This window comes from Chryseobacterium arachidis, assembly GCF_900129245.1.
In the GTDB taxonomy this organism is placed as follows: Bacteria; Bacteroidota; Bacteroidia; order Flavobacteriales; family Weeksellaceae; genus Chryseobacterium; species Chryseobacterium arachidis.
Genome location: NZ_FQUT01000011.1, coordinates 57,672 through 115,342, shown reverse-complemented (window position 1 = coordinate 115,342; position 57,671 = coordinate 57,672). Strand labels below are relative to the sequence as shown.

At 37.6% G+C, this 57,671-nt stretch carries 38 protein-coding genes (2 of these 38 cut by a window edge); 35 read left to right on the top strand and 3 right to left on the bottom strand.

From position 1 onward, the window contains the following. The 3 genes from BUA89_RS17165 to BUA89_RS17155 all read left to right on the top strand — a co-directional run. Positions 1-261, top strand: partial view of an SDR family NAD(P)-dependent oxidoreductase gene (locus tag BUA89_RS17165; protein WP_072961150.1) — the end only. Its footprint begins 564 nt before the window's first position; only the last 261 of its 825 coding nucleotides appear in the window; its start codon lies off the left edge, out of view; it ends in the stop codon at positions 259-261. Positions 262-396: 135 nt separating this feature from the next. Beyond that, positions 397-1,227, top strand: coding sequence for an alpha/beta fold hydrolase (locus BUA89_RS17160; RefSeq protein WP_072961146.1), 831 nt, complete (start codon positions 397-399; stop codon positions 1,225-1,227). A gap of 60 nt (positions 1,228-1,287) precedes the next feature. Further along, a complete protein-coding gene (locus tag BUA89_RS17155) occupies positions 1,288-2,178 on the top strand; it encodes a helix-turn-helix domain-containing protein (protein WP_072961143.1) in 891 nt (296 codons plus the stop codon). Between the two features lie 133 nt (positions 2,179-2,311). Here the strand turns inward: BUA89_RS17155 and BUA89_RS17150 are convergent, their stop codons facing one another. Then, complete coding sequence (locus tag BUA89_RS17150; protein WP_072961108.1) at positions 2,312-2,668, bottom strand: winged helix-turn-helix transcriptional regulator; 357 nt, start codon at positions 2,666-2,668, stop codon at positions 2,312-2,314. 100 nt (positions 2,669-2,768) lie between these two features. On the opposite strand from BUA89_RS17150, the gene BUA89_RS17145 reads away from it, so the two are divergent. Next, entirely contained in the window at positions 2,769-3,662 is an 894-nt protein-coding gene (locus BUA89_RS17145; protein ID WP_072961105.1) for an MBL fold metallo-hydrolase, read from the top strand. Between the two features lie 512 nt (positions 3,663-4,174). Here the strand turns inward: BUA89_RS17145 and BUA89_RS17140 are convergent. Continuing rightward, positions 4,175-6,298 (bottom strand): cation:proton antiporter, encoded by a 2,124-nt coding sequence (locus tag BUA89_RS17140; RefSeq protein ID WP_072961102.1) that lies wholly within the window; start codon positions 6,296-6,298, stop codon positions 4,175-4,177. Between the two features lie 6 nt (positions 6,299-6,304). Further along, positions 6,305-6,868, bottom strand: coding sequence for a hypothetical protein (locus BUA89_RS17135; RefSeq protein WP_072961099.1), 564 nt, complete (start codon positions 6,866-6,868; stop codon positions 6,305-6,307). Positions 6,869-7,570: 702 nt separating this feature from the next. Here BUA89_RS17135 and BUA89_RS17130 point away from each other — a divergent pair. The 31 genes from BUA89_RS17130 to BUA89_RS16980 form a co-directional block, all read left to right on the top strand. Continuing rightward, positions 7,571-8,398, top strand: coding sequence for a hypothetical protein (locus BUA89_RS17130; protein WP_072961095.1), 828 nt, complete (start codon positions 7,571-7,573; stop codon positions 8,396-8,398). Between the two features lie 81 nt (positions 8,399-8,479). After that, positions 8,480-10,138, top strand: a complete 1,659-nt coding sequence (locus BUA89_RS17125) for an ankyrin repeat domain-containing protein (protein ID WP_072961093.1) — start codon at positions 8,480-8,482, stop codon at positions 10,136-10,138. Positions 10,139-10,198: 60 nt separating this feature from the next. Beyond that, the gene (locus BUA89_RS17120) at positions 10,199-11,161 is read left to right on the top strand and encodes an SMI1/KNR4 family protein (RefSeq protein ID WP_083531712.1); all 963 of its coding nucleotides are present in this window, start codon (positions 10,199-10,201) and stop codon (positions 11,159-11,161) included. Then, a complete protein-coding gene (locus BUA89_RS17115) occupies positions 11,065-13,257 on the top strand; it encodes an immunity 49 family protein (RefSeq protein WP_083531711.1) in 2,193 nt (730 codons plus the stop codon). The genes BUA89_RS17120 and BUA89_RS17115 overlap by 97 nt, the downstream gene beginning before the upstream one ends. A 29-nt stretch (positions 13,258-13,286) precedes the next feature. Then, positions 13,287-14,087, top strand: a complete 801-nt coding sequence (locus tag BUA89_RS17110; protein WP_072961084.1) for a DUF1963 domain-containing protein — start codon at positions 13,287-13,289, stop codon at positions 14,085-14,087. A gap of 338 nt (positions 14,088-14,425) precedes the next feature. After that, positions 14,426-15,205 (top strand): SDR family oxidoreductase, encoded by a 780-nt coding sequence (locus BUA89_RS17105; protein ID WP_072961082.1) that lies wholly within the window; start codon positions 14,426-14,428, stop codon positions 15,203-15,205. Positions 15,206-15,207: 2 nt separating this feature from the next. Beyond that, entirely contained in the window at positions 15,208-16,179 is a 972-nt protein-coding gene (locus BUA89_RS17100) for an aldo/keto reductase (RefSeq protein ID WP_072961079.1), read from the top strand. Further along, the gene (locus BUA89_RS17095) at positions 16,179-16,535 is read left to right on the top strand and encodes a hypothetical protein (RefSeq protein WP_228420599.1); all 357 of its coding nucleotides are present in this window, start codon (positions 16,179-16,181) and stop codon (positions 16,533-16,535) included. Before BUA89_RS17100 ends, BUA89_RS17095 begins: the two co-directional genes overlap by 1 nt. A gap of 15 nt (positions 16,536-16,550) precedes the next feature. After that, positions 16,551-17,468, top strand: a complete 918-nt coding sequence (locus tag BUA89_RS17090) for a helix-turn-helix domain-containing protein (protein WP_072961072.1) — start codon at positions 16,551-16,553, stop codon at positions 17,466-17,468. A gap of 768 nt (positions 17,469-18,236) precedes the next feature. Next, entirely contained in the window at positions 18,237-18,953 is a 717-nt protein-coding gene (locus BUA89_RS17085; protein WP_072961069.1) for an NUDIX hydrolase, read from the top strand. 16 nt (positions 18,954-18,969) lie between these two features. Then, entirely contained in the window at positions 18,970-20,454 is a 1,485-nt protein-coding gene (locus tag BUA89_RS17080; protein ID WP_072961065.1) for a xylulokinase, read from the top strand. Positions 20,455-20,565: 111 nt separating this feature from the next. Beyond that, positions 20,566-21,894, top strand: a complete 1,329-nt coding sequence (gene xylA, locus BUA89_RS17075; RefSeq protein WP_072961062.1) for a xylose isomerase — start codon at positions 20,566-20,568, stop codon at positions 21,892-21,894. Positions 21,895-21,989: 95 nt separating this feature from the next. Next, positions 21,990-24,857 (top strand): SusC/RagA family TonB-linked outer membrane protein, encoded by a 2,868-nt coding sequence (locus BUA89_RS17070; protein WP_072961060.1) that lies wholly within the window; start codon positions 21,990-21,992, stop codon positions 24,855-24,857. An 11-nt stretch (positions 24,858-24,868) separates the two neighbouring features. Continuing rightward, entirely contained in the window at positions 24,869-26,830 is a 1,962-nt protein-coding gene (locus BUA89_RS17065; protein ID WP_072961057.1) for a RagB/SusD family nutrient uptake outer membrane protein, read from the top strand. Positions 26,831-26,917: 87 nt separating this feature from the next. Beyond that, entirely contained in the window at positions 26,918-28,087 is a 1,170-nt protein-coding gene (uxuA, locus tag BUA89_RS17060; RefSeq protein WP_072961054.1) for a mannonate dehydratase, read from the top strand. Between the two features lie 126 nt (positions 28,088-28,213). Continuing rightward, positions 28,214-29,029 carry an SDR family oxidoreductase gene (locus tag BUA89_RS17055; protein WP_072961051.1) on the top strand — a complete coding sequence of 272 codons (816 nt, stop codon included), beginning with the start codon at positions 28,214-28,216 and terminating at the stop codon, positions 29,027-29,029. A 103-nt stretch (positions 29,030-29,132) separates the two neighbouring features. Further along, the gene (locus tag BUA89_RS17050) at positions 29,133-30,851 is read left to right on the top strand and encodes a glycoside hydrolase family 43 protein (RefSeq protein WP_072961049.1); all 1,719 of its coding nucleotides are present in this window, start codon (positions 29,133-29,135) and stop codon (positions 30,849-30,851) included. Positions 30,852-31,066: 215 nt separating this feature from the next. Then, positions 31,067-32,680, top strand: a complete 1,614-nt coding sequence (locus BUA89_RS17045) for a glycoside hydrolase family 43 protein (RefSeq protein WP_072961046.1) — start codon at positions 31,067-31,069, stop codon at positions 32,678-32,680. Between the two features lie 337 nt (positions 32,681-33,017). After that, positions 33,018-34,943, top strand: coding sequence for an alpha/beta hydrolase-fold protein (locus tag BUA89_RS17040; RefSeq protein WP_072961043.1), 1,926 nt, complete (start codon positions 33,018-33,020; stop codon positions 34,941-34,943). A gap of 363 nt (positions 34,944-35,306) precedes the next feature. Next, positions 35,307-37,748 (top strand): glycoside hydrolase family 31 protein, encoded by a 2,442-nt coding sequence (locus tag BUA89_RS17035; protein ID WP_083531710.1) that lies wholly within the window; start codon positions 35,307-35,309, stop codon positions 37,746-37,748. A gap of 12 nt (positions 37,749-37,760) precedes the next feature. After that, the gene (locus BUA89_RS17030; RefSeq protein ID WP_072961040.1) at positions 37,761-40,322 is read left to right on the top strand and encodes a glycosyl hydrolase 115 family protein; all 2,562 of its coding nucleotides are present in this window, start codon (positions 37,761-37,763) and stop codon (positions 40,320-40,322) included. 11 nt (positions 40,323-40,333) lie between these two features. Continuing rightward, positions 40,334-41,452, top strand: a complete 1,119-nt coding sequence (locus tag BUA89_RS17025; RefSeq protein WP_072961037.1) for a glycoside hydrolase family 43 protein — start codon at positions 40,334-40,336, stop codon at positions 41,450-41,452. A 17-nt stretch (positions 41,453-41,469) separates the two neighbouring features. After that, positions 41,470-42,843: a glycoside hydrolase family 43 protein gene (locus BUA89_RS17020; protein ID WP_083531709.1), complete on the top strand. Its 1,374-nt coding sequence runs from the start codon at positions 41,470-41,472 to the stop codon at positions 42,841-42,843. Positions 42,844-42,860: 17 nt separating this feature from the next. Next, on the top strand, positions 42,861-44,885 hold the full coding sequence (locus tag BUA89_RS17015) for an NPCBM/NEW2 domain-containing protein (protein ID WP_072961034.1): 2,025 nt from the start codon (positions 42,861-42,863) through the stop codon (positions 44,883-44,885). A gap of 27 nt (positions 44,886-44,912) precedes the next feature. Then, the gene (locus BUA89_RS17010) at positions 44,913-46,877 is read left to right on the top strand and encodes a glycoside hydrolase family 97 protein (protein ID WP_072961031.1); all 1,965 of its coding nucleotides are present in this window, start codon (positions 44,913-44,915) and stop codon (positions 46,875-46,877) included. Between the two features lie 31 nt (positions 46,878-46,908). Continuing rightward, a complete protein-coding gene (locus BUA89_RS17005; protein ID WP_072961025.1) occupies positions 46,909-48,312 on the top strand; it encodes a glycoside hydrolase family 43 protein in 1,404 nt (467 codons plus the stop codon). Positions 48,313-48,433: 121 nt separating this feature from the next. Continuing rightward, positions 48,434-49,801: a glycoside hydrolase family 43 protein gene (locus tag BUA89_RS17000; protein ID WP_072961022.1), complete on the top strand. Its 1,368-nt coding sequence runs from the start codon at positions 48,434-48,436 to the stop codon at positions 49,799-49,801. Positions 49,802-49,803: 2 nt separating this feature from the next. Further along, positions 49,804-51,744, top strand: coding sequence for a glycoside hydrolase family 97 protein (locus BUA89_RS16995; RefSeq protein ID WP_072961019.1), 1,941 nt, complete (start codon positions 49,804-49,806; stop codon positions 51,742-51,744). Between the two features lie 32 nt (positions 51,745-51,776). After that, positions 51,777-53,666, top strand: coding sequence for a sialate O-acetylesterase (locus BUA89_RS16990; protein WP_072961016.1), 1,890 nt, complete (start codon positions 51,777-51,779; stop codon positions 53,664-53,666). 167 nt (positions 53,667-53,833) lie between these two features. Next, positions 53,834-56,359 (top strand): glycosyl hydrolase 115 family protein, encoded by a 2,526-nt coding sequence (locus BUA89_RS16985; RefSeq protein WP_083531708.1) that lies wholly within the window; start codon positions 53,834-53,836, stop codon positions 56,357-56,359. A gap of 258 nt (positions 56,360-56,617) precedes the next feature. After that, positions 56,618-57,671 carry the start of a T9SS type A sorting domain-containing protein gene (locus BUA89_RS16980; protein WP_072961009.1) on the top strand. 1,691 nt of this gene lie beyond the right edge of the window, so 1,054 of the gene's 2,745 nt are visible here — the first part of the coding sequence; its start codon is at positions 56,618-56,620; its stop codon lies off the right edge, out of view.

Below are 57,671 nucleotides of genomic sequence, written 5' to 3'. Positions count from 1 at the left end.
TCTGCGGTTCAGACTTCTTCGGATATTGCAGATTATAATCCGGTGCGTGCGGCTTTTGCAGAAAGTGGAGAAAATCCGGATACCTGGGGAAAACCGGAAGCGACAGTAGAACCTGTTTTAAATCTTATCGACAACCAAAATCCTCCGCAAAGATTATTGTTTGGTAAAATTGCTTATCACGTTGTGAATGAAGTTTACACGAAAAGATTAAATGATATTCAAAACTGGAAAGAAGTGAGTATCGCCGCTCACGGTCATTAATTAAATTTAAATCCAAATCGGCGGGATAAATAATAACGTTTTTTCGTGCTAATGTTCCGCTGATTTGTGAAATTAATTTCAACCCCAATTTTCTCAACTTTGAATCATTAAATAACAGACAAAATCTTAATACTTATGAAAACGACAGCTTTAAACGCAGAAACACAATTTGCAGAAATCAACAACAACAAAATTGCTTACAGACAATTCGGAACCGGTGCTCCCTTGTTCTTTGTGAACAGATTCAGAGGAATTATGGATACTTGGGACCCATTGTTTTTAGATTCTTTGGCAGAAAAAAATACCGTCATTCTTTTTGATTATCCGGGAATCGGAAGCTCAGAAGGAGAGCTGCCTTTGGATGTTATAGAAGTGGCAAATACGGTTCCGGCTTTGGCAGACCATTTGGGAATCGATAAGTTTAATGTGTTGGGTTGGTCTTATGGCGGATTGGTGGCGCAGGCTGTGACTTTTCAGAATCAGAAAAGAGTATTAAAAACCGTTTTAATCGGAACCAATCCTCCGGGAGAAAATGCAATTCCAATTGAGCAGGTGTTTTTTGACCACGCTTTAAAACCAATTAACGATTTGGAAGATGAATATTATCTGTTTTTTGAGCCGGCTTCCGAAAAAAGCAGACAGGCAGCCCAAGAATCTCACGACAGAATCGGACAGAGATTAGAACGTTCGTTGATTCCTTCTACAATGGAGGTTTTCCAGAGATATATTGCGGGTTCAGGAACAATGAAAGAAGATAAGCTGAACTTCAGAGAAGGTTATAAAACTCTAAAATTTCCCGTTTTGGTTATTTCCGGAGACCACGACATCAGCTTTGCGACAGAGAACTGGTTTCCGCTATTGAGAAATGCACCTACAATGCAGCATATTATTTTGAATGATGCAGGACACGGTCCTCAACATCAATATCCGGAGCTTACAGCAGGATACATCAACCTTTTTTTATGATAGTATGATTTCTGTTTTTAGTTTCGGTAAAATTAATTTAACTTAGATAAAATTAAACCGATGCAACATTACAAAACCCTTACCGAATTACATTTGGGTAATCATTGGGACGCTCCGGAACATCCCCTTTTCAGTATGATTGGCTGTCAGTCGGAGTGCAAATTGGGGAACAGAGAGTTTACCACAGATTGTTATGTGATTGCTTTCAAAAAAATAAAATCAGGAATTTTTATGTACGGCCGCACACCGTATGACCACGACAACGGCTGTCTGTTTTTTGCAAAACCAAGACAGATTATCGAGATGAAAAATCTTGAGTTTGAAGAAAAAGGCTATATGCTGTTGATTCACGAAGATTATCTGAACGGCCACGAGCTTTTTAAAGAAATTGAGAAATACAGTTTTTTTGATTACGAAGTGACTGAAGCATTGCATCTTTCTCCAAAAGAAGAGCAGATTATCTTGGAACTTCACTCGAAAATTCAGGGAGAATATTTTAATAATCCTGATGAATACAGTCGTGATATTATTTTAAGCCATATTTCATCGATTTTAAAATACGCACAACGCTATTACAAACGACAGTTTATCGACAGAGCGCAAGCGACCGGAAAGACGGCTTCAAAATTCAATGATGCGTTAAGAAAATACATCGGCGAAGGTTTATTGGAAAAAAACGGACTTCCGAATGTCGCATTTTTAGCCGACCAGCTTTTTGTTTCGCCAAGATATTTAAGTGATTTATTGAAGCAGGAAACGGGAAAAACTGCAATGGAACTGATTCATATTTTTATGATTTCCGAAGCGAAAAACCTATTGAGGTTGGGAGAAAAAGGAGTCGCTGAGATTGCTTACGAATTAGGCTTTGAAAATGCGTCTTATTTCACAAGATTATTCAAAAAACAGACAGGAATGAAACCTTTGGAATTCAGGAAGTCGCAGATGAATTAAAAGTTCATTGAATACTTTGGAGGATCCGTCAATTCGAGTGTTTTTTCGTAACAAAGTGAAGAAAAAATGTATCAAGAATCAATCTTAATATTGAGGATTTGAGTTTAAAATAAAAGTCACAGACAAGTAAAAACTACTTTCCTGTGACTTTTTTTCTATGCTCCAGTCCCCAGTCTTTCATCGCCATAATGACTTTTTCCAGAGACAAACCGTGTTCTGTAATTTCGTATTCTACCGTTGGTGGAAATGTATCGTGTACGGTTCTTGTAATTAGATGATTAGTTTCAAGTTCTTTTAATTCTTTCGACAAAACTCTGTCGGTTATTTTTGGGATTTCTCTGGCAAGTTCTCTGAATCTTTTACTTCCAAAGGATAAGGAAACAATAATGGGCAATTTCCATTTTCCTTTCAGAATTTCCAATGAATCCTGTATCGGAAGCATAATTTCCATACATGTCTTTTTTTCAGTACCGTCAGTTACTCTTGCCATAATCAGCTGTTGCTTACTTTAAAGATAGTGCTATCTAAAAGGGTAGTAATATATTTTGGATAGTTACTTACTCTAATTTTGTATCAACAAATTTATAAAAATGAATACAACAAAAGACATTAAAAATTCAGGATTTTTTAAATTTCAGCTAGGACAAATGGATTTGGCTGTAATAACCGACGGTGTAATAAATATCGAAAGCGTTCACCCGATGTTTGCTCCCAATATTGAAAAAGAGGATATTCAAAGTTTTTTTAGTGACAATATGCTTAATGAAGATAAATTAGAGTTAGCAGGAAATATTCTCCTTATCAAGAATGGAGAAAAAAATATTCTTATCGATACAGGAAGCGGTGTAAAGTTGTCTCCTTCCACTGGGAAATTAATCCAAAATCTCAAGAATTTAGGGATCAGCCCTCTGGATATCACAGATGTTGTTTTTACACATGCCCATCCTGATCATATCGGAGGTGTTGTTGATAAACACGGAAGATTGGTTTTTGGTAATGCTGATTATTATATTTCAGAAACAGAATATAACTTCTGGATGTCTGATGAACCGGATTTCTCTAAGGGTACACAAAATCAGTTTTCAGATTTTGAAATCCAGTTTGCAAGAGACCATTTCAAGCCTATTGAGGGTAGACTTAATTTATATTCGGATGAAGCAGAACTTTTCGGCTTTCTTCAGTTAGAACATGCTCCGGGGCATACTCCTGGTCATACAATTATTACGATTTCATCCGAAGGAGAGGAATTGGTTCATATTGCAGATACTTTTCAACACATTATGTTGGTTCAGCATCCGGAATGGGGCAATCAGATTGATTCCAATTTTGAACAGGGTATTAAAACGCGTAAAGATATACTTGAAAAATTATCATCGACAAAGAAACTGTTTTTTGGAGATCATCTGCCTTATCCGGGTTTAGGTTTTATTCAAAAAACTGAGAAAGGATATCATTATGTTCCCAAAGCTTTTTATACGGTTTAGAATTAGATCCTCCCATTGCGGAGGGTTTTTATTTTGTAAATCTGTGCTATTTTTTATTCAGCTGTAATGCTTCTATCTTTTAATTTTCAACTCGTTGAAAATCATAATAGAATGAAAAATAAATTCAATCTTATTACCTTCTTTCTTTTGAGAAGGAACATTTTAAAAAGCCTTTTAAAGTGTTTAGGGAAAACTTCATGCTGACTTGATACAACTCATGCAATGACGATAAAATTCAGGAATATCAAGCGATAGAAAATCAGTCATATAACCCTTTGTGTATTTTGAGGTACTTTCGTTATTTCGAGTAGATTTTTGAAGAAAATCGTATCAAGAAGTTTTTAATATAAATTTCATTCTCAATACATCTTCTTCGCTCTGTTACAAAAAAACACTTGAATTGACGAACCGAATATTAGAAATTTTCAAAATGCACAACGGGTTTATATAATATTTTTAACGCTGATAGATACAAGTTAAATGTTTTTGCAAGATTTTAAATAATCAATTTTTTATCTAAAAACCTTCTTAATCACATTTCCGATTTCCATAAAATCATCGTGATTTCCTACCGAACGTTTTTCAGAATTGATTTTGTCAAACTCAGAAAAAGGGAAAATCAGAAGATAATTTTTGTTATTCAGGTATTTGTTTAACAATTCCGGAATCAACCGCATCTGCGGAATATAAGATCTCATTCCTCTTTTTGCCATAAATGCGATAAGTGCTTCGTTATCTTTTAACTGGATTGCTGTTTTTTCACCATCTTTCCAGGTATTCATAATGATAAACTCAGCTTCGATATTAGCTTTCTTGATAATTCTCTGGAGAATACCAATAATTTCTTCTGACGCATAAAATGTAATTGTGGCTCCTGAATTTCTTGCAATATTCCATACTCTTAATAAAGCATGAAAGAAGCCGGCTTCTTTATGTGCTTTTTCTGGAATCATTACCGCATATTTTTTTATGGTCGATAAAGGTTGTGCAGCGTGATATACCAAAACATTCACATGATCGCTCTGTAGGTAGCCATTATATAAATTATAGGCGAAAGAGGGAGAGAAGCCTTTTTCATCTTCCAAACCGATAATCAAATCAGTAATATTCTGTTCTTTGATGACATTGTTAACTCCATTAATGACATCATTGTCATATCTTTTCAAAGACTGAACTTTCACATCGGCTGCGGCTGCGGCATCTGTTGCGTGGTGTAAGAGTTTTTCTGCATTTTTTACCGAAGATTCATTTTTATCTTCATTAATAACATTTAAAGCAAATAAATTTTCAGTGTTGGAATGGGCTTTAATTAAAATCCCGAGATTGACCATCCTTTCAACAGTTCCCTCGTAATTTAACGCTAAAAGAATATTTTCCTGCCCGTGGCTGTTTCCTGAGACGGTTTCTTCATTATCCTGTTCTGCGATTTTCTGTGCACTCGACATGGATATGAAAGACGAAATGGTACACGAAACAAGGATCAATAAAATACTTCCGTTCAAAACGTGTTCATTTAATAATCTGATGGGTTCTCCGGTTTCTGTTTCGGAAAGAATTATATTGTAACCGACCATTACAGAAGCCAAAGTTGCTGCTGCAGAAGCGGAACTTAATCCAAAAATAAGTTTTCCCTCGTCTTTAGTCAGTCTGAATGTTTTTTGAGTAGCCACTGCCGACAGATATTTCCCTCCTATGGATGCGACGAGCATAATTCCTGCAACTTCTAAAGTTTCCCAACTTTTAAAAAATACTTTAAAATCAATCAACATTCCGACGCTGATCAGAAAAAACGGAATAAATATGGCATTTCCTACAAATTCTACACGGTTCATCAATGAGGAAGTATGCGGAATCAGTCTGTTTAAAGCCAATCCGGCAAAGAAAGCCCCGATGATGGCTTCAACCCCCGCAAATTCAGCCAAAAGGGCAGCCAGATAAATCATAACTAGTACAAAAATATACTGCGAAATTTTGTCATCCACTTTTTTGAAAAACCATCTTCCAATAATTGGGAAAATAAGTAAAACAACCAATGCAAAGATGATAAAAGAAACGGAAAGTTTTAGCCAAAACTCTGTTCCTACATCACCCTGAGACATTCCTACAATAATGGCAAGAACCAAGAGTGCTAAAACATCGGTAATCATTGTTCCGCCGACCGTAATATTGACTGCTGAGTTTTTGGCAATTCCTAATTTACTGACTAAAGGATAAGCAATTAAGGTATGCGATGAAAATAAACTTGCAAATAATATCGAAGTTAATACCGAAAAGTCAAGGACGTAAATTCCGCCGAGATAACCTAAAATAAAGGGGACAATGAAAGTATACAATCCGAAAGTCAGACTTTTCCATTTGTTTTTCTTGAAATCTCCCATATCAATTTCCAGACCTGCGAGAAACATAATATAGAGCAATCCGGTTGTTCCTGTCACCACAATACTGCTGTCTCTGGCTAAAACATTGAATCCGTTAGGGCCAATTACTGCTCCGGCAATAATCAGTCCCAGCAAATGCGGAACTTTGATTTTATTGAGTAAAAGCGGTGCTGCCAAAATAATGATAAGCACCAAAAGAAACTTCAGGACCGGGTCTTCAATGGGAAGACTGAGGTTGTGTATACTTAGTAGAGTCATTCGTGTTTATTTTTTAGAACGTACCAGTTCTACAGAGAACTTCGCTATACAGTTATCAACGGCAATGGTTCTTATACCTTTCATTTTTGTGTCTGAAATATCATTGAGAACAACATTCATATCCACTTGTTTTTTAGCAGTGGAATCTGTTTTAAAGTTTAGCTTAACTTCATTATTCTCAAACTTCCCGGAATATAATCGTACCAAATTATTATTGTTAATAATTTTGCTGAAAAGCTGTAGAGAATCGCTGGCGAACTCCCAGGTGTCTGTTCGTTGGTCACCCACTACATAATCGCTGCAATTGGATTCTGTACAGATTACTTTTCCTGTCCAGGAACCTGTAATTTCATCAGGCCATTTTATAATTTTAATGGAATCTGAATGCTTTTGAGCAAAAATACTGTCCCTCATTTTAAGTAAAGATTGGTATTCTGCTTCTTTCTGTGCGAATGATTTTTCTTTATCCAATAGCTGTTGTTCCCGCAAAGCCAGGTCGTTCGCTTTGTCTTTGTTATCGCAATTAATCAGTAATAAAAGTAGGAAACTTAAAAGTATAGGATTTTTCATAGGATAAGTTGTTCATTAAATATAAGAAAAACTTAGCTATAAATCCAAGGTTTTTAGATAAGAAATGATGATAACACTTGTTTTTAGAATAACTAATTAATGTTGAATATTCTTTTAATAATTTCCTATAGTTCATTAAAATCGTTGATTTTGAAATAAATCCGATGAATTGAATAATTGCGGACAGAGTTTTTATAATCTGGATAATCGTAGCTGAAACCTGATTGTTAAAAATAGATAATAAGATCCGGACGTCGAAGGTTATCCTCTCAACATTTTAGTCGTCTACGAAGCAAAATTGCAATTTTAGATAGGATGAATTTAAAGAAGCTTTTTGTATTGTCTAACATTCATGAATTTTTGGTATCTCTAAAATATTAAAATGTAATGTTTTAAAACCAGAAAGCAAGCGCTTAAGTTTAAAAAAAATATTGTCAACTATCTTTAGTGCCTTTGTTATTTGTAAACTTATCCGTACTTTAATCCATTAACAGAGAGTAGATAATAATTTAAAGCCTTATAGAAGTTAAAGTAATGCATATTAATAATATCATTTATAATACCGGATACCGGAGAATTGTAATAATTCAACAAAATAGGCTGGTAATTTTTTATCAATCCTAAAATTATAATTTTCTAATTAAAAGTAGCTAAATTCACCGTCTAAAAATCAGCTGAACCATTATGAAACGCCAATAACCAATGGAAACACCAATACATATTTTAGATCAGATTGCCAATCAATGGAAGAGTGAGGAAGAAAGTTTTTTCCTTGATACCGAATTTTCAGAAAAATACATCAAAGTAGAAATGCCAATTGGTAAAAAGCATGCATGGCAGATAGAAAATCATGAAATTTCTAAAAGTGAAAATTTAGAATCTTTATTTGAAGCACATTATAGAAAAGATACGGACGAGAATTTTGTCCCTTTGATGGATATGTATTACAGAATGATGAGGGAAGGTATTTTTGCACCGCCGGAATTAGATTTGGGCGTGGTGAAATTATATTCCGAAGCCAAACTGACAGATGTCGTAAACGGAATTGAAGGGGGTGGATGGATTGTAAGCAAAAGATTGTTTGAAATACTTAAAAAATTCAATATTGGTGAATATCAGGAATACAAAATTGCCGTAAAAAGCAAAAAAGTAATTTCTGAAGATTATGTGTACCTGCATTTTGTAAGCTATGCAGATGAATATGTAGATTTTCCGCGATCTGTTTTTTATAAACGAAAAGGATATTTTGATTTTGCCGCAAGACAGATCATGCCCGAATCATTCCATTCAACAGACGAACTACAGGCAGTTTCCGATCAGTTGAATGAAGGTGTTAATTTTGGCGATTTTAATAAAAAAATAAGTATTCAATCAAAAATAATTGTTCTAAAACCTAATGAACTAGACATCTTTAATTTTAAAAATTACTTTCTATGCCGCGAACAATTTATATCCGTACGATTAGCTCAAGCCTTGCTGGATGAAAAAATTACAGGGCTTAACTTCATCAAAACCACAAAAGTGAAATAAATTTTTGGAGCAAAAAAAATCATAAACAATAAAAAATAGAGAATAATAAGTCTCTGATAAACAAAATAAAAACAAAAACTAATGAATCATATTTCCAATCAACAAGTAGCTATTTATTCAATTTCAAATCTTTTTCCTTTGTTTGAATATATGCACAGCCAAATCGGTCTTTCTTCAGATCTGTTCAAAAAGCAAAATGAAATTGCACGTACTATTTGGCTAACTATAAGAATCGACGGAGAAATTAAAAACGGCGGTATTGAACAGCTTTTTTCCAATTTGGGTGAAGGGTTTGCTCCAAACTGTTTCGTTGAAGTGCTGAAGAATATCAAAAGTGAAAAAGGGGAGGAAATTGTACAAAAATTTATCGATTTTATTTATCGGTCAGATGAACATAAAAATTCATTTTACGGAGATTATGCTTCGGTCAGTGGTTTTAATAAAACGCTGAAAAAGTTACACAATGAATTAAGTGATGAGTATTACAGATTAGATCCCAGTGTGGAAGCATTGATCGTTCAGTACGCAGAAGAAAACTGGAACAATATGGCTTTTCAGGAAGCGATAAAAGAGGTTATTTTTGAAAATGAGGAAAAAGATGAGGCAGCATTAATCGGAGATCTGAATGATGCTATTAAAAGCGGTAATGTGACAACAGTTAAGAAAATTCTAAAGGTCTTAAAAACAGTCAATCAAGCCTGCGAATATGGTTTTGTTCCTATCATTGAATTAACAGAGCTATCCAATAATGCGAAAAAGATAGAAATCTGTAAGTTGTTAATTGATCATGGGGCCGATCTTAATTTCAGGGATAAATATCAAAATTCAGTTCTTCACAAAGCTGCCGAAAGTGATAACAGTATTGAGTTTATAGAATTTTTACTCGATCAGGAAATGGACATCGAAATTAAGGATGATTACGATAACACGCCCCTTTTCAATACAAACTACAATCCGGAAAACGCCAGTCTTTTAATCAGTCGTGGTGCGAATGTACACGCTAAAAACAAAAACGGTTATTCACCACTGACAAAAATGTTAGACCGTTATGAAGGCTGGTATGGAAATCAATATGCTAAAAATTATCACCCTAAAATTAAGAAAGTTATTGATCTTCTGTTGGCTGCCGGAGCTGGTTTTAGTAAAGAAATATTAATTCATGAAACAACGGAACTTACCAAGTTTGCGGAAGATCCTAAAATGCTGAAGCACCTGCTGAAACAAAAATCGGTAAAAGATGCACCCGAGTTTAATCCCGATTACCAAAAATGGTCCGCTGTTTTCCAGGCAAGTCTGAAAGGAAATATTGAGTGCCTGAAATTATTGGCTGATAAAGGGGCTTTTTTAAATCAAACATTAAATACTTCCCATTATGAAACCAAAACCTTCGGGGGCGGAACTCCTGTGAATGTTGCATTAAATAATGAAACACGTACATTTCTTACCTCAAAGAATGGATTTTCCGGAAACCGAAAAAACTATTCCTTGTTTCTGGAAACAAGAGGGAATGATGAAAAAGCTGTTATTGATCTAATTCAACAAATAAAAAATATTAAAAAGGAAGATTCTGTAAAACACTATCACACTGTTAAAAAGAAAATGGATGAAACGTATGAAAAAATTGATGGTAAATATGTTATTTACAAACCGTTATTCCTGAAAAATACGGAAAGTGAGGAAGAAATCAGAACAATTGAATTACAATTTAAGGAATATAATTGTGAACTTACATTAATTTAATATTCTACGATTCGTTTACAATAAAAGATAAAAAGAAAGACAAATACCATAAAACTTAAAATGAATATTAGATCTAAATATTCCCAACTCACCTTGGAAGAAATAATAGAATGGGAAAATAATAATATTGCAATTCCAGAGCCATACAAAGCATTTTTACTGCAGCATAACGGAGGAGATACAGGCGATAAAAACACGTTTAAAGTCAAAAAGATGAGAGGTGAGTTCGGCTTTGACGGGTTTTTCGGAATTCATGAAGGACTGCGTGGTTTAGACTATATACAAACTACTTATACAAAAAGAAATCGCTTCCCCAAACATTACTTTGCCATTGCTTCTGATGTGTCGGGCAATCTTATTCTCATGGGACAAAATGAAAAGAAATTTGGTAAAATTTATTTCTGGTATCACGAGGGTGAAGTCAGTGAAAATGAAAAGCCATGGGAGAAAAATATTTACAAAATTGCTGAAAATCTGGACTGCTTCCTGAATTCGCTGTATGAAGAACCTATAGAGGATGAAGATGATTTACTGAGTTTATTTGGAGGAGAAAATTCTCAAAAACAATTAGATCTTATCAACAGTGGTTGGGATGTGAACGAAAAATTAGACATTTCTTCGCAGACCGCTTTGGAACGTGTAGCCCAGTTCGGAAACGATATCACTGTTTTAGAAGCATTATTGCATAAAGGGGCAAATATCGGTAAAGCCATGTATCATGTACGCAATAACCATGAAAATTCAGCTCTTCAATTTGCAAAAATATTACTCGAAGCCGGTGCAAATCCAGATTATGCGGATGAAAAAGCAAAAGAAAACAAAGATACATTACTTAAATCTGCTGTGAATAAACCTTTGCCTAAAATCGAGCTGGCAAAATTGCTTATTCATTATGGAGCAGATATAACTGTAGAAAATGACTATGGATGGACAGCATTAAAGATTGCACAGCGCACGCTGGAAAATGGTGTTCCCGAAATGCAGGAAGTTATCGATTTAATCAACGAAAAATTACAAAAATAATGATGCAGAATAAAATAGTACTGCCTTTTTTCACCGATGAAAAATTTGCCGGAAGACCACTTACACTTGTGGATTGTCTTTCCTTTTTAGCTCGCAGGGATGGTAGCCATCTGTTACTCATGTCTAATTTTACTGAACTACATCTGTTTAAATACTCAGAAGATTTTGTTTTTGAAAAGGAAATTCCGGTAAGAGATGTATTAAACGGATTCAGACAGTTCGATGAATCCAGAGAGTATGCTTTGAGTGAAAGTATCTCGGGACAGATTATTATTTCAGGACCCGCCAATCGTTGTTATATTATTGATGAAAATGGAAATATAGACCCGGCTTCGTATACGACAACCATTGTGAATTTACACGGAGATGCGCACGCTCTTTTTCCGCAAATGCAGGAAGCAGCGGCCAAAAACTTATATTGCAACGCCACTTTATTGCCAGAATCTAATAAATTAATTGCTTTAGTAGATAGCGAAATGGGTTGGGGATCGGCTGAGGGTAAAAGAAGAGGTGACTTTATTGTTGTTTCCGATGCACCCTTCGATGATGCCACTCGACGTCCTCGTTTGAAACTGTTGGCAGCTTTAGATAAGAGGCCTGGTGCAATGTATACAACGGATTTTCCTGGGATCGAACTTAAAAATGGCTCAACTATTCATCGTGACGATACCTTCGAAGATAATTTAATTGAACCTGTCCGAATTAATAATAAAATGGCATTTTTCGACCCATGGATCGGTAATATCTACCCGCTTACAGAATCGTTGTTGCTGGTTCCCGTTTTTGACAGATTCCGACGTTTGAGTGCAGATACTTGTTTTTTGCTGGTGAATACCGATGGCTCAGTGGTGGGGCAACTGCAAGACATTGAGCCGAAAAATATCAAGCTGGGCAAATTGCAAGAGTTTCATTTTGCGGTGAATCATCAGGATGAAATCATTTATTTTAAAGGGGAAAATACATTGTATTTATTTGGATTTGATGGAACTTGTTTAGATAAAATCATCCTAGAAGGAGTTACAAAGCCATTAGCTGCATTCCAATTGATAGGGCATACAACCAATGGAAATCTTTTGTTTTTCGACAGAAAGAATTTTCATTTCCTGCAATTACCGCAATTAAAACCTTTGGATAATAATGTAACAATCATTGAAAATGCATTGATTAATTATAAAAAGTACAAACTTACAAAGCCTAAAATATCTGCTAAAAAGGTAAAGGATGACAAGCATATTTATTTGCATAAAGTGGATCATCCAGAGATCATTGAAAGTAATTTTGAATGGATACAAGAGAAGTTTGAGCATGCGCTTGAAAAATCTAAAGGCAAGTTTCGATTCTTGTATTATCTGTTTAGAGATGCTCAACAATTGCTCCAGATGTCAGTTTTGCAGACAAAGTCAATGGAAGAACAGCGAAATTGGTTTAGGTATGGGCTGAACAGCATCAGTGAATTCTGTCGCTTAATTCATTTTAAAGAAGAAACCAAAGAAGCTACAATAGATGATAGTGGAACTTTTGAAATCACGGTAGAACCCAGTGGTGAATATGTTGATGTTATTACTGCATTGTATTGGGCGATCATTGCCCGTGATGCGGAAAAGCAAAAAATCATTGCCAATAGTCCAATAAAAAACTGGATATACAGAGAAGAAGATTGGGATAAAAATACCTTTGGAACTTGCTTTTTAAGACTAATAAAAGAATATTATCTCACAGGAAATTTTAATACCTCTTTGTATGATATAGCACAAGCTGATTTGGAAAAATACAAATCTTCACTTGGACCGGATGTGAAACAGAAGTTTGGATGGTATCTAAGAAGTCGATTTTTGAATGCCTTCAAAAGTTTAATTGACAACAATGAAACTGAATTTAATTTCAATTTTGCATTAGCAATTCAATCCCACAAAGAAGTATGGAGCCAGAAAAAAGCTTTAAACCGTGGTGGAACCCCTTTGTGCAGAGAAAATGAAGGCTTCTTGTCATGGGATTGTACTGCGCTTGCTGCAATGGCGTTTGACAAAGGGTGGAAGTTAGAAATAAGCTCTGATTACGTGCCACAGTTTATGGTAGATGGAAGTATCAATCAATAAAATTAGCATGCAAGGTAAAATTAAAAAAAATGATTCCCACTATTTTAGAAAAATACCATACAGAATTAGAACATTTCAAAAGAAATGAGATCATCATCAGTGAAAATGAACTTGAGGTATTAAATCCTGATTCTTTAAATTTTAAATCCAGTAAATATTTAGGTTATCCCTTTATTCCGCTGTCGATGGAATATCCTAAAGATATAAAGGGTAATGTATTAATCCCAACCATTCAAATCAACTTTGCGGAAATTCCTAAAACTGATTGGTTTCCCGACAAGGGAATTTTGCAGATTTTCCTCAGCCAGGATTTCGATTTTAAAAATGAAGACTGCTTTGTGCAATATATTACCGAAGAACAACTGAAAGAACCTCATATTGAAGATTTTTCATTTCTGAAAGATGAGTTTTATAGAAGCAATCCATTCAAAAGTATTTACAGTTTGGCTTTTGGGCAAAGTACCTGTTGGGCAAGTGCTACAGACAGCAGTTACGCATTTCGATGTGAGGAGTTTAATGATTTGCATATTGAAGAATTCATGGTAGAGTTATTTGATGAGGACGAAGATACGTACGAAGAATTCTATGATTTTTTTACTTCCGAGAGCATGGGCAGTAAAATTGGTGGGTATGGCTATTTTGTATATGGAGATGTGAGGCAGATTAAAAGAGAGCTGAAAGATCACCAGTTACTTTTGCAAATAGACGGAAGTGATGAGTCGGTTTATAACGCAGAGCAGAATGTTTATATGCATCTTTTTATCTCAAAAGAAGATTTGAAAAACCTTGATTTCAACAATGTTTATGTGGATTGGGAAGTGACTGATTAATAAGATCCCATAAATAGATCTGTGTTATATCTTAATGTTTAGAAAACTGAAGTAAAGATATTCTACAATATTAACAGTAAGCGGTTAAGTTAAAAAATGGCTTCAACTGTCTGTAGTTGGCTTCATTTTCAGACTGGCAAACCCATTACTGTGTTTGATTTAGCAATGTCAGCTTGAACATATCGAAATCTTGTATATACAAATTTAAATATTTTGCATAAAAATGTTTTAGAAGACCCGTATTGTGCTAAAATCATTTTTGACTAAAGTAAAGCTCGTTTTGGCTAAATTCTTTTCTTGGAATAGCAACAACTTTGCATAGTACAAAAACAATAAATATGGATTTGAAAAACAGCACAATTCTGATTACAGGAGGAACGAGCGGAATAGGGTTGGAACTTGCAAAACAACTTACTGAAAAAGGGGCAAGCATTATTGTTACAGGGCGTAACCCTGAAACATTAAAAACAGCCAAAGAGAAATTCCCAAAGATCCATACATTTCTCAGTGATGTAAGTGATTCTAAATATATAGAACAGCTTTATAAAGATGTCATCCAACAGTTTCCCAATCTGAATATCATTATCAACAATGCCGGATTGATGCGTCTGATAGATTTACAGGACACAACTTTGGATTTAGAAAATATTAACCGCGAGATTGCCACAAATCTTTCAGGAACTGTACAGATGGTGCATCAGTTTTTGCCACATCTGAGAAAGCAGAAATCATCGGCAATTGTGAATGTTTCATCCGCCATAGCCTTTACGTCTTATTCTTCTGCACCCATTTACAGCGCTACAAAAGCCGGAATTCATGCGTACACCCAGGCACTGCGTTTGCAGCTGGAAGATACCAATGTACAAGTCTTCGAAATGATTCCTCCCGGTGTTAACACCAATCTCCAAAATGATTGGGTGATGCAGCCTGATCCAAGGATGATGATGGATGTCGATAAATTTGTAAATATTGTTATTAAACAGCTTTTGAAAGATAAAAAAGAGCTTAAGCCTTTTCTGGTAGGCATTATCCAAATAGTGAGTAGAATGATACCCAGTACACTTTTAAAATTTGGACACAGAGAGTTTAAAAAATTTAAAGAATTAAATAAGAAATAACAATGAAAACAAGAAATTTAGGGAATACCGGACTGAAAGTGTCTGAATTGGGATTGGGTTGTATGGGATTAAGTTTTCCCAATGCGCCGGCAAAGGAAGAATGCATTAGACTCTTGCGTTCAGCTTATGAAAACGGCATCACTCTTTTTGATACTGCCCAAGCTTACGGAGATAATGAAGAATTGGTGGGTGAGGCATTACAGCCCTTTCGTAAAGAAGTGATCCTTGCAACAAAATTTGGATTTAAGGAGGGAAAACAAATGTTGGGACTCGACAGCAATCCCGACAATATAAAAAGAATACTGGAATCCTCATTAAAAAAACTGAGAACGGATTGTATCGACTTATTTTATCAACATCGGCCAGATCCGAGTGTTCCGATTGAAGAGGTTGCGGGAACGATAAAAGATTTAATTCAAGAAGGTAAGGTGAAGTATTTTGGATTATCAGAAGCGAGTGTTGAAATCATTCGTAAGGCTCACGCAGTTTTACCTGTAACAGCTTTACAAAGCGAATATTCAATGTTTTATCGGGAGCCGGAAAACGGAACTATTTCGGTATTGGAAGAATTGGAAATCGGCTTTGTACCGTTCAGTCCATTGGGTAAAGGGTTTTTAACAGGAACAATCAATGCAAACACAGATTTTGACAAGACAGACGGCAGGAGCATTTCGCCACGTTTTAATAAAGAAAACAGAGAAGCCAATCAGGCATTGGTTGATTTGGTTGTTTCAATTGCAAATGAGAAAAACGTAACCCCTGCGCAAATTGCATTAGGATGGCTACTGGCTCAAAAACCGTTCATCGTGCCTATTCCCGGAACATCAAAATTGGAGAGGTTGCAGGAAAATATTGGTGCTGTGAATATGATATTAAGTGATGAAGAATTAAATAAAATCAATTGGGCATTAACAACGATTAAAATTACAGGAGAGCGTTATCCTGTAGAATTACAACAAAAAATCGGAAAGTAATGATGTTCAGGAATATTATTTCATTGGTGTTATTGATTATTTCAGTAATATTAAATTTCAAACACGGTTGGGATACTTTTAATTACAAGAAAAATTCAGGATCTGATAATATCATGAATGAACTTGGAATTACAGAGCCTATGATTCCCTTTCTTGGTATCTTTACAATAATAATTGGTATTTTACTGATGATGCCTAAAACATATTTTATCGGCAATCTGCTGAATGCAAGTTCAATTCTTTTGATTATGGCTTTGGCCTTACAGGCAGGAAACTACAAAATAGCTTTGATTGAAATTCCGTTTTTGGCATTACCGTTAATCATGATCGGGTTGAAATATCCGTTTAGAAATTAACCTTACATTTGTCATATGGCTAATATAAAACCAATAAGAATCGCCACCATTACCGAAGCACATCGGCTGTTTGGTTTACCCAGACCCGAGCATCCGCTTATTAATATATTGGATTTTGCTGCTCTGCAAAACCTTGATTTGGAAAATACGGATGTTAATGCAGTATTTGACTTTTATTTTATTTCATTAAAAAAGGGCTGTGGTAACAAATTACAATACGGTCAGCAGACCTATGATTTTGATGAAGGAATGATGATGTTTGTCGGTCCCGGCCAGATTTTGAAAGGTGAATCCAGTTCAGAGGATGATATTTCGGGTTGGGGATTGCTCTTTCATCCTGATTTGTTGTGGGGAACTTCGCTGGCAAACAAAATGAAAAAATATGAGTTTTTTGACTATTCTGTAAATGAAGCCCTGTTCCTTTCAGACAAAGAAGAAGCTGTGCTTAATGGAATTATTGAGAATATCAAGAATGAATATCATTCAAATATTGATAAATTCAGTCAGGATATTATCGTTTCACATTTGGAAACGCTCTTGAAATACGCGGAGCGTTTTTATCAAAGACAATTTATTACAAGAAAAATTTCCAACCATCAAATTCTTGATAAATTGGACACATTGCTTACAGATTACTTTAATAATGATGATTTAATCTCAAAAGGTTTACCCACCGTTCAATATATATCCGATAATCTAAATGTTTCAGCCAATTATCTTCGAAGTCTGCTCAAAACATTAACCGGGTTAAGTACGCAGCAGCATATTCATGATAAATTAATCGAAAACGCGAAAGAAAAACTATCGACAACACAGTTATCTGTGAGTGAAATAGCATATGAATTGGGATTTGAGCATCTTCAGTCTTTCAGCAAACTTTTCAAAGCTAAAACAAAAGTCTCCCCTTTGGAGTTTAGAAAATCGTTTATCTAAAAGTTTTCAGCGTTATTTACATCTGTGAATAGGGCTGTATACCTATTCATTCATTTCAGATTATCGTGAATAATTTATTAATTTACTGAGAATTGATTAAGAAAGCCATTTTCAGCAAGCGCTGTTGTGGCTCTTCCAACACCATTACAAATCGAAGCACTTCCATATAGGGCTTAAAGTACAAATCAACGCTGTTGAAAGAATGGAATCCTAAAAAGAAAAATGGATAGCTTCAAGAACGGCTTTGAAAACAATGAGACGCTTAATTAATGGAATGTAATTCTAATGAGTTGCGTGGTAAAATCAAAATATAGTAGAGACGGCATCATTTGAAGACTTATAGAATTTTTTAAAATAATTAACATAAATAATTATAACAAATTTCATTATTTACAATTTTATAATAGCTTACATGTAAAAACGGTAAAAAAAAATATTAGTTTTTACCGTTTTTTCTGTTTAAAAGTGTTTTTTTTACACTTGTTTTTGTTTTTTTTAAAATATTTTTTTTGAATTTCTTATCATATTTTTTCTGTAAAAAAAATCAATATTTTATGATTATTATTTTCTTGATAATTGCTTGTTAATTGATCTGTTACAGTATTTATAAGTGTAAAATAAATGATAAGCTTATCATATTTTATATGTGAATGTTTTCATAAAAAATCGATATGTAAATTGCTGATATTTAATTGCTAATAAAAAAAATATTTTTTTTATTCAGTTGAATTTTTATATTTGTCATGTTACATAAATGTTAACGCTTGCATGAGCCCGAATTTTATACATACATATGTTTCTGTTGATTGTGTTGTTTTTGGATTTGACCATGAAAACAGATTGAATATTTTATTAGTGGAAAGACATCTTGATGAAGAACGCCAGATAAAGCTTCCTGGAAGCCTTATTTTCAGTGATGAGGATGTGGATGATGCTGCGGAAAGAGTGCTGCATGAGCTGACAGGAATTAAGAAAATGGTTCTGAAACAATTTAAATGTTTTGCAGATCCTATGAGGGCAAATAATGAGAATGATATCAAATGGATGGGAATGGAATACAAGCACCATATCGACAGAATCATTACGGTGGCTTATCTTTCTCTTTGCAAGATCGATCACAAGATCAACAGCACAAAATATGCTACGGTAGATTGGTTTCCAATTGATGAGGTTCCTTCTCTGCCGTTTGATCATAATAAGATTATCAATGAATCATTGGTTGAGATCAGAAAATGGATAGAATTGGATTTCTCGATTATTTTTGAGCTGCTCCCTAAGAAATTTACAATCAGGCAGCTGTATCAGTTGTACAGTGCTTTAAGTGAAAAATATATTGATATTAAAAACTTTCATAAAAAGATTTCCTCATTCAATTATATTATCCCGTTGGATGAGATTGAAAAAAATGTATCGCATCGTGCAGCCAGATACTATAAATTCGATGCCAAAATTTTTAAGAAAAACAATACTAAACTAATAAAATAATACCCTTTTTGAAATTATGTATTTGCTAGGTTATGATATCGGCAGTTCTTCTGTGAAAGTTTGTCTTATAGAGGCATCCAGTGGAAAAATTATTGCATCAGACTTTTCTCCCAAAAAAGAAATGAAAATCACCGCTGTCAATCCGGGCTGGGCAGAGCAGAATCCAAGCGATTGGTGGACAAACTTAAAGCTTGCTCACGAGGCTGTTATGCATGAGTCTGGGATACATGCAGAGGATATCAAAGGAATCGGTATTACATGGCAGATGCATGGGCTTATTTTAGTAGACAAAGATCAGAATTTATTGAGGCCTTCCATTATTTGGTGCGACAGCCGTGCCGTTCCTTATGGGGAAAAGGCTTTTAAAGAAATCGGGGAAGAAAAATGTTTATCACATTTATTGAATTCTCCAGGAAATTTTACTGCTTCAAAATTAGCATGGGTTAAAGAAAACGAACCGGAAATTTTTGAAAAAATAGATAAAATAATGCTTCCGGGAGATTATATTGCCATGAGACTTTCCGGAGAAATCGGAATGACGATAGAAGGTTTGTCAGAAGGAATTTTCTGGGATTTTAAAAACAATTGTATTTCGGAAGATGTGATCAATTATTATGGAATTCCGAAAAGCTTTTTCCCTGAAATTGTCCCTACATTTGGGATTCAGGCGACGGTTTCTGCGGCGGCAGCTCTGGAATTGGGTCTGAAAGAAGGAACCCCGATTTCTTACAGAGCGGGAGATCAGCCGAATAATGCATTGTCATTAAATGTTTTCAATCCGGGAGAAATCGCTTCCACCGCGGGAACTTCAGGGGTTGTTTACGGAGTTTTAGATCAATTGGAATACGATAAATTATCAAGAGTCAATACTTTTGCGCACGTCAATCATACGGAAGAATTAACAAGATTGGGAGTTTTACTTTGCATTAACGGAACCGGAATTTTAAATTCTTGGTTAAAACACAATTTTGCAACCTCCTTATCTTCTTATGGAGATATGAACGATTTAGCATCACTTTCCCCGGTTGGAGCTAAAGGTTTGAGCATTATTCCTTTCGGGAACGGAGCGGAAAGAGTTCTTGAAAATAAAGAAACCAACTGTTCGATCCACGGTATTAACTTTAACATTCATACAAAAGGAGACATCTTGCGTGCAGCGCAGGAAGGAATCGTTTTCTCTTACGAATACGGAATGAATATCATGAGAAATATGGGCATGGATATTCAGGTGATTCGGGCAGGGAATGCCAATATGTTTTTAAGTTCAATTTTCAGAAAATCACTTGCCGGGGTGAGTAATGCTGTCATTGAGCTTTACGATACAGACGGAGCGGTAGGTGCTGCGAGAGCTGCAGGAATGGGAATAGGTTTTTATGCGGATTCTAAAGAAGCGTTTGCTTCATTGGAAAGAATTGCTGTTATAGAACCTCAATTAGAAAAACGAGAACAATACTTAGAAGCCTATTCGAGATGGAAACAACATCTTAACGAAATAGTATAATCCTACTCAACAACGGAATTTTCCATTGTACTTATTGACCTTTTTCAGATCAATGAGCAGGGATTTCTTACACTTAATTTAACATAAAGCTAAAAATTAAAACAATTATATATGAACACTTTAACAGGTACAAAAGAGTTTTTTACAGGTGTCGACAAAATTAAATTTGAAGGAAAGGAGAGTAAAAATCCACTGGCTTTCAGGTATTATGATGCAGAAAGAATCGTAATGGGAAAACCGATGAAAGACTGGACACGTTTTGCAATGGCTTGGTGGCACACACTATGCGCAAACGGAAGCGATCCATTTGGAGGTCCTACTATTCATCATCCTTGGGACATTGGAAATGATGCGGTAACAAGAGCGATGCATAAAATGGATGCAGGTTTTGAATTTATGTCTAAAATGGGCTTCAACTACTATTGCTTCCACGATATTGATTTGGTAGATCCTGCCAACAACTGGAAAGAATACGAAAAAAATCTTCAGGCTGTAGTAGAATATGCAAAACAAAAGCAACAGGAAACAGGAATTAAGCTTTTATGGGGAACAGCCAATGTTTTTACTCACGAAAGATATATGAATGGGGCTTCTACCAACCCGAATTTTGATGTGGTTGCTTGTGCAGGTACTCAGGTTAAAAACTCTATCGATGCTACAATTGCTTTAGGTGGTGAAAACTACGTATTCTGGGGTGGTAGAGAAGGTTATATGAGTCTTTTAAACACAGACATGAAACGTGAAAAAGATCATTTGGCACGTTTTCTTTCTATGTCGAGAGACTATGCTCGCCAGCAAGGCTTTAAAGGAACTTTCCTTATCGAGCCAAAACCGATGGAGCCTACAAAACACCAGTACGATTACGATTCTGAAACGGTGATCGGTTTCTTAAGACATTACGGATTAGATAAAGATTTTAAATTAAATATTGAAGTGAACCACGCAACATTGGCAGGTCATACTTTTGAGCATGAACTTCAGGTAGCGGTAGACGCAGGACTTTTAGGTAGTATCGACGCAAACAGGGGAGATTACCAGAACGGATGGGATACAGACCAGTTCCCGATAGATTATTATGACATGGTTCAGGCTTGGCTAGTGCTTCTTCCGGCAGGAGGTTTAGGAAACGGAGGGGTAAACTTTGATGCGAAGATCAGAAGAAACTCTATCGATCCGGAAGATTTGTTCATCTCTCACATTTCAGGAATGGATGTTTTTGCTAAAGGGCTTTTAGCCGCAGCAGATATTCTTGAAAATTCGGATTATAAAAAACTGAGAACAGACCGTTATGCATCTTTCGATGCAGGAAATGGAAAGGCTTTTGAAGCAGGAACGCTTACTTTGGAAGATCTTCAGAGAATAGCTCATGAAATCGGGGAACCACATCCAAAAAGCGGAAAGCAGGAATTGTTTGAAGCTATTGTGAACATGTATATCTAAACAAAAATAAAAAGGCTGCTAAACACTAAGGATTTTTCAGAATTATAATTATTAATAGCCTTTTTATTCAACCCTAATATTAAAACATAATAATTATGAACCGATCTTATTTAGCTAAAACTAATAAAGCTGCACTCTTTTTTGCGATGGCTTTGTTACCTTCAGGCTTAGCATATTCTCAGACTAAAAAAGATACTGTTACCAAAGAGAAAAAAATAGAAGAAGTTGTGGTTATCGGGTATGGTACGCAAAAAAAAGAAGCTGTTACCGGATCAGTTGCCTCATTAAGTGGTAATGCAATTAAAGAAGTTCCTTCAGCAAATATTACAGAAGCAATTCAAGGACGTCTTCCTGGGGTGGATATTGGTAGAACCTCTACCAAACCGGGAGCTGTACAACAGATACGAATCAGAGGTGAACGTTCTCTTACGGGCTCAAATGACCCTTTAATTGTATTAGATGGCATTCCGTTCGTCGGATCTCTGGCCGATATTAGTCCGTCGGATATTAAAACTTTAGATGTTCTAAAAGATGCCTCTGCAACTGCTATTTACGGCTCTCGTGGTGCAAATGGAGTAATCATTATAACTACCAATAGAGGAGGAAAAGGGCAGAGGGCAAGATTTTCATACAATGGATATACAGGCTTTCAGACTTTGTTTTCTAAATATCCAATAATGGATGGACCTAAACTTGCAAAATTGAGGGCTGATGCAAACCTTTTTACAAACGGCCCGGATGAATCGAACAATACAAATACAGATTGGCAAGATCAATATTACGGAGTTGGTCTTATGATGAATCATGATGTAGCAGTTACAGGAGGAACGGAAAAAGGAGGATACAATTTTGGAGTGGCTTATTTTCAACAAAATGGAGTGGTACCATTACAAAAATATAAAAGACTTTCTATTAGAGGAGCTTTGGATCAGGAAATTAATTCTTGGTTAAAGGTGGGATTTTCAACAAATTCTAACTTTTCTATTAGTGATTTTAATGGAATAAGTGGGGCTCCCGTTTTAGGATATTCACCATTGGTAAGTCCATACCTTGCAGACGGATCTCCAAGATTAAGAACAACATTTGCAAATGTTGATCAAACAGCTTTGCAAACAAGATCGATCATGGAAAACTTAGGTGATGCTTATGCAGACCGTACAAATGCTTTTAGCTCTTATAATAACTTATATGGGGAAGTCAAAATTCCAGGCGTTGAAGGTCTTAAGTATAGATTAAATGTAGGTTTAACTTACAGAAATTCTAACAGCGGCTATTATTTGGGAACCGGTGCATTAAATTATCAGCCAGCAACTTTGTCATCAGCCAGTATTGGTAACTCTTTGACAACGCAATGGGTAATAGAGAATTTAGTTACATACGATAGAACATTTGGAAAACATAAAATTAATGCAACGGCTTTATATTCTGCAGAGCAGACTAGATTTAATAGTTCATCAATAGCTGCAAGAGATGTTCCTATTGATGCATTTCAATATTTCAATTTAGGTCATGCACAGGGTGAAATAACTATAGATCCAAATAATCAGGGATACTGGAGAAGGGGGCTTATGTCATTCATGGGTAGAGCAATGTATCAATATGATAACCGTTATATGTTGACTGCAACAGTGAGATCGGATGGAGCCTCAGTATTGGCGAAAGGACATCAGTGGCATACTTATCCGGCAATCTCTGTAGGATGGAATGTAGCTAATGAAAGCTTCCTGCGAAATTCTAAATATATTAATATGTTGAAGTTAAGAGCAGGTTATGGTGAAACATCAAACCAAGCTGTTGCTCCATATACAACTTTTGGTAGTTTAAGTACTACGCCTTATAATTTTGGGAGCTCTAATGCAATAGGAAATTTTGTAAACAGGGCACCTAATTACTCACTTGGATGGGAGTTTTCTAAAACATGGAATTATGGCGTTGATTTTTCAATTCTCAATAGAAGGATAAGTGGTACAGTTGAATATTATGTTACTAATACAGAAAAATTATTATTAGATAAACAACTTCCGCAATCCAGTGGCTTACAGGTTGTATTACAAAATGTTGGAGCTTCTCAAAATAAAGGCTTGGAAGTTTCGCTGAATGGAATTATTTTTGATAATCGTGATGGTTTTAGTTGGGAAGTTGGTGGTAATTTAGCAGCAAACAGAAATAAAATTACTGCATTGGCATCTGGACAGGATAGAAATGTAAATAATTTATGGTTTGTTGGTTATAATATAAATGCTTTATATGATTATCAATATGTAGGATTATGGCAACAGGGAGATCCGTATTTAAGTATTCTTGAGCCGCAAACAGGTGCAGCCCCAGGGATGATTAAAGTCTTATATACAGGGGGCTATAACCCAGATGGTACACCAGTGAGAGCAATAAATGAATCAGATAGACAAATTATCAATACAAATCCTGATTTTACTGGTGGTTTTAACACGAGACTGGCTTATAAAAATATAGATTTAAGTATTGTTGGTGCTTTTCAGAAAGGAGGTGTTTTAATTAGTTCTATTTATGGTTCGGCAGGTTATCTTAATAGATTAACAGGTAGAGGCAACAATGTTGATGTAGATTACTGGACAGAGGAAAATCCTGATGTAAGATATCCTAAACCAGGTGGATTATTAAGTGGTGATAACCCTAAATACGCGTCTACACTCGCTCTTTTTGATGCTTCTTTTGTAAAAATCAGAACTATTACCTTAGGATATAACTTTAATAAAAGTGTATTGGATGACCTAGGAGTTAGTAGTCTTCGACTATATGTAACAGTACAGAATCCATTTGTATTTGGTTCACCTTACTACAGGCATTCTGGTATGGATCCCGAGCCAAACTCAAGAGGTAACGAAAATCAAGCTGTAAGCTCATATAAAGCAAACCAGCTTATCATAGGTACAAATAATCCTTCTACTAGAAATTATATGATGGGACTTAATCTAACCTTTTAAAATCAGAAATCATGATCAATCTAAATAAAAAATTAATTGCTGCTTTATTTCTAGCTTCAGTGACATTAACCACAACGGGATGTAATGAGATATTGGATGAACAGCCACGAGGAATTTATACTCCGGAAGATTTTACTACTGAAAGAGGGATATCACAAGGAGTGACATCTTTATATAGACAGCTGCGGCTGCTTTACGGAAATGGATATTGGTTAAATGCTAATATGACGGGGACCGATGAAGCTACCTGGGGACAGAGTGCGGATGGGAATTTTAAGGATCTTGATATGACAGGTGGTACTGGTAGTATTAATTCCAATACCTTTCCAACAAGCATGGTATGGGGTTCTGTATTTCCGTCAATTAATACTGCAAATGGAATTATACAGAACGGATCGGGAGCAGGTATAGCAGAATCACTAATTTCAGAGGCAAGATTTTTCCGCTCGTTCTATTATTTTTTATTAGTTCAGACTTATGGAGGTGTACCTCTAGACCTTGGATCTGGTGAACTTGCTTTTAATATTGATCCAAAAACAACTTCAGTAAGAAATACTGTTACCGAAGTGTATACTAAAGTTATCTTCCCGGATTTGGTAAAAGCGATTGATAATCTTCCTGTCAATCCTCGTGTAAAAGGAGGTGTGACTAAAAATGTGGCCAGGTTATATTTAGCAAAGGCATATTTAACATATGGATGGTGGCTTCAAAACCCCAACAGTATCCCTACTTATCCTGAAACATCCCGTACCGATCCGGATGGTCACAATCCACAATGGTACTTTCAGAAAGCCTATGATAATGCGATGGATGCTATCAACAATCCGGGGCAGTATGCTTTACAGCCAACCTATTATGATGTGAATAGAGGTGATAACGATCGTAATAGTGAATGTATGCTGTATGCGGATCATACAGAAACAAGCGCTTATTTTAACGAGGGAGTAATTCAGGCCAGTTACGGCGACGGATGGTCTCCAAATAATTTTGCTTCATGGATGTTGACTTGGAATTACACAAACCTTAAAAGTAGTACATCTCCGACTACATGGACTGCAGCAAGTTCAGTACAACGTGCTGCATTTCAATCTTTGGGAAGACCTTGGGTAAGAATGGCTCCAACTATTGAAGTAATTAAAAATACATTTGCCGATAAAACTAATGATTCAAGATATGATGGAACCTTTACTACTGTATATAGAGGAAACTGGCATAAAGATGGAACAGGATTAACAAATGTTACAACACTATACAATGCAAATAACCTTCCTATACAAGCAAATGATCCTGTGCTTACTTTTCTGAATGACGATTCTCAGCTTCCTAATTATCCTACCAATGCTGGACAGAGTGGTGTAGGGGCAGGTACGCTTCCTGGAAGAGCAGATTGGGTGATTGCTCCAAGTGGTATCAGTAGAATTGTTTATCCAGGAATTTGGAAAACAGGACCTTACAGAACTGATAATGGAAATGGTTTAGGTTATCCCAATCCTAGCCATACACGTCCTTTTTATGCTGCTAAATTCTCAGAATTGTATTTCATAGCAGCAGAAGCTGCCGTGAAAGGGGCATCAGGATCTATGTCGGCAAGAGATTTAATTAATGTAATACGTGCACGTGCTGGAAAATGGAAATTTAGTAATGCACAAAACACATCATATGTAGTTGATAACAGTGCTGCTATGATTGCAGCTACACCTTCCACGATAACAATTGATTACATTCTTGCAGAAAGGTCAAGAGAATATTTTGGAGAAGGATACAGATGGTATGATTTGGTAAGAACACAGACTTGGGCTCAAAAATCTGCATCTTATTCAATAGGAGGAGCAAACTATGGAAACCATGCACCACAAACGGTAACAAGATCAATTCAACCTTTCCATTATTTAAGACCAATTCCTCAGGGACAGCTTGACGCAATGGAAGTATCTGCAGATGTTAAAGCAAAATATCAGAATCCTGGTTATTAATTAATTTACTCTACATTCATATTAGCAACAAAGTAGGTGTTGAAAAGCACCTATTTTGTTTATTTAATTGAACAAAAAATAAAGATTATGGAAAAAACATGGCGTTGGTTTGGGAAGAACGATAAAATTAAATTACAGACACTTCGACAGATTGGTGTGGAAGGTATTGTTTCTGCGTTGCACGATATTCCGAACGGAGAAATCTGGAGCTTAGAGGCTATTAACGATTATAAAAATTATATAGAAAGTCACGGTCTTCGCTGGTCTGTTGTGGAGAGTCTTCCGGTAAGCGAAGCGATCAAATACGGAGGTGAAGACCGTGATTTTTTGATAGAAAATTATATTAAAAGTCTCGAAAACTTAGGAAAAGCAGGCGTAACTACGGTTTGTTATAATTTTATGCCGGTTTTAGATTGGGCAAGAACAGATCTTTTCCACGAATGGGAAGACGGTTCATCGTCATTATATTTTGATAAAGCAAGATTTGCTTATTTTGAAATTCATATTTTAAAAAGAGAGGGTGCAGAAAATGATTATACTCGTGAGATTCTCCAAAAAGTTGAAGAATTAAAAAATACACTCACAGAGAAAGATAACAATGATTTGATAGATTCAGTTATTGTAAAAACACAGGGATTCGTTAATGGAAATATCAAAGAGGGCGATTTAAATCCGGTAGAAAAATTCAATAATTTATTGGCTTTATATGATGGAATTGATAAAAATCAGCTACGGGAAAATCTAAAATATTTTCTTGAAAAAATAATGCCTGTCTGTGAAGAATGGAATATCCAGATGTGTGTTCATCCCGATGATCCACCTTTTGCTTTATTAGGTTTACCGAGAATTGTAACTAATGAGGAAGATATCGATTGGTTCCTGAATGCTGTGGATAATCCTCACAACGGATTGACATTTTGCGCAGGTTCTTTGAGTGCCAATCTTCAGAATGACGTTCCGAAGCTGGCTCAGAAATTTGCCCACAGAACAAAGTTTGTTCATTTGAGAAGCACCAATGTTTTTGAAAACGGAGATTTTATCGAAGCCCATCATTTAGGCGGAAGAGGAAAACTAATTGACGTTATCCGAGTTTTCGAAAAAGAAAATCCAGATTTACCAATGAGAATCGACCATGGAAGATTGTTGTCAGAAGATATTGATAAAGGCTACAACCCCGGTTATTCTTTCTTAGGAAGAATGCTGGCTTTAGGACAAATTGAAGGCGTTATGGCAGCTGTCAATTCTGAATCAAGATAAGGAGAATCCGAAGGATTCAATATCAGTAACCGTAGGTGTAACCTATGGAAAAAGAGCAGAACAATCCAACGAACCCGAAGGGTTCAATATTATCATTTATCAATCATCATTTATCAATCATTAAAAATGAACGAAATATTCAGCATAAAAGATAAAGTAGCAGTCATTACAGGTGCTTCCGGCGTTTTGGGAGGAAGCCTTGCCAAAAGCTTTATCGAAGCCGGAGCAAAAGTAGTGGCTTTGGGAAGAAATCAGGAAACGTTGGATTCCCGTATAAAGGAACTTACAGATTTAGGAGGGGATGCATTTGCTGTTGAAGCCAACGTAATGAACATCGAAAGCCTTGAGAATGCATCAAAGAAAATCATAGAAAAGTATGGTAAAATAGATATTTTGCTGAACATTGCCGGAGGAAACATCCCTTCAGCAACATTATCTCCTGAACAATCATTTTTCGATATGAACATCAGCGGATGGGATGAAGTAACCGATCTTAATATAAATGGAACCGTTTATCCAAGCTATGTTTTCGGAAGAGTAATGGCAGAACAAAAAAGTGGAAGTATCATCAATATTTCTTCAATGGCGGCTTATTCTGCAATTACGAGAGTGGCGGGATATTCGGCGGCGAAATCAGCAATTACCAATTTTACACAATGGCTGGCTTCCGATTTGGCTTTAAAATTCGGGGATAAAATTCGTGTAAACGCAGTGGCTCCCGGGTTTTTCATCGGAGATCAGAACCGTGCTATTTTACTGAATCCAGACGGTTCTTTAACAGATAGAAGCAAAAAAGTAATGGCCAAGACACCAATGCAAAGATTCGGAGAGGTGGAAGAACTCAATGGAACAGTACAGTTTCTCTGTTCGGATGCCGCAAGCTTCATTACCGGTGCTTTAATCCCTGTAGATGGCGGTTTCAGTGCTTTCAGCGGGGTGTAATTTGTAGTTATTTTCTTCATATAGTTAAGGCCTTAATTTATTATTTTAGGTTAAGGTCTTTTTCAATTTTTTATAAAAATCCTAATAATCTAAAAATATAATAATGAAACAGAGACTAATGCAATCGATTTTTTCAGCACATAAAAACGGCATTATTGCAGCAGCAGCTCTACTTTCTGTAAGCAATATTTCTGCCCAGACATTCACCGATTTTCAATATAAAGGAAACGACAAAATATACAACGACAATCCTTTAAAATCAGACGAATTCTATTCCCCGATTCTCCAGGGCTGTTATCCAGACCCAAGTATCACCAAAAAAGGAGAAGATTATTACTTGGTTAATTCTTCTTTCTCAATGTTTCCGGGGGTTCCGATTTTCACCTCTAAAGATTTAGTGAATTGGAAACAGGTAGGGCACGTTCTCGACAGACCTTCTCAGCTTAAAGTTGAAAAAGGTGGCGTTTCTCAGGGAATTTACGCGCCGGATATCAAGTACAACAAGTACAATGATACCTTTTATATGATTACCACCCAAATCGCGGGGGGAATCGGCAATATGGTCGTGAAAACCAAAGACCCGGCAAAAGGCTGGAGCGAAGTCCAAAAACTGAATTTCGACGGAATCGACCCTGCCATCTTCTTCGATGATGACGGAAAAGCTTACATCGTTCACAACGACGCTCCACCAAAAGGAACCGAGCAATATCAAGGTCACCGCGTCATCAAAATGTGGGATTATGATCTGGAAAAAGACCAGGTGGTTGCAGGTTCAGACAGAATTATCGTAAACGGTGGAGTCGATCTTTCCCAAAAACCGATTTGGATCGAAGGCCCGCATTTGTACAAGTATAAAGGAAAATATTACCTGATGTGTGCAGAAGGCGGAACCGGAGGAAACCACAGCGAGGTTATTTTTATGGCAGATTCTCCGAAAGGACCATTTGTTCCCGCTAAGAATAATCCAATCCTAACGCAAAGATATTTTCCTAAAGACAGAAAGGAAAAAGTGGACTGGGCAGGTCACGCCGATTTGGTGGAAGGTCCGAACGGACAATGGTACGGTGTATTTTTAGCGATTCGTCCCAACGAAAAAGGACGTGTAAATCACGGTAGAGAAACCTTCATTCTTCCGGTGGATTGGAGCGGAACTTATCCTGTGTTTCAAAATGGTTTGGTTCCGATGAAACCGAAATTGAAAATGCCACAAGGCGTTCAGAACCAAACCGGACAAAACGGATTCTTCCCGAACGGAAATTTCACGTATAATGATAAACTGACCGATAAAAACCTCGATTTCCGTTGGATTGCAATGCGCGGACCGCGTGAGAATTTCATTACGGCCACAAAAACTGGTGTAAAAGTGAATCCTATGGAAACGAATATCAAAGCGTTGGCTCCAATTTCATCTTTGTTCCACAGATTACAGCACGAAGACTTCGAAACTTCCGTAACCTTAGATTATAAACCAAAATCTGAAAAAGAATTGGCCGGAATTACTCTGTATCAAAGCGAAACATTCAATTACGTTTTTGGAATTACCAAAAAAGACAAAGATTTCTATATCGTTTTAGAAAGAACCGAAAAAGGAAGTTCGAAACTCATTGCCAGCGAGAAAATTTCATTGGGTAAGACGATCAGATTCCAGGCTGTTGGCGAGAAAGATAATATTAGTTTTAATTATTCTGTAGACGGGAAAAACTTTAAAAATTTGGGCGGTCCGGTTTCCGGCGATATTCTTTCCACAGATGTTGCAGGCGGTTTCACAGGAAGCTTAATCGGATTGTATAGCACTTCTTCTAATGATATTGTGCCGAATTAGCATTAAAACAATCGTACATAATATCAATAGGAACGGGCTTTAGCCCGTTTTCAAAGAAAAACAATCAATCGGCTTTAGCCAAAACTTAAGATAATATAGGCTTTGATACGATAAGCCAATTTGAAATAAACAGTTAGTATTAGCAATGTCACACTGAGCTTGTCGAAGTGTTTTTTAAGATTGATTAAAATCAACCAAACCAAAATATCAGAATCGTGAAAATTAATCAACCATTTTATATAGTTTCTTTTTTGGGATGTATCGGGCTGAATCTTCTTTCAGCCCAAGTAAATCCTGTAAAAAAACAGGAGACAACGGCATTCAGGAACCCGATTATCTGGGCGGATGCACCGGATTTATCAATCACCAGAAATGGCGACGATTTTTACCTGATAAGCACCACAATGCATCTTATGCCAGGTGCTCCGGTAATGCATTCCAAAGATTTGGTCCATTGGGAAATGTCGAGCTATGTTTTTGATACACTAAATGATAATTCAAAATACGATTTGATTGACGGAAGCGTTTACGGACGTGGACAATGGGCATCGTCCATCCGTTATCACAAAGGGAAATATTACGTTCTGTTTTCCCCGAATGATGAGCCTTTCAAATCCTATTTTTATGTTACCGACAATCCTGAAAAAGGCAATTGGAAGCTTATCACAAGAACCAGGCATTTTCACGATGCATCTCTGCTTTTTGATGATGACGACAGAGTGTATGTCTTCACTTCCAACAAAGTTTTTGAGCTTAGCCCGGATTTTAAAACCATTATCGGAAATCAGGATGGAACGGAAGTTTTTCAGAAAGATGCTTCGGAAACCGGACTTTTGGAAGGTAATCAAATCATTAAGAAAGACGGTAAATATTATATGATGATGATTTCCTGGCCGAGAGGCGGAAAACGCCGTCAGGAAGTGTACAGAGCTGATAAAGTAACCGGACCTTATGAGAAAAAAGTCATTCTTGAAGACAATTTTCTTGGATTTTCCTATGCCGGACAAGGTGCTTTGATTGACGATAAAAATGGAAATTGGTATTCACTGATTTTTCAGGATAGAAATGGTGTAGGCCGTGTTCCGATTTTGCTTCCTGTGAAATGGGAAAACGACTGGCCAATTTTGGGCGACAACGGAAAAGTCCCTTTGACAGGTGAAGTTCCATTAGCTCCATTTAAACCAAAAAATCATTTGGTAGAAAGTGATGAATTTTCTGACAAAAAGATGAAAATCCAGTGGCAGTGGAATCATAATCCTGTCAATTCTGCCTGGTCATTGTCAGACAAAAAAGGATTTTTAAGGTTAAAAACCAATAGAGTCGTGGATAATCTGTACCTCGCTCCCAATACATTAACGCAAAGAATGGAAGGCCCGAAATCCAGTGGTATTGTTGCTCTGGATGTCAAAGAGATGAAAGACGGTGATGTTACAGGATTTAGCGCATTCAATGGCGATTCCGGGATTCTGTCTGTGGTAATGGAAAATGGTAAAAAGTTTATTGTCTTTTCAACCAATGAAGTCAGTTTAGATAATAAAACTAAGGCGGTTACAGGTGTTAAAAAAGAAGAAAAAAAGAGAATACCATTAAACTCGGACAAAGTTTATTTTAAAATTGATGCCGATTTTAATCTCGGAAAAGATTTGGCCGATTTTTATTACAGCACCGACCAGAAAAACTGGACCGAAATGGCAAAAGATTACAAAATGATTTTCGATTACCGAAGATTTTTTATGGGTTCCAAATTTGCGATTTTCAATTATGCAACGAAAAATCTGGGAGGTTTTGTAGATGTTGATTTTTTCAGAGTGAATATAAGTTCGGAATAATTAGAGTTGAATAATTTGGGCAGCTTTATCCGCCTTCCGCTCTCAATCTTTTTTGCAGATGATTTCAGATTAAATAGAACTAGAGTACAGGCAAAAAAGGATTTCCGCTCAAGTCGGGCTGCGAGAGATTCACTGTCTAGAAAAAGTGAAAATTATTGCTTCGTAGAAGCAAACTGTTAGTAGCAAAACATTGTACCATCAAAATCAAAGCCTCGTAGAGGCGACCTGTTAATTACGGCAATGATAATTAACATTAAAAATGTAAAAAAGATAAAACCCTTGTCGGTCTTATTTTTTTGTCTAAATTAATAAGTGTGAAAATTACAAATAAAAATTTATGAAAAATTCCCTGATATTCACTGTCACTTTTCTATTGTATGGTCTGTGTGTTTCTGCGCAAAATACTGACAGACAGGCGCCGCAAGGTTTTGATGTGGAAAGAAAAGATATTCCGCACGGAAAAATTGATACCATTCAATATGCTTCAAAAACCGTCGGAACTACAAGAAAAGCTTTGGTTTACACACCGCCGGGATTCAAAAAAGGGGAAAAATATCCTGTTCTTTATCTTCTTCACGGCATTGGCGGAGATGAAAAAGAATGGTTTAACCAAGGAAAACCGAATGTTATTCTGGACAACCTCTACGCACAGGGAAAGCTGCAACCGATGATTGTTGTTTTGCCGAACGGTCGAGCGATGAAAGATGACAGAGCAGCAGGAAATATTATGGCTCCCGATAAAGTCGAAGCTTTCGCAACTTTTGAAAAAGATTTGCTGAATGACCTGATTCCGTTTGTAGAAAAAAAATATCCTGTCAAAAAAGACCGTGAAAACCGGGCTTTAGCCGGTTTGTCGATGGGAGGTGGACAAACACAGAATTTTGCTTTCGGCAACATCGATAAATTTGCGTGGCTGGGCGCATTTTCTTCAGCACCCAACACGAAAGAACCAACTCAGCTTTTACCCAATCCGCAAGATGCGTTGAAGCTGAAGCTCATTTTTATTTCCTGCGGCGATGCGGACGGATTGATGCCTTTCAGCAAAAGAACCAGCGATTATCTGAAAAAAAATAAAATCCCGCATATTTTTTACATCGAACCGGGCGGTCACGATTTCAAGGTTTGGAGAAATGATTTATACATCTTTTCACAATTGTTATTTAAGCCTGTTGATAAAACTAAATTTGATGGATTTACTGTTTTGGGAACGCCTGCAGCAACCAATATCAGGAATGCGCAGTATCCTCAAATCCTTCCCGATGGAAGAGTAATGTTCAAGGTAAAAGCTCCGGAAGCGCAAAAAGTTCAAATCGATTTAGGAAAAAAATATGACCTCAAAAAAGACGCAGATGGCTTTTGGACGGGCACAACCGAGCCTCAAAGCGGAAGTTTCCATTATTATTCTTTGCTGATTGATGGTGTTGCAGTTGCAGACCCGTCCAGCGAAACATTCTACGGAATGGGAAGATACGCCAGCGGAATCGATATTCCCTTTGATGGCGATGATTTTTATGCTTTGAAAGATGTTCCGCACGGCGATATCCGCATCAAAAATTTCTATTCCAAAGTAACCAATTCTTGGAGAAGAGTTTTCATTTACACACCGCCAGGTTACGACCAAAATGCTTCCGAATCATTTCCAGCTTTATACATTCTCCACGGTGGTGGCGAAGATGAAAGCGGTTGGGCGAATCAGGGTAAAACCAATTTGATTTTGGATAATCTGATTGCGGAAGGTAAAGCTAAAAAGATGGTCATCATTATGCCGGATGCCAATATTGGTCAGGGCGGACTCCGAAATTTTGGCGAGCGCAATCTCCAGATGTTTGAAAGAGAACTGAAAGAATCCATCATCCCATTTGCCGAATCCAATTACAGAATTAAAAAAGGTAAAGAAAGCCGTGCATTGGCCGGACTTTCAATGGGCGGGATTTATACATTGTATGCCGGGATTCAGAATTCTGATATGTTCTCAAGTCTGGGTGTTTTCAGTTCAGGATATATGTTGCCGATGCTTCAGGACGTTGCCGATAAACAGTATAAATTTTTAAATGAAAATAAATCTGCCTTTTCATCCAATGTCAAAAATTTCTGGATTTCAATGGGTGGAAAAGAAGATATCGCTTACGAAAATGGTCAGAAAATGCTGAAAGAACTGGATAAAATCGGAATTAAATATTCGTACAGAGATTATCCTGGCGGTCACAGCTGGCCGGTTTGGAGAGACAGTTTGCATCAGTTTGCGCAGGAGCTTTTTAAATAAACATTAAATATAAAAATAGAGATTTGTCTTATTTGCTTAATAAAAATAAACTTGTTTGTTCTTGTAAAAGCATTAAGTATTCTTAGAATGATTTGCTAAAATTCTTGTCTGATAAAAATAGAATATAATAAAACAGGTCGCTCTTACAGAGCTTTTAATTCTGAAAATATTGTTTTCTATTAACGGTTCGCTCCAAAGGAGCTGTATTTAGTCCCAGCGGGACTTTCTGATAGTAGAAAAAACAAAGTAAAAAAAACAAAGCTCCGGAGGAGCGACCTGTTGATTTATACTATTAATATTTATAAAGAAAATTGATAAATCAGGCTTAATTTCTTAATGTTCTAATCCAAAATCAATCCACCAATGAATTTCAACAGAATAAAAATCAAAGCACTTATTATCACGGTCGTTATTGTATCGGGAAATATCACGGCTCAATCGTATCAGAAAACAGATTCGGGATTGAAGTTTTCTGTGGATAAAATGAATGTTGAAGTGAAATTGTATGGTGAAAATACGATTAGGATTATTAAATATCCCTCCGGAAAATCATTTGTTAAAAATAGTTTATCGGTCATTAAACAGCAACAGAAAACCAAATTTTCAGTTTCAGAAAGTAATCATATTATTTCATTAAAAACAAACGATTTAAATATTTTCATTGATGCTAAAAGTGGCACGATTACTTACAATTCACCTTCAGGAAAAGAACTATTAAAAGAAACCGGAAGCGATTTCAAACCTTTTAATGATGCAGGAAACCCGACTTATTCGGTGACACAGTCTTTTCAGCTGGAAAAAGACGAACCCATCTACGGCTTAGGAATTTTACAGAACGGGAAAATGTCACAGCGAAATACAGATGTAAAAATGATTCAGAATAACACTTGGGATTTTGTGCCGTTTTTTCAGTCTGTAAAAGGTTATGGCGTTTTCTGGGATAACTATTCTCCGACTCAATTTACCGATAAACCTGACAAAACATCATTCTCATCGGAAGTTGGGGAAGGTGTGGATTATTATTTTATCTACGGAAAAAATGCGGATGGTGTAGTTGCCGGAATACGAAATCTGACAGGAAAAGTCCCGATGATTCCTTTATGGACTTATGGTTTCTGGCAGAGCAAGGAACGCTATAAAAGTCAAGAAGAATTGGTGGATGTCGTTAAAAAATATCGTGATTTGAAAGTTCCTTTGGACGGAATTATTCAGGATTGGCAATATTGGGGAAATAATTACCAGTGGAATGCGATGGATTTTATCAGCCCTGATTTTCCTGATGCCAAAAAAATGATACAGGATATTCACGATATGAATGCACATCTTTCGGTTTCCATCTGGTCGTCTTTCGGACCGATGACAAATCCATACCGTGAAATGGATAAAAAAGGAATGTTGTTCGATTTCAAAACCTGGCCGGAATCTGGCAGAGAAGTGTGGCCGCCTGATATGAACTATCCTTCCGGAGTCCGTGTTTACGATGCTTATAATCCCGAAGCCCGAAATATTTACTGGAAATATTTAAACAAAGGTGTTTTCAGTCTTGGTGTAGATTCTTGGTGGATGGATTCTACGGAACCCGACCATCTCAGCCAAAAACCGGAAGATTTAGATACCCAAACATACCTCGGTTCATTCCGAAAAGTGAGAAATGCATACCCACTGATGACGGTTGGTGGCGTTTACGACCATCAGCGTGAAAATACGAGTAATAAAAGAGTTTTTATTTTAACACGGTCGGCTTTTGCAGGACAGCAAAGATATGCAGCTAATGCGTGGTCGGGCGATGTCAACTCTTCCTGGGAATCTTTGCGCAATCAGGTTCCGGCAGGTTTAAATTTCAGCCTCACAGGAAATCCGAATTTTAATTCTGATATCGGAGGTTTCTTTGCCGGTGTTTATAAAAGAAACGAAGGCGCCAACAATCCGATGTTTCAGGAATTGTACGTTCGCTGGTTGCAATACGGAACTTTCACGCCAATGATGCGTTCCCACGGAACCGATGTTCCCAGGGAAATTTATCAATTCGGGAAAAAAGGTGATGTGGTCTATGATGCGATAGAGAAATTTATCAATCTTCGTTACAGTATGTTGCCATACATTTATTCGACCTCGTGGGATGTTTCTAAAAATAATTCGAGTTTTTTGAGGGCACTTTCGATGGATTTTTCATCAGACCAAAAAACCTGGAATATCAACAATGAATATCTTTTTGGTAAATCATTTCTGGTTGCGCCTGTTCTAAATGCTCAATATACTCCTGAAAAAATAGTAAAAACCGATGAAAATCAAGGTTGGGATAAAAAAAATGAAACAAAGGAAAATTCTCTTTCCAATATAGATTTTACACAAAATAAAACCGTTAAAGTTTACCTTCCCGCAGGTTTAGACTGGTTTGATTTCTGGACGAATGAAAAACACAGAGGCGGTCAGGAAATCGAAAAATCTGTTAACCTTCAAAGCATTCCGTTGTATGTGAAAGCGGGAAGTATTATTCCTTTTGGTCCTGATGTACAATACGCAACCGAGAAAAAATGGGATAATCTCACGGTAAAAATTTATCCGGGAACGGATGCAGATTTTGTTTTATACGAAGATGAATTTGATAATTACAATTACGAAAAAGGAAATTACACAGAAATCCCTTTTCATTGGAATGAAAAATCAAAAACCTTAACGATAGATTCCCGAAAAGGAAATTTTAAAGGAATGATTGATAAACGGACTTTCAATGTAATGCTTCCTGATGGTCAAAAGAAATCGGTGAGTTATTCAGGAAAGAAAGTGAATGTAGATTTCAAATGATAAAACTTATTAATGAAAAACCGTCAGATAAATAACCAACTATTCATCCTGTTTCTGTTTTTTGCAGCAAGAACTTTTGCGCAGCAAACCTCAGGAATTACAGAAAATATCATTTCAGATGATAAAGGATTCCCTATTGTTTCAAAAGAAGGAAAGGTTGCTGATTTATTTTATGACCCATCAGAAAATGTTGCCGTCATTCGTGCTGCAAAAGATTTACAGAACGATATTCAGAAAGTAACAGGAAAACTACCGAATCTATTCACCACAGAAACTTCCGGCGACTTTGAAATCATCATCGGAACAGTCGGAACCAGCAAGCAGATTGATAAATTGATTTCCTCAAAAAAAATCAATGCCAAAGATTTGAAAGGAAAGTGGGAAAGTTTTGTCATTACAACCGTAGATAATTCAAAATCAAATTCAAAAAAACAGCTCATCATCGCAGGAAGTGACAGACGGGGAACGATTTACGGAATTTACGAAATCTCAAAACAGCTTGGTGTTTCACCGTGGCATTGGTGGAATGATGTTCCCGTTCAAAAACGTTCTTCAGCATACGTCATTCCGGGATATTTCGCTTCGGGCGAACCAAAAGTGAAATACCGTGGAATTTTCATCAATGATGAAGAACCCGCTTTCGGAAACTGGGCAAGAACGAAATTCGGAGGTATCAACAGTAAAATGTATGCGAATATGTTTGAGCTTTTGCTGCGTCTCAGAGCCAATTATCTTTGGCCGGCAATGTGGGGAAAAGCCTTTAACGAAGACGATCCGCTCAATCCAAAAGTCGCCGATGAATACGGAATTGGAATGGGAACTTCACACCACGAACCGATGATGCGCGCTCAAAAAGAATGGGGCAATCACCGCAAAGAATATGGAAACGGAGAATGGAATTATCACACCAATAAAGAAGCACTTCTGAAATTCTGGGAAGACGGATTTCGTCGTAATAAGAATTATGATAATCTCGTAACAATGGGAATGCGTGGTGACGGGGACGAACCGATGAGCGATTTGGGAAGTGCTGAAGCCAACTTCAAACAGTTGGAGCAGATAATGGCCGACCAAAGAAAAGTTATTGAAAAGGTAACAGGAAAACCTGCAAAAAAGACACCTCAGCTTTGGGCTTTGTACAGTGAAGTTTTGGAATATTATGACCAGGGAATGAAAGTTCCGGACGATGTTATTATTTTGCTTTGTGATGATAATTGGGGAAATGTGCGACGACTTCCTGAATTGAATTCCAAAAAACATCCCGGTGGTTACGGGATGTACTACCACGTCGATTTACACGGTGCGCCAAGAGCCTATCAATGGCTGAATATGACGCAGATTCCGCATATGTGGGAACAGTTGCAGTTGACGTACAGTTATGGCGTTGATAAAATCTGGATTCTGAACGTCGGAGACTTAAAACCGAACGAATATCCAATGGATTTCTTCCTGAATATGGCGTGGAATCCCACTTCTTTTACGCAGGACAATCTTGAAAATTATTCAGTGAAATTTGCTGAAGAACATTTTGGGAAGACCAACGCAAAGGAAACTGCAGAAATCATTAATCTTTACTGTAAATACAATTCAAGAGTTTCGGCAGAAATGCTGAATGATAAAACCTACAATCTTCAAAGCGGTGAATTTTTGCAGGTGAGAGATGCATATTTGGCTTTGGAAACAAGGGCTTTGAGACAATTTTTAAATTTAGATGAAGCTTATAAAGATGCTTATAAACAACTCGTTTTGCATCCCGTTCGTGCTATGGCGAATCTTTACGATATGTATTATGCCGTTGCAAAGAATCACAAACTGGCAGCAGAAAAAGATTTAAAAGCCAATGAGTGGGCAGATTATGTCGATGAATGTTTTGCCAGAGATGCAGAATATACCAAAGATTACAACCTCAATATTTCTGGTGGGAAATGGAACCATATGATGGACCAGACCCACATTGGATATAAATCCTGGGATGAACCGAAAGAAGGAAATATAAAACCAGCCGTCTACAGAATTACAAAAGAAGAAGCAAAAACAGGAGGTTATATTTTTGAAGAAAAAAATGGTGTAGTTGCAATGGAAGCCGAACATTTTTTTGAGACTAAAGCTTCAGCAAATATAAAATGGACGGTCATTCCTGATTTGGGAAGAACACTTTCCGGGATTGCATTGATGCCTTACACCGAAAAAACGGCTGGTTCAGCGATAACCTATCAATTTAATCTTAAAAATAAACCTTCCGAGGTAAAAATTCATTTCATTTTTGATTCCACGCTTCCGTTTAAAAAAGGCGGACACAGCATAAAAGCTTATCTCGATAAAAATAATTCAAAAATCATCGGTCTCAATCAGGATTTGACTTGGGCAAATAATTACACCAAAATGTATCCTGCCGCAGCAGCAAGAATCGTGGAAAAAGTTGAAACATTTGTTGTTCCGTCAAATCAAAACGGCAATTTTACTTTGATGATAGAACCTCTTGACCCAGGAATTGTACTGCACAAAATCATCATAGACAACGGTGGTTATGAAGAAACGTATTTGAAAATGGATGAAAGTCCTTATAAAAGATAAATATTCGAAATATGAAGAATTTTAAAGATATTCTGTTATTATTTTTATTCATTTTTACTTCAAATCTGAATTTTGCTCAGGGTGAAATATCAAAAATTTCAGCAAAGAAGGAATTCCGATATACCAACCCGATTACCAGAGATTCTGCCATTTCTATGCGCGACCATTTCATCATTAAAATCGATGATTTGTGGTATTGTGTGGGAACTTCCAATCCTGTTTGGGAAGGCAAAAATCCGGGAGTCCGAATGTTGGTTTCAAAGGATTTGGTGAATTGGAAAAAGCATTCCTTTATCATTGACGCTAAAAAACTTCCAAAAGATTGTCCTTATGACGGTCGTTTTTGGGCTCCCGAAATTCATTTCATCAAAGGGAAATATTATCTGATTGTAAACAGTGGAAAGGTAACCAAAGAAGACCCGAAGGGAATGGCGACACACAGCGTTTGGTTATTTTCAGCCGATAAAGTGACAGGTCCATATAAACTGCTGAATGGTCCGCTCACCCCACAATATAACAACGATGCCACTTTGTTTGAGGATGAGGACGGACAGGTTTATCTCTATTGCAGCGGAAATGGATTATTTCAGGCTAAAATTGATTTAAAAACCGGAAAGTTAACCACGCCTATTCAAAAATTTCTGGATAAAAAACAACCAGGCTGGCCGGAATGGATGGTTGGCGGAATCGAAGGACCTTTCGTGACTAAAAAAGAAGGAACCTATTTTATGTTTTTTTCCACGTGGACAAGAGGCTATGAAGTGGGTTTGCTGAAATCAAAATCACCTTTAGGACCTTGGGAACTCGCTTCTCCGGAACCGATTTTCGGAACCCGTAAAAAAGGCTACAGACAACAGATGGCAAAAGATGGAGGTTACGAAAATTTGCAGTTTACCGATACGGAAGACCCATATCAGGAAACGGGACACAACGCATTATTCATCGGTCCGGACGGAAATCTCTGGAATTCCTGCCATTATTTTATGTATGAAAAACGACCATATCCGTACAGTCAGACTTTCGAGCCTTGGGAAATGGGTCCGCAAATGGGAATCGAGCCGGTGCATTACAAAGACGGAATGTTTTACATCAATGGACCTACTTGGACAGAGCAGGTTATTAAATATTAATCGAAAAAATAGTTAATATGATAAAGAAATATATATTGAATTTTGGGTTGTTATTCTTAGGAATATCAATGAATGCTCAAAATCCGATTATCCAAACCAAGTACACTGCAGACCCTGCACCAATGGTTTATAAGGATACGGTTTATCTTTACACAAGCCACGATGAAGACGATGCCTTCGGATTCAAAATGAAAGACTGGTTACTATACACTTCCACAGATATGGTCAATTGGACAGACCACGGCGTAGTGGCTTCGCTCAAGGATTTTAAATGGGTAAATACCGACAACGGTGCCTGGGCGCCACAGGTTGTAGAAAGAAAAGGGAAATTCTATATGTATTGTCCAATGCCCAACAATATGGGGATTGGAGTCTTGGTGGCGGACAGTCCGTATGGTCCTTTCACCGATCCTATCGGCAAGCCTTTGATTAAAAATTCTCTGGATGACATCGATCCCACAGTTTTAATTGACGACGACGGGCAGGCTTACATCTACTGGGGAAATCCGAATCTTTGGTATGCTAAACTCAACGAAGATATGATATCTCTTGCTGGCCCAATTACCAAAGACCCTTCGTTTGCGAAGGTCAAAGACCAGCCAGATCCTTTCAAATATCAGGAGGGACCTTGGGCGTGGAAAAGAAATGGAATCTACTATATGGCTTATGCTTCTAAATGTTGTCCGGAAGGGATTGGTTATGCGATGGCAAAATCGCCTACAGGTCCTTGGAATTATGGAGGTGTAATAATGGATGGCGACCAGAGATCCAGCGGTAATCATCCCGGTATCATAGATTTCAAAGGCAAATCTTATGTTTTTGGATTCAATCATATGCTTAGAATGCAGACGATGAGCAAGCATTACGAACGCCGGTCTGTTAGTGTCACAGAAATTACCTACAATGCAGATGGAACCATTCAGAAGCTTCCTTTCTGGACTAAGGATGGTGCAAAAAGAGTGGGCACTCTGAACCCTTATAAAAAAGTTGAAGCAGAAACGATGGCTTACAGCGAAGGTCTGAAAACAGAAATGGTCACAGAATGGGAACGCAATCAACCCTATAACAGAGGTAAAAAAATCACAGACCGTGTCATTGTTATCTCTATTAACAATGGTGATTATATTAAAATCCAGGGGGTAGATTTTTCCAAAGGCGTAAAATCTTTGGACGTGAATGTTGCATCTCTTTACGGAGGAAAAATAGAAGTACGTTCAGATGCTCTTAATGGACCATTGCTGGGAGTTGTTAACGTTACAGGAAAAGGTGAGGGCGACTTATATAAAACCATTAATACACCTCTGAAAAGTATAAAAGGAATCCATGATTTATATTTTGTTTTTAAGGGGGAAAAAGACCTTTTCTATTTTGATTGGTGGAAATTTAATTAAATCCAAATTTTTAAATAATGTTGAAGACTAAAATACTTTTAATTGCTGTAACATTTTTGCTGTTGGGAAATATCTCCAAGGCGCAGTCAACCGTCTGGTTAGACCAGTTGGATTTAAGCGTGGCAACACAGGGACACGGAAAACCAGGCATCAATACTTCGGTGGACGGAAAACCTATAACCATTGCCGGCGAAGTTTTCAAAAGAGGTTTTGGTACGCACGCTGAAAGTTCTTTGTTGATTAAATTAAACGGCAAAGTAAAAAGCTTTTCAGCTTTGGTAGGATTGGATGATGAAATGAAAGGTCGAAATCCCGCTGCCGAATTTGAAATTTATGGCGATAACAAAAAGCTTTGGTCAAGCGGAATAATGAAATTAGGCGATAAAGCAAAGCCTGTTTCCATTTCGCTGGAAGGTGTAAAACAATTAGAATTAGTCGTAACAGACGGCGGAAACGGACCGTATTATGACCACGCCGATTGGGCAGATGCCAAATTTGAAACAGCAGACGGTACAAAACTGATAACATTTAACCCGATTTCATCAGTGCCTTATATTTTGACGCCAAAACCTGCGGCAACGCCAAAAATTAACTCAGCAGGCGTTTATGGCGTTCGTCCTGGCTCACCTTTTTTGTTCAGGGTTGCGGCAACGGGTGACAGGCCAATGACTTTTACGGCAAAAAATCTTCCGAAAGGTTTAACCATAAATTCCGAAACCGGAATTATCACAGGAAAAATAGATTCAAAAGGAAGTTATGAAGTTCTTTTATCCGCTAAAAATGCAAAAGGGTCAGCCTCAAAAAAATTAAAAATCGAAAGCGGTGACAAAATAGCTTTGACACCAACAATGGGATGGAACAGCTGGAACTGTTTCGGACACGAAGTTTCTGCCGACAAAGTAAAACGAGCTGCCGATGCTTTGGTTAAAACAGGATTGGTAAACCACGGCTGGAATTATATCAATATCGATGATTCGTGGCAATTTAACAGAGACGGAAAAGACCCTTCTTTCAAAGGGAAAATGCGTGATGAAAATGGTTATATTCTGACCAATTCAAAATTTCCGGATATGAAGGAATTAACCGATTACTTTCATTCAAAAGGTCTTAAAGCAGGAATCTATTCCTCTCCCGGACCTTGGACTTGCGGCGGTTGCGCAGGAAGCTACGGCTACGAAAAACAAGATGCCGAAAGCTACGCTAAATGGGGAATCGATTACCTGAAATACGATTGGTGCAGCTACGGAGGCGTGATTGACGGTTTGCCCGATAATGACCCAAACAAAGTTTCTTCCCTCAATTTTCAGGGTGGAGGAGATTTGGATAAAGGCGTAAAGCCATTTAAATTAATGGGAGATTTATTAAAAAATCAGCCTCGTGATATTGTGTATAATCTTTGTCAATATGGGATGGGCGATGTCTGGAAATGGGGAAATGATGCGGATGCACAATCCTGGCGAACGACCAATGACATCACCGATACCTGGGCGAGTGTTAAAAATATTGCTTTGGCTCAGGATAAAGCCGCACCCTACGCAAAACCAGGCAACTGGAACGACCCGGATATGCTGGTGGTAGGCGTCGTAGGTTGGGGAAATCCGCACCAGAGCCGGTTGAAACCGGACGAACAATATTTACATATCAGTCTTTGGAGCATATTTTCAGCACCATTACTGATTGGTTGCGACCTTGAGAAACTGGACGACTTTACTTTAAATCTTTTAACGAATGATGAGGTCATTGCTGTAAATCAGGATGCTCTGGGAAAACAGGGCGTTTGTCTGCAGACCATTGGCGAATTGAAAATTTATGTAAAAGACCTTGAAGATGGCGGAAAAGCGGTGGCTTTTGCCAATTTCGGAAGGGAAAAAGTGAATATGTCTTATAAAGATTTCAAACAGCTCGGGATTTCCGGTCGTCAAACCGTAAGAGATATCTGGAGACAGAAAGATATTGCAAAAATCAATACAACGAATCAGGCATTATCACTGGATATTCCGGCGCACGGGGTGGCTTATTATAAGCTAAGTCCGGGCAAATAAAACAAGATTAATTCAGGAAAATAAAAAATGAATACCATCAAAAATCATATCGGCATTAATATATTCTCAAAAGCTATTTTGATGATGGTTTTGCTGTATTCTTTTATGACCGTTTCAGCCCGGAATTTAAAGGTTGAATCGCCCAACGGAAAGATTTCAGTTCAAGTTTTTAATGAAAATAATACTGAAAATGCAAAATGGTTTTTGAAAGTAAATTATTTTAATGATGGTAAAATGGCAGAAACCATCTCGTCAATAGATTTGGGATTGATTCTTTCTGATGGTATTTCTTTTACGGATATGAAATTATTAAAATCTTCAAAACCGTTATTAATAAAAGAAAATTATACAATGCCTCACGGGAAATCTCTCCAAAGACATAATACGGGAAATGAAGTTGTTTTTACATTCGAAAACAAAGAAAAGAAAAAACTGGATGTGATTATCCGTGTTTATAATGACGGGATGGCTTTCAGATATTCGTTGTCAGGAAAGGGAAATTTTACGGTGCAGGATGAATTGACTTCTTATTCTATCAATCAGGAGACTACTCGCTGGGCAGAAAAATGGAATCCTGCGAACGAAGGGCTTTATTCTTCAATGGTTGGCGAAAAAATTCAGCAGGAAGAGTGGTGTTATCCGACATTGTTTCAGACAAAAGATAATAATTGCTGGTTTTTGCTTCACGAATCGGCTGTTGATGGCAGTTACTGCGGGTCTAAACTGAGCAATAAAGAGGATAAAAATAAATATAAAATCACCTTCCCCGACCCAAAAGACGGACGAGGAAAAGGAGAATCACTGCCCAAAATTTCATTGCCCTGGAAATCGCCTTGGAGAGTGATTATCATTGGAAATCTCAATGATATTGTAGCTTCTACGTTAGTTGATGATGTTGCGCCGCCTTCCGTGATAAAAAATACGGATTGGATAAAACCGGGCGCAGTTTCCTGGAATTATTGGTCGAGTAATCACGGAACCAAAGACTTTAAAACGGTTTGCGAATTTGCAGATTTGGCTGTCGCGATGGATTGGCCTTATACTTTATTGGATTGGGAATGGGACTCGATGGGAAATGGCGGAAACCTGGAAGATGCCTTGAAATACATTCACTCCAAAGGAATAAAACCGTTGATGTGGTACAATTCAGGTGGCGAGCATACCTGGGTTTCTTCTACACCGAAAGACAGAATGCTAACGCACGAAAACCGCGTGGAAGAATTTACTAAGCTTAAAAAATTAGGCGTTGCAGGGGTAAAAGTAGATTTCTTTGAAAGTGAGAAGCAGGATATGATTCAATATTACCTTGATATTCTGGAAGATGCTGCCCAATTTGAAATGATGGTTTATTTCCACGGCTGTCTGGTTCCGAGAGGTTGGGCTAAAACTTATCCTAATCTGATGACCTACGAAGCCGTTCGTGGTGCAGAATGGTACAACAACGGCCCTGAATTTACGGCAACTGCGCCTGTTCATAACACCATTCTTCCTTTCACCAGAAATGTAGTCGGCTCTATGGATTACACGCCGGTCACTTTCACCAATTCACAGTTTCCGCATCTGACTTCTTATGGTCACGAGCTGGCTTTGAGTGTAGTATTTGAATCTGCATTGCAACATTTTGCCGACCGACCGGAAGGTTATTATGAATTGCCGGATGAGCCGAAAAAATTTATGAGAGAAGTTCCGACCAGTTGGGATGAAACGCAGTTGCTACAAGGGTTTCCGGGAAAAGATGTTGTGATGGCAAGAAGAAAGAACAATGTATGGTATGTGGGAGGAATCAACGGGGAAAATATTGAAAAAAACATCAACATTAAATTTGATTTTTTAGATAAACATAACAAGTACAAATTGAGATTAATCAAAGACGGAAAACACGATAAACAGCTTGTAACCGATGATTCTGTGATAGAAAGTGCAGATTCTGTTGACGTGAAAGTTTTAAGAAGAGGCGGTTTTGCGGCAGTAATTTTCTCCATTATAAATTAATGAAAATCAAATCAAATTTTAAAATTAAAAAATGAAAAATATAAAAATAGTAATAGGTCTTCTTTTTTGCGGGTTGAGTTCTGGTATTTCCGCACAAAATCCCGTAATCCAAACCCATTTTACACCGGACCCTGCACCGATGGTGTACAAAAACAAGATGTACGTCTACACCGGAGACGATATTCCCGGCTATGATTTTTATTATATGACGAAATGGAGAGTGTATTCTTCTGACGATATGGCGAACTGGACCGACCACGGTTCTCCGCTTTCACTGGAATCTTTCAGCTGGGCTCGTGACAGAGCGTGGGCGGCACAATGCATTGAACGTAACGGCAAATTCTATTGGTACATCTGCGTTCAGACCGTTGATAACAATATGGCGATTGGCGTTGCGGTATCAGACGGTCCGACAGGTCCTTTTAAAGATGCACTCGGAAAACCATTGGTGACAACGGGAACCTGGGATAATATCGACCCGACGGTTTTTATTGATGATGACGGACAGGCGTATCTTTATTGGGGAAATAGCAAATTATTTTATGTGAAGCTCAACAAAGATATGGTTTCCTATGAAGGAAAAATTACCGAAATTCCGCAGTCGGTGGAAGCTTTTGGAGGATTGAGACGTCCCGGAAGAAGCGATGAGGTTTTGCAGAAACAGGAACAATTTAAAGATGTTTTTGTGGAAGGTCCCTGGTTCTACAAACGCAACAAGCAATATTATATGATGTATGCCGGGATGACCGACCGAACCGAATGTCTGTCTTATTCCATAAGCGATTCACCGACCGGACCGTGGAAATATCAGGGAAAAATAATGACTGGTCAGCCGACCAACAGTTTTACCAACCACGGCGGAATTATCGATTTTAAAGGGAAATCCTACCTGTTCTATCACACAGGATTATTGCCCGGCGCAGGAAGTTACGGAAGGTCGACGTCTATTGAAGAATTCAAATACAATCAGGATGGCAGCATCCCGAAAATTGCAATGACCAAAGAAGGCGTAAATCCAGTTGCAACACTCAATCCCTACAAAAGAAACGAAGCGGAAACAATAGCCTGGTCAGAGAAATGCAGCACTTCCGAAAACAAAAAGACGGGAGTTTATGTTTCCGATACCAGAGTGGGAGGGTATATCGAAGTCCGTTCGGTAGATTTTGAAAAAGGCGCCTCTGAATTTTCAGCTTCAATTGCTGCAGGTGTTGACGGAGGAATTTTAGAAGTCAGATTAGATAAAGTGGACGGAAATAAAATTGCCGAGATTGAAGTTCCGAGAACCGGAGGTTGGGAAGAATTTAAAACCCTGACATCAAAAATTTCAGAATCGGTTGCTGGTATTCACGATGTATATTTTGTTTTTAAAGGTAAAAATATTACAGCCGGAAGAGTTCTTTTCAATTTCGATCATTGGAGTTTTCAGAAAAAATAAATTAAATTCTTTTGTTATAATTAATAGCGTAAGACTTTTATAAGCGTTAGCGGCTTTGTGAAAATAAAGAAATATTTATAAAAAAACTTTGCGCACTTAGTGTTCAAAATCAAAAAAAAATATGAAAAAAACAATACTCAATCTCTGTTTAATAGCATATTCGGGAATATTATTTTCCCAGAATCCCATTATTCAGACCAATTATACGGCAGACCCTGCGCCGATGGTGTATAACGACAGGCTTTACGTCTACACCACACACGATGAAGATGATTCCACCTGGTTTGTAATGAACGATTGGAAAGTCTATTCCACCAACGATATGGTAAACTGGACCGACCACGGAAGCATTCTGAGCTATAAAGATTTCGACTGGGCAAAACGTGATGCCTGGGCAGCGCAATGCGTGGAAAGAAATGGCAAATTTTTTATGTATGTTCCGATGTGGTCCAAAACCAACAATAAAGGAGCAATTGGTGTTGCGGTGGGTGACAGTCCGTTTGGACCATTTCACGACCCGCTTGGAAAACCATTGGTTCAGAGTGAATGGGGGGATATTGACCCGACGGTTTTTATTGATGACGACGGTCAGGCCTATATGTATTGGGGAAATCCCAAACTTAAAATGGTTAAGCTCAATCAGGATATGATTTCCTATTCCGGCGATATTGTGGAAGTGCCAATGACCGCAGAATCTTTCGGAAAAAGGGACGGAAAAGAAAACCCTGAAAGACCTACAAAATACGAAGAAGGACCTTGGCTGTACAAAAGAAAAAATCTGTATTATCTGTTCTGGCCGGGCGGTCCGCTCCCTGAATTCATTGGATATTCTACCAGCAAAAGTGCACAGGGACCGTGGAAATACGGCGGAATCGTAATGCCAACCGAAGGAAAATCTTTTACCAACCATCCCGGAATTGTTGATTTCAGAGGAAAATCCTATTTCTTTTATCACAACGGTGCCTTGCCGGGAGGAAGCGGTTTCACAAGGTCGGTGAGTGTGGAAGAACTTAATTTTAATAAAGACGGTTCTATTTCACCCATCAAAATGACCAATGGAATTACCAAAGCCATTGCAACCATTAATCCTTATGCTTTCAATCAGGCAGAAATGATTGCGTGGTCTGAAAATGTGAAAGCTTATCAAAACAAAGAAGCAGGCGTCTTCATCAAAGCTAAAAAAAGTGGCGCTTATACGAGCGTGAAAAATGTTGATTTTGGTAAAAAAGGAGCATCAGCATTTTCGGCCAGAGTTGGAACGACACACAACAGCGATGTGACGATGGACGTTCATCTGGACAGTGTAGGCGGACCGGTTATCGCCACGGTAAAAGTGCCGTTGACAGGCGGAGACGACCGTTGGGAAACGGTGAAAGCCGAGGTTAAGGAAAAAATTACCGGCGTTCACGATGTGTATTTTGTATGTAATGGAAAAGCAGCAAAAGATATAATGTTTTTCGATTATTGGACTTTTCTTGAAACTCATTAATTATGATTAAACTTTTTTTAAAACTATCACTCGCCTTAAGTATTCTCATTATGAATACTGTTTTTGCACAGGTTGCAGAAATCTCCAGTCCTGACGGAAAATTGAAACTGAATGTCTTTTCAGAGAATGGAAAAGCGCTTTATAATGTTACTTTTCAAGGGAAAGCTATGCTTGATAAATCTCCATTGGGCTTAGTCACCAATGAATCTGATTTCTCTAAAAATTTAAAATTCATTGACAGCAAAAAAAATAAGGTTTCCAAAAATTACACCAACGAAAAAATCAAAAAATCACAAGTCAGTTATACAGCTAATACTCTGACAGTCAATTTTACCAATGCAGATAATTTCAATATCGGGATTGAATTTCAGGTGAGCGATAATAATGTCGCATTCAGATATGAGATTCAGCCGATGAAAGACCGTTTGAGCGCGGTTGTACAATCGGAAATTACAGGTTACAGATTTCCGTCTCAAACCACAACTTTCCTTTCGCCGATGATGAAGCCGATGACAGGTTTTGCCAGAACCGCTCCAAGCTATGAAAGCGGTTACAAAGCCGATGCAGAATTAGGAACAAAAGCTGATTATGGTTACGTTTTCCCTGGACTATTTCATATTGGAAATGACGGCTGGATTTTATTGTCTGAAACAGGAGTAAATAGTCTCTATTGCGCTTCTCATTTGGATACGACTACCGAAAAGAACCTTTACCAGGTTGCTTATCCGAATATGGCTGAAAACAACGGTTTCGGAAGTACCGGAGCTGCCATTTCACTTCCGGGAAAAACGCCTTGGAGAACTATCACGATTGGCGATTCTTTGAAACCGATTGTTGAAACGACTATTCCTTTTGATGTAGTAGAACCAATGTATGAGCCTTCGCAGAAATACAGTTTCGGAAAATCGACGTGGAGCTGGATTTTGTGGCAGGACAACAGTATGAATTATGAAGACCAGAGTCTCTTTATCGATTTAGCATCAAAACTCGGTTATGAATATATTTTGATTGATGCACTTTGGGACAAAAATATCGGAAAAGAAAGAATGAAAGACCTCATTCAATATGCGAAATCCAAAAATGTTGGGGTATTGCTTTGGTATAATTCCAATGGTGCTGCGAATGACGCGCCGATGGGACCGAGAAACAAAATGAGCTCATCCATCGAACGGAAAAAGGAAATGAAATGGCTGAAAGATATCGGTGTAAAAGGTCTGAAAGTCGACTTTTTCGGAGGCGACAAGCAGGAAACGATGCGTCTTTACGAAGATATTCTTTCCGATGCCAATGATTTTGGATTAAAAATTATTTTCCACGGAGCTACTTTACCAAGAGGTTGGGAAGTGATGTATCCGAATTATGCCGGAAGTGAAGCGGTTTTAGCTTCAGAAATGCTGTATTTTTCTGAGGACGTCCGCAGACAGGAAGCCTTTTTTGCGACTTTGCACCCGTTCATCAGAAACACGGTCGGAAGTATGGAGTTTGGCGGAACTTTCCTAAACAAATATTTGACAAAATCCAACAAGGATAAAAATAAAAGATATACAACAGATGGTTTCCAGTTGGCAACGGCAATTCTGTTTCAAAATCCGGTTCAGATGTTTGGTGTAATGCCAAATAATTTGACCGATGCTCCAAAATTCCAGCTCGATTTTATGAAAGAAGTTCCGACGCTTTGGGAGGAAACGGTGTTCATCGATGGTTATCCCGGGAAATATTCTGTGATTGCCAGAAGACATCAAAATCAATGGTTTGTTGCCGGTGTGAATGCTGAAAATGCTGTTCAGAAGCTTACTTTAAAACTTCCAATGCTTGCCGGAAAGTCGGTTAGATTCATCAATGATGATTCGAAAGGGGAGACTTCTGAAAAAACAATAACTGTCGGCAAAAACGGAGAACTCAAAATAGAAATTCAATCCAAAAGCGGATTTGTAATTCATTAATATTTCATTTAACCCGAAAAATAAACCTCAAAATGCAACCCAGAAATTTCAAATTCTCAACGATTTTTAAAATTGTCTTTTCGATGATTGTTCTTAGCCATCAATTGTCTTTCGGGAAAATTAAACTTCCCGATTTGGTAAGTGATAAGATGGTTTTACAACGTGATGTCGAGCTTAAAATTTGGGGTTGGGCTGATAATGGCGAAAATATTACCATCAAATTCCGGAATGAAACCTACAATACATCGCCGGATAAAAACGGAAAATGGTCTGTCCAATTGAAACCACAGAAAGCAGGAGGGCCATTTGTGATGGAAATTAACGAAATTACGATTCGGGATATTCTGGTGGGAGATGTCTGGCTAGCTTCCGGGCAGTCCAATATGGAAACGCCTATTGCCCGTTTGACAGACCGTTTTCCGGAGATTAATGTTTCTGATTTTAATAAAATCCGCTACTTCAAAGTTCCTACACAGAACACTGTTGAATCTGTCCGGGAAAATATAGCATCCGGCGGAAAATGGTTCACAGGGACGGCTTCGGAAGTAATGAATTGGACGGCCTTTGCGTATTTCTATGCGGTGGAAGCGTATGAACACACCAAAATTCCGCAGGGAATGCTGGTTTCCAGTTTGGGTGGTTCGTCAATTCAGAGTTGGGTCAGTCAGGAGCATCTTAAGAATTTTCCTGATGATATCATTGATAAACAGGCATTGTCAGCGCTCAATTCTTCAAAACTGGACCAGGGAAGAAATCTTTGGAATCAAAAGGATTTTAACGACGGAAATTGGGAAAAGGCAAAAGTTCCCGGAAAATGGAAAGATAATGGAATCCGCGCAAAAGGTACGGTCTGGTTCCGGAAAAACTTTGAACTTCCTGCGTCAATGGACGGAAAATTTGCCCGACTGTATCTGGGAGTAATGGTTGATAGCGATTCTGTTTTTGTAAATGGAAAATTCGTAGGTTCTACTTCATACACGTATCCACCAAGGAAATATGATATTCCGGGCGGAATTTTAAAACAGGGAAAAAATACGATTGCCATTCAGCTGACTTCCAATTTCGGAAACGGTGAATTTGTAGCCGATAAACCGTATAAGATTGTAGGAGACGGCGTTACCGTTGATTTAACGGGTGAATGGAAATATAACATCGGCAGAGATACGAGCAAAGATGAAGAATATAAATCAAAACTGAAAAACCTGAGAAGCACGCCTTCCGGATTGTACAACGGAATGATTTATCCGATTCGGGATTACAAAGTCCGGGGAGCTATCTGGTATCAGGGCGAAAGCAATGCTGGTCAATCAGAAGATTATGCAGGCTTGCTGAAAAATCTTATTGAAAATTGGCGGGACGTATTTCAATGGAATCAGATGCCCTTTTTATTGGTTCAGCTTCCGAATTTTATGGAGAAAACAAACGACCCGAAGACGCCAAGCGGATGGGCAGGAATTCGTGAGGCTCAGTTTAAAACGTCACAGACTGTTTCGTACACGGCAATGAGCGTTAATTATGATATTGGCGAATGGAATGACATTCACCCTCTCAATAAAAAAGATATGGCAAAACGTCTGTTTCTGGCTGCCCGAAAATTGGTGTATGGTGAAAAATTGGTAAGTAGCGGTCCTGTTTTCAAATCGATGAAGGTGGAAAATTCGGATATTATCCTTTCGTTTGACAATGTTGGAAGTGGCCTTCAAAGTAAAAACGGAAATCTGAGACATTTTGCCATTGCCGGAAGCGACAAAAAATTTGTCTGGGCTGAAGCAAAAATTAAAGGTAACACAGTCATTATAACCAGCAAGGAAATCAAAAATCCGGTTGCAGTGCGATATGCGTGGAGCAATAATCCCGAAGATGCCAACCTGCAAAATAAAGAAGGTTTGCTGGCGTCGCCATTCAGAACGGATGATTGGTAGTTTTTATAATTTAACCGATAGTGGACTTTTATAAGCGATAGCGGCTTTGTGAGTTTCAAAACAATTCTTTTTTAAAATAAAAAACTTTGTGAACTTAATGTTCAAAATTTCAAAGTCTGACTAAAAATCAGTACATATTAAAATAAAATACTCATAAAATATTGATTATGAAGACGATTTTTAACTATTTTTCTCTTTTGATAACGTTGGTTTTTACAACGATGGTAAAAGCTGCCGACCCTTTTATTTCTTTTACTAAAACGGAAAATTCGGTTGTGTTGAAAGAGCATAATTCAGGTTTGATGCTGTTTTCGGATAGTGATTCGGATAAAGGAATTCTTCGTGCGGTTGCGAATCTTCAATCTGATTTTCAAAAAGTAACAGGGGTTCAGCCTAGTCTTATTTCCCAAAGTTCCGGGGCGAACGGAATGCTAATCATTATTGGTGAAGTTGGGAAAAGCAAAACCATTGATGCTTTAATCAAAGCTAAAAAAATTGATGGAAATTCAATCAAAGAAAAGAATGAAAAATTTATCATTCAAAATATCAGCAATCCATTTCCCGGCGTTTCTGAAGCAATTGTGATTGCAGGAAGCGACAAACGCGGAACGATTTACGGAATCTACGAAATGTCTCAGCAAATCGGGGTTTCACCTTGGTATTACTGGGCGGATGTTCCGGTTGAGAAAAAAGAAAATCTATACTTTAAAAAAGGAATTTACACCGACGGAGAACCTGCCGTAGAATACCGTGGAATTTTCCTGAATGATGAAGAACCTTCGCTCGGAGGATGGGCGAGAGCAACGTTTGGAGGAATCAATTCTAAATTTTACGAAAAAGTTTTTGAACTGATTCTTCGGATGAAAGGCAATTACATCTGGCCTGCAATGTGGGGAAAAGCGTTTTATGATGATGACGCTTTGAGTGGACCTTTAGCGAATGAGATGGGAATTGTGATGGGAACTTCTCACCACGAACCGATGGCTCAGGCTCAAACCGATTGGCATCGATACATCAAAAAGAATAATTTACCGAACGTCTGGGATTATTCGAAAAATGAGAAAGTTTTGCAGGAATTCTGGAAATTAGGACTTAAAAGAAGCAAAAACTGGGAAAAATTAGTCACAGTAGGAATGCGCGGCGACGGCGATGAAGCGATGGGAGAGGGAACTAATATCTCATTACTTGAAAAAATCGTAAAAGACCAGCGAAAAATTATTACTGACGTAACAGGAAAAAAAGCGGAGAAAACGCCTCAGGTTTGGGCTTTGTACAAAGAAGTTCAGGATTATTATGACAAAGGAATGCGCGTTCCGGACGATGTTATTCTGTTGTTCTGTGATGATAACTGGGGCAATGTGAGAAAACTTCCGGACCTTTCAAAACCTTTACACAAAGGCGGTTACGGGATGTATTACCACTTTGATTATGTAGGTGGACCAAGAAATTCAAAATGGATTAATATCAGTCCGATTCAGAGAGTTTGGGAACAGATGAATCTTTCCTACGAACATAAAGTGGACAAGGTTTGGGTCGTCAATGTAGGAGATTTGAAACCGATGGAATTCCCAATCAGCTTTTTCCTGGAAATGGCCTGGAATCCAAAGCAATTCAATTCAAAAAATCTTTTGGAATATACCGAAAAATGGGCGGCGCAGCAATTTGGTGAAAAATATGCTAAGGAAATTGCAAGAATGATCAACCTTTATTCGAAATACAACCGTCGTGTAACGCCTGAAACACTTAATAGCAAAACATTCAGTCTGGAAAATTATCATGAATTCGAAACCGTTTTAAATGATTACAGATCTTTGGCTATTGATGCACTGCATTTGAAAGAACAAATTCCTGCTGAATATCAGGATGCTTATTATCAGTTGGTTCTTTATCCTATTGATGCATGCAGCAATTTGTATGAAATGTATTATGCTGTTGCCAAAAACAGGGAATTGGCTGCCAAATATGATCTAAAAGCAAATTATTATGCCGATAGAGTAAAAGAATGTTTTGAAAGAAATGCTTATTTGGATCATAAATATAACAATGAAATTGCCGGCGGAAAGTGGCAGCATATGATGGATCAGATGAAAATAGGATATAAAACCTGGGCAGACGGAAAAGAAAATATAATGCCTGAAGTTACCTATGTATATGATGATAATGCTTCGAAAGAGAAAGTATTTCAGGAGAAAAACGGTTATGTTTCCATTGAAGCTGAAAATTTTGCAAGAATGAACAATTCGGACCGAATCCATTGGGAAGTGATTCCTGATTTCGGAAAAACAAAATCCGGCGTGACGACCTTTCCACAAAATGTCTATCCAAAATCTGATGAAAGTCTCTATCTGGAATATGATATAAATTTTGAATCAAAAGGTGAATTTGAAGTCCAGTTGTTATTAGCCCCAACCTTGAATTTCAATCATAATAAAGGATTGCGTTATGAGATTTCTTTTGATGGCGGAACTCCGCAGGTTGTCAATTTCAATGGTCATTACAAAGGAGAGTTGGGAAGATGGCAGTCCGAACATATTATTAAATCTATAACGAAACACCAGATTTCCCAACCTGGAAAACATACGTTACGATTCAGAGTGCTTGAGCCGGGAATCGTGCTTGAAAAAATATTGATCAATACAGGAGGTTTATTGCCTTCTTATCTGGGTGCACCGGAAAGTGAATTTCTTCACTAAAAATCAGCAGAATATTAATAACAATCTACGTTTTGCCTATGAAACATTAATCTATTTCACCTCTAAATTCTAAGTATCGTTTTTCAACAAAATAATGTACAGGAAAAAGCTAAGGATCTTGTAGTATAACTTTATTTACGATAGCTGCCTGAAACTTTTCAGGGTATTTTCTTGATGGTTTTTAATCATAAACTGTCTTGAAGAGGATTGTATTATCCAAACTTTACTGAAAATTATCAAAATTAAAACTAGAACATTATGAGAAAAATTTTAAACCGGATGCTTGCTCTGGCGGTAGGCATCATCTGTACTCAATTTGCAGATGCACAGACAGCGTTGCCTGCAAAAGTAACAATCGACAAAAATATTGTATATCAAAAAGTGACCGGCTATGGCGGTTTCGTATGCAGTCCGCAGTTTGCGTACAATCACATGACTCCGGCGGAGATTCAAAAACTTTGGGGAACCGGCGCAGCCGACGCAGGATACAATATTTTGAGGTTATATATTCCTGAAAATCAAGCGGACTGGCCGCAGGTTTTAGCAACTGCTCAACAGGCAAAGGCAATGGGACTGATCGTTTTCGCAAGTCCATGGACAATGCCTGCAGCATGGAAAACAAATAATCATTCAAATGCCGTTTTTACGGATGCCAATGGTGTGCAGCAGATCGGTTATCTGAAACCTGAACATTATCAGGATTACGCTTTACATTTGAACAGTTTTGTAACCTATCTTGCAAATAATGGCGTGGCGCTGGATTATATTTCAATTCAAAACGAGCCGGACGAAATGGCGCAATACGCGGGCTGCATCTGGACATCGACACAGATCGCAAATTTTGTAAGGGATTACGGTCAGCTCATCAACTGCAACGTCATTGCTCCCGAAAGTGTTGGTTTTACAGATAATTTTGCCAATGCCTTTTTAAATACAGCAACCATGGCCAATTTTGAAGTCTATGGCGGACATCAATATGGAAGTATGCAGTCGGCATACAAGCAGTTTCAGGCGAATAATAAACAGATCTGGCAGACAGAATATCTCATCAACTGGAACTCTAATACAAGCGTTCCTGCACGTGATTTCAGTTGGTCGATTGATGGTTTTTCTTTTGCGAGAGCCGTCAATAATGCGATGCTCGGAAATGTGAATGCATGGGTACATTATGCATCCAAAAGATATTATGGAATGATGGGTGACGGTACAAACGGAACCGTTGCAGGTGAAATGACCAAACGCGGTTACATTTTATCTCAATATGCTAAAACAACCACCAACAAAAACAGAATTGATACCAAATGGGAAGTGG

Bases quoted from the DNA above. Each gene is read 5' to 3' on its own strand.
- BUA89_RS17055 (WP_072961051.1), top strand. From the start codon at position 28,214: ATGAACGAAATATTCAGCATAAAAGATAAAGTAGCAGTCATTACAGGT.
- uxuA (WP_072961054.1), top strand. From the start codon at position 26,918: ATGGAAAAAACATGGCGTTGGTTTGGGAAGAACGATAAAATTAAATTA.
- BUA89_RS17155 (WP_072961143.1), top strand. From the start codon at position 1,288: ATGCAACATTACAAAACCCTTACCGAATTACATTTGGGTAATCATTGG.
- BUA89_RS17160 (WP_072961146.1), top strand. From the start codon at position 397: ATGAAAACGACAGCTTTAAACGCAGAAACACAATTTGCAGAAATCAAC.
- BUA89_RS17110 (WP_072961084.1), top strand. From the start codon at position 13,287: ATGATTCCCACTATTTTAGAAAAATACCATACAGAATTAGAACATTTC.
- BUA89_RS16985 (WP_083531708.1), top strand. From the start codon at position 53,834: ATGAAGACGATTTTTAACTATTTTTCTCTTTTGATAACGTTGGTTTTT.
- BUA89_RS17025 (WP_072961037.1), top strand. From the start codon at position 40,334: ATGAAGAATTTTAAAGATATTCTGTTATTATTTTTATTCATTTTTACT.
- BUA89_RS17010 (WP_072961031.1), top strand. From the start codon at position 44,913: ATGAATACCATCAAAAATCATATCGGCATTAATATATTCTCAAAAGCT.
- BUA89_RS17065 (WP_072961057.1), top strand. From the start codon at position 24,869: ATGATCAATCTAAATAAAAAATTAATTGCTGCTTTATTTCTAGCTTCA.
- BUA89_RS17020 (WP_083531709.1), top strand. From the start codon at position 41,470: ATGATAAAGAAATATATATTGAATTTTGGGTTGTTATTCTTAGGAATA.
- BUA89_RS17035 (WP_083531710.1), top strand. From the start codon at position 35,307: ATGAATTTCAACAGAATAAAAATCAAAGCACTTATTATCACGGTCGTT.
- BUA89_RS17030 (WP_072961040.1), top strand. From the start codon at position 37,761: ATGAAAAACCGTCAGATAAATAACCAACTATTCATCCTGTTTCTGTTT.
- BUA89_RS16995 (WP_072961019.1), top strand. From the start codon at position 49,804: ATGATTAAACTTTTTTTAAAACTATCACTCGCCTTAAGTATTCTCATT.
- BUA89_RS17145 (WP_072961105.1), top strand. From the start codon at position 2,769: ATGAATACAACAAAAGACATTAAAAATTCAGGATTTTTTAAATTTCAG.
- BUA89_RS17135 (WP_072961099.1), bottom strand. From the start codon at position 6,868: ATGAAAAATCCTATACTTTTAAGTTTCCTACTTTTATTACTGATTAAT.
- xylA (WP_072961062.1), top strand. From the start codon at position 20,566: ATGAACACTTTAACAGGTACAAAAGAGTTTTTTACAGGTGTCGACAAA.
- BUA89_RS17115 (WP_083531711.1), top strand. From the start codon at position 11,065: ATGGACAGCATTAAAGATTGCACAGCGCACGCTGGAAAATGGTGTTCC.
- BUA89_RS17130 (WP_072961095.1), top strand. From the start codon at position 7,571: ATGGAAACACCAATACATATTTTAGATCAGATTGCCAATCAATGGAAG.
- BUA89_RS17040 (WP_072961043.1), top strand. From the start codon at position 33,018: ATGAAAAATTCCCTGATATTCACTGTCACTTTTCTATTGTATGGTCTG.
- BUA89_RS17140 (WP_072961102.1), bottom strand. From the start codon at position 6,298: ATGACTCTACTAAGTATACACAACCTCAGTCTTCCCATTGAAGACCCG.
- BUA89_RS17125 (WP_072961093.1), top strand. From the start codon at position 8,480: ATGAATCATATTTCCAATCAACAAGTAGCTATTTATTCAATTTCAAAT.
- BUA89_RS16990 (WP_072961016.1), top strand. From the start codon at position 51,777: ATGCAACCCAGAAATTTCAAATTCTCAACGATTTTTAAAATTGTCTTT.
- BUA89_RS17005 (WP_072961025.1), top strand. From the start codon at position 46,909: ATGAAAAATATAAAAATAGTAATAGGTCTTCTTTTTTGCGGGTTGAGT.
- BUA89_RS17000 (WP_072961022.1), top strand. From the start codon at position 48,434: ATGAAAAAAACAATACTCAATCTCTGTTTAATAGCATATTCGGGAATA.
- BUA89_RS17090 (WP_072961072.1), top strand. From the start codon at position 16,551: ATGGCTAATATAAAACCAATAAGAATCGCCACCATTACCGAAGCACAT.
- BUA89_RS17015 (WP_072961034.1), top strand. From the start codon at position 42,861: ATGTTGAAGACTAAAATACTTTTAATTGCTGTAACATTTTTGCTGTTG.
- BUA89_RS17085 (WP_072961069.1), top strand. From the start codon at position 18,237: ATGAGCCCGAATTTTATACATACATATGTTTCTGTTGATTGTGTTGTT.
- BUA89_RS17100 (WP_072961079.1), top strand. From the start codon at position 15,208: ATGAAAACAAGAAATTTAGGGAATACCGGACTGAAAGTGTCTGAATTG.
- BUA89_RS17150 (WP_072961108.1), bottom strand. From the start codon at position 2,668: ATGGCAAGAGTAACTGACGGTACTGAAAAAAAGACATGTATGGAAATT.
- BUA89_RS17105 (WP_072961082.1), top strand. From the start codon at position 14,426: ATGGATTTGAAAAACAGCACAATTCTGATTACAGGAGGAACGAGCGGA.
- BUA89_RS17120 (WP_083531712.1), top strand. From the start codon at position 10,199: ATGAATATTAGATCTAAATATTCCCAACTCACCTTGGAAGAAATAATA.
- BUA89_RS17070 (WP_072961060.1), top strand. From the start codon at position 21,990: ATGAACCGATCTTATTTAGCTAAAACTAATAAAGCTGCACTCTTTTTT.
- BUA89_RS17080 (WP_072961065.1), top strand. From the start codon at position 18,970: ATGTATTTGCTAGGTTATGATATCGGCAGTTCTTCTGTGAAAGTTTGT.
- BUA89_RS17095 (WP_228420599.1), top strand. From the start codon at position 16,179: ATGATGTTCAGGAATATTATTTCATTGGTGTTATTGATTATTTCAGTA.
- BUA89_RS17050 (WP_072961049.1), top strand. From the start codon at position 29,133: ATGAAACAGAGACTAATGCAATCGATTTTTTCAGCACATAAAAACGGC.